This is a genomic window from Niallia sp. M35 (assembly GCF_050971705.1).
Lineage (GTDB): Bacteria > Bacillota > Bacilli > Bacillales > Cytobacillaceae > Niallia > Niallia circulans_A.
This window is the reverse complement of sequence record NZ_JBPCEP010000003.1, coordinates 115344-173014: the sequence shown is the minus strand read 5'-3', so window position 1 is coordinate 173014 and position 57671 is coordinate 115344. Positions and strand designations below refer to the sequence as shown.

54 protein-coding genes, 1 pseudogene and 1 riboswitch (2 of these 56 cut by a window edge) are annotated in these 57671 nt (G+C 35.3%); of the genes and pseudogenes, 11 read left to right on the top strand and 44 right to left on the bottom strand.

Features of this window, described 5'->3' with window-relative positions:
* Nucleotides 1-792 carry the 5' portion of an NAD-dependent epimerase/dehydratase family protein gene (locus NiCM35_RS04715; protein ID WP_433778771.1) on the bottom strand. It extends 102 nt beyond the left edge of the window, so only the first 792 of its 894 coding nucleotides appear in the window; the start codon lies at nucleotides 790-792; the stop codon falls past the left edge of the window.
* Nucleotides 793-1279: 487 nt separating this feature from the next.
* Between NiCM35_RS04715 and NiCM35_RS04710 the strand changes: the two genes are divergently transcribed.
* Entirely contained in the window at nucleotides 1280-2413 is a 1134-nt protein-coding gene (locus NiCM35_RS04710) for a serine hydrolase (RefSeq protein WP_328824447.1), read from the top strand.
* A gap of 364 nt (nucleotides 2414-2777) precedes the next feature.
* Here the strand turns inward: NiCM35_RS04710 and NiCM35_RS04705 are convergent, their stop codons facing one another.
* The 8 genes from NiCM35_RS04705 to NiCM35_RS04670 form a co-directional block, all read right to left on the bottom strand.
* Nucleotides 2778-3800 (bottom strand): STAS domain-containing protein, encoded by a 1023-nt coding sequence (locus tag NiCM35_RS04705; protein ID WP_123259419.1) that lies wholly within the window; start codon nucleotides 3798-3800, stop codon nucleotides 2778-2780.
* A gap of 66 nt (nucleotides 3801-3866) precedes the next feature.
* Complete coding sequence (locus tag NiCM35_RS04700) at nucleotides 3867-4457, bottom strand: branched-chain amino acid aminotransferase (RefSeq protein ID WP_095328806.1); 591 nt, start codon at nucleotides 4455-4457, stop codon at nucleotides 3867-3869.
* A gap of 116 nt (nucleotides 4458-4573) precedes the next feature.
* Nucleotides 4574-5911: a DEAD/DEAH box helicase gene (locus NiCM35_RS04695; RefSeq protein ID WP_095328805.1), complete on the bottom strand. Its 1338-nt coding sequence runs from the start codon at nucleotides 5909-5911 to the stop codon at nucleotides 4574-4576.
* 156 nt (nucleotides 5912-6067) lie between these two features.
* Nucleotides 6068-7126 (bottom strand): undecaprenyldiphospho-muramoylpentapeptide beta-N-acetylglucosaminyltransferase, encoded by a 1059-nt coding sequence (gene murG, locus NiCM35_RS04690; protein WP_123259421.1) that lies wholly within the window; start codon nucleotides 7124-7126, stop codon nucleotides 6068-6070.
* A gap of 97 nt (nucleotides 7127-7223) precedes the next feature.
* On the bottom strand, nucleotides 7224-8024 hold the full coding sequence (locus NiCM35_RS04685) for an HAD family hydrolase (RefSeq protein WP_095328803.1): 801 nt from the start codon (nucleotides 8022-8024) through the stop codon (nucleotides 7224-7226).
* Nucleotides 8025-8123: 99 nt separating this feature from the next.
* Entirely contained in the window at nucleotides 8124-9104 is a 981-nt protein-coding gene (locus tag NiCM35_RS04680; RefSeq protein WP_095328802.1) for a ring-cleaving dioxygenase, read from the bottom strand.
* A 144-nt stretch (nucleotides 9105-9248) separates the two neighbouring features.
* The gene (locus NiCM35_RS04675; protein ID WP_095328801.1) at nucleotides 9249-10004 is read right to left on the bottom strand and encodes an exodeoxyribonuclease III; all 756 of its coding nucleotides are present in this window, start codon (nucleotides 10002-10004) and stop codon (nucleotides 9249-9251) included.
* 219 nt (nucleotides 10005-10223) lie between these two features.
* Nucleotides 10224-10988 (bottom strand): MBL fold metallo-hydrolase, encoded by a 765-nt coding sequence (locus NiCM35_RS04670; RefSeq protein WP_095328800.1) that lies wholly within the window; start codon nucleotides 10986-10988, stop codon nucleotides 10224-10226.
* Nucleotides 10989-11166: 178 nt separating this feature from the next.
* Nucleotides 11167-11323: riboswitch (FMN riboswitch) on the top strand.
* A 411-nt stretch (nucleotides 11324-11734) separates the two neighbouring features.
* Here NiCM35_RS04670 and ribE point away from each other — a divergent pair.
* From ribE to ribH, 3 genes and pseudogenes are all read left to right on the top strand, one after another.
* Complete coding sequence (ribE, locus tag NiCM35_RS04665; RefSeq protein WP_171509633.1) at nucleotides 11735-12388, top strand: riboflavin synthase; 654 nt, start codon at nucleotides 11735-11737, stop codon at nucleotides 12386-12388.
* Nucleotides 12389-12420: 32 nt separating this feature from the next.
* Nucleotides 12421-13011, top strand: a pseudogene (gene ribB / locus NiCM35_RS04660) (3,4-dihydroxy-2-butanone-4-phosphate synthase); the annotation flags it as partial.
* Nucleotides 13012-13041: 30 nt separating this feature from the next.
* Nucleotides 13042-13515 carry a 6,7-dimethyl-8-ribityllumazine synthase gene (gene ribH / locus NiCM35_RS04655; protein WP_095257294.1) on the top strand — a complete coding sequence of 158 codons (474 nt, stop codon included), beginning with the start codon at nucleotides 13042-13044 and terminating at the stop codon, nucleotides 13513-13515.
* A gap of 61 nt (nucleotides 13516-13576) precedes the next feature.
* Here ribH and chrA read toward each other — a convergent pair whose 3' ends face one another.
* The 6 genes from chrA to NiCM35_RS04625 form a co-directional block, all read right to left on the bottom strand.
* Nucleotides 13577-14773, bottom strand: coding sequence for a chromate efflux transporter (chrA, locus tag NiCM35_RS04650; RefSeq protein ID WP_235973253.1), 1197 nt, complete (start codon nucleotides 14771-14773; stop codon nucleotides 13577-13579).
* A 157-nt stretch (nucleotides 14774-14930) separates the two neighbouring features.
* Nucleotides 14931-15374, bottom strand: coding sequence for an SRPBCC family protein (locus NiCM35_RS04645; RefSeq protein ID WP_123259423.1), 444 nt, complete (start codon nucleotides 15372-15374; stop codon nucleotides 14931-14933).
* Nucleotides 15375-15553: 179 nt separating this feature from the next.
* Nucleotides 15554-16507, bottom strand: coding sequence for a tyrosine-type recombinase/integrase (locus NiCM35_RS04640; RefSeq protein WP_123259424.1), 954 nt, complete (start codon nucleotides 16505-16507; stop codon nucleotides 15554-15556).
* 209 nt (nucleotides 16508-16716) lie between these two features.
* Entirely contained in the window at nucleotides 16717-17370 is a 654-nt protein-coding gene (locus NiCM35_RS04635) for an ABC-2 transporter permease (protein ID WP_095328794.1), read from the bottom strand.
* A complete protein-coding gene (locus NiCM35_RS04630; RefSeq protein WP_204259877.1) occupies nucleotides 17354-18238 on the bottom strand; it encodes an ABC transporter ATP-binding protein in 885 nt (294 codons plus the stop codon). Before NiCM35_RS04630 ends, NiCM35_RS04635 begins: the two co-directional genes overlap by 17 nt.
* Entirely contained in the window at nucleotides 18235-18606 is a 372-nt protein-coding gene (locus NiCM35_RS04625) for a GntR family transcriptional regulator (RefSeq protein ID WP_095328792.1), read from the bottom strand. Before NiCM35_RS04625 ends, NiCM35_RS04630 begins: the two co-directional genes overlap by 4 nt.
* Nucleotides 18607-18811: 205 nt before the next feature.
* Here NiCM35_RS04625 and NiCM35_RS04620 point away from each other — a divergent pair, with 205 nt between their 5' ends.
* Entirely contained in the window at nucleotides 18812-18991 is a 180-nt protein-coding gene (locus tag NiCM35_RS04620) for a DUF2533 family protein (protein WP_235850203.1), read from the top strand.
* A gap of 63 nt (nucleotides 18992-19054) precedes the next feature.
* Here NiCM35_RS04620 and lepB read toward each other — a convergent pair whose 3' ends face one another.
* From lepB to NiCM35_RS04605, 3 genes are all read right to left on the bottom strand, one after another.
* Nucleotides 19055-19534 carry a signal peptidase I gene (gene lepB, locus NiCM35_RS04615; RefSeq protein ID WP_328587973.1) on the bottom strand — a complete coding sequence of 160 codons (480 nt, stop codon included), beginning with the start codon at nucleotides 19532-19534 and terminating at the stop codon, nucleotides 19055-19057.
* 86 nt (nucleotides 19535-19620) lie between these two features.
* Nucleotides 19621-20148: a GNAT family N-acetyltransferase gene (locus NiCM35_RS04610; protein WP_095328790.1), complete on the bottom strand. Its 528-nt coding sequence runs from the start codon at nucleotides 20146-20148 to the stop codon at nucleotides 19621-19623.
* 100 nt (nucleotides 20149-20248) lie between these two features.
* Nucleotides 20249-21148 (bottom strand): DUF4349 domain-containing protein, encoded by a 900-nt coding sequence (locus tag NiCM35_RS04605; protein ID WP_123257686.1) that lies wholly within the window; start codon nucleotides 21146-21148, stop codon nucleotides 20249-20251.
* A gap of 257 nt (nucleotides 21149-21405) precedes the next feature.
* On the opposite strand from NiCM35_RS04605, the gene NiCM35_RS04600 reads away from it, so the two are divergent.
* On the top strand, nucleotides 21406-21924 hold the full coding sequence (locus NiCM35_RS04600; protein ID WP_123259121.1) for a ribonuclease H-like YkuK family protein: 519 nt from the start codon (nucleotides 21406-21408) through the stop codon (nucleotides 21922-21924).
* 45 nt (nucleotides 21925-21969) lie between these two features.
* Here NiCM35_RS04600 and NiCM35_RS04595 read toward each other — a convergent pair whose 3' ends face one another.
* The 8 genes from NiCM35_RS04595 to gltB form a co-directional block, all read right to left on the bottom strand.
* Nucleotides 21970-22743 (bottom strand): TerC family protein, encoded by a 774-nt coding sequence (locus NiCM35_RS04595; protein ID WP_095328788.1) that lies wholly within the window; start codon nucleotides 22741-22743, stop codon nucleotides 21970-21972.
* A gap of 103 nt (nucleotides 22744-22846) precedes the next feature.
* Nucleotides 22847-23590 (bottom strand): SDR family NAD(P)-dependent oxidoreductase, encoded by a 744-nt coding sequence (locus NiCM35_RS04590; protein ID WP_095328787.1) that lies wholly within the window; start codon nucleotides 23588-23590, stop codon nucleotides 22847-22849.
* Between the two features lie 60 nt (nucleotides 23591-23650).
* Entirely contained in the window at nucleotides 23651-24088 is a 438-nt protein-coding gene (locus tag NiCM35_RS04585; RefSeq protein ID WP_047943443.1) for a peptidylprolyl isomerase, read from the bottom strand.
* Between the two features lie 83 nt (nucleotides 24089-24171).
* Nucleotides 24172-24831, bottom strand: a complete 660-nt coding sequence (locus NiCM35_RS04580) for a peptidylprolyl isomerase (RefSeq protein WP_123257685.1) — start codon at nucleotides 24829-24831, stop codon at nucleotides 24172-24174.
* 125 nt (nucleotides 24832-24956) lie between these two features.
* Complete coding sequence (locus NiCM35_RS04575; RefSeq protein WP_123257684.1) at nucleotides 24957-27143, bottom strand: AAA domain-containing protein; 2187 nt, start codon at nucleotides 27141-27143, stop codon at nucleotides 24957-24959.
* An 88-nt stretch (nucleotides 27144-27231) separates the two neighbouring features.
* Nucleotides 27232-27777 (bottom strand): HD domain-containing protein, encoded by a 546-nt coding sequence (locus tag NiCM35_RS04570; RefSeq protein ID WP_095257302.1) that lies wholly within the window; start codon nucleotides 27775-27777, stop codon nucleotides 27232-27234.
* A gap of 342 nt (nucleotides 27778-28119) precedes the next feature.
* Nucleotides 28120-29613 carry a glutamate synthase small subunit gene (gene gltD, locus NiCM35_RS04565; RefSeq protein WP_095328785.1) on the bottom strand — a complete coding sequence of 498 codons (1494 nt, stop codon included), beginning with the start codon at nucleotides 29611-29613 and terminating at the stop codon, nucleotides 28120-28122.
* Nucleotides 29614-29628: 15 nt separating this feature from the next.
* The gene (gene gltB / locus NiCM35_RS04560) at nucleotides 29629-34182 is read right to left on the bottom strand and encodes a glutamate synthase large subunit (protein WP_095328784.1); all 4554 of its coding nucleotides are present in this window, start codon (nucleotides 34180-34182) and stop codon (nucleotides 29629-29631) included.
* 139 nt (nucleotides 34183-34321) lie between these two features.
* Here gltB and gltC point away from each other — a divergent pair, with 139 nt between their 5' ends.
* Complete coding sequence (gene gltC / locus NiCM35_RS04555; RefSeq protein ID WP_095328783.1) at nucleotides 34322-35224, top strand: glutamate biosynthesis transcriptional regulator GltC; 903 nt, start codon at nucleotides 34322-34324, stop codon at nucleotides 35222-35224.
* A 67-nt stretch (nucleotides 35225-35291) separates the two neighbouring features.
* Here the strand turns inward: gltC and pepF are convergent, their stop codons facing one another.
* Nucleotides 35292-37082, bottom strand: coding sequence for an oligoendopeptidase F (pepF, locus tag NiCM35_RS04550; RefSeq protein ID WP_095328782.1), 1791 nt, complete (start codon nucleotides 37080-37082; stop codon nucleotides 35292-35294).
* A gap of 621 nt (nucleotides 37083-37703) precedes the next feature.
* Nucleotides 37704-37907 (bottom strand): IDEAL domain-containing protein, encoded by a 204-nt coding sequence (locus NiCM35_RS04545; protein ID WP_095328780.1) that lies wholly within the window; start codon nucleotides 37905-37907, stop codon nucleotides 37704-37706.
* A 263-nt stretch (nucleotides 37908-38170) separates the two neighbouring features.
* Here NiCM35_RS04545 and NiCM35_RS04540 point away from each other — a divergent pair, with 263 nt between their 5' ends.
* Nucleotides 38171-38998 (top strand): Cof-type HAD-IIB family hydrolase, encoded by an 828-nt coding sequence (locus tag NiCM35_RS04540; protein WP_095328779.1) that lies wholly within the window; start codon nucleotides 38171-38173, stop codon nucleotides 38996-38998.
* Between the two features lie 103 nt (nucleotides 38999-39101).
* Here the strand turns inward: NiCM35_RS04540 and NiCM35_RS04535 are convergent, their stop codons facing one another.
* The 3 genes from NiCM35_RS04535 to NiCM35_RS04525 all read right to left on the bottom strand — a co-directional run bounded on the left by NiCM35_RS04535 (nucleotide 39102) and on the right by NiCM35_RS04525 (nucleotide 40745).
* Nucleotides 39102-39341 carry a hypothetical protein gene (locus NiCM35_RS04535; protein WP_047943433.1) on the bottom strand — a complete coding sequence of 80 codons (240 nt, stop codon included), beginning with the start codon at nucleotides 39339-39341 and terminating at the stop codon, nucleotides 39102-39104.
* Nucleotides 39342-39374: 33 nt separating this feature from the next.
* Nucleotides 39375-40448 (bottom strand): branched-chain amino acid aminotransferase, encoded by a 1074-nt coding sequence (locus NiCM35_RS04530; protein ID WP_095328778.1) that lies wholly within the window; start codon nucleotides 40446-40448, stop codon nucleotides 39375-39377.
* 165 nt (nucleotides 40449-40613) lie between these two features.
* Nucleotides 40614-40745: a hypothetical protein gene (locus NiCM35_RS04525; protein WP_268874827.1), complete on the bottom strand. Its 132-nt coding sequence runs from the start codon at nucleotides 40743-40745 to the stop codon at nucleotides 40614-40616.
* A 288-nt stretch (nucleotides 40746-41033) separates the two neighbouring features.
* Here NiCM35_RS04525 and NiCM35_RS04520 point away from each other — a divergent pair, with 288 nt between their 5' ends.
* Nucleotides 41034-42176, top strand: a complete 1143-nt coding sequence (locus tag NiCM35_RS04520; RefSeq protein ID WP_123257681.1) for a CAP domain-containing protein — start codon at nucleotides 41034-41036, stop codon at nucleotides 42174-42176.
* A gap of 57 nt (nucleotides 42177-42233) precedes the next feature.
* On the opposite strand, the gene NiCM35_RS04515 is transcribed toward NiCM35_RS04520, so the two are convergent.
* The 11 genes from NiCM35_RS04515 to NiCM35_RS04465 all read right to left on the bottom strand — a co-directional run bounded on the left by NiCM35_RS04515 (nucleotide 42234) and on the right by NiCM35_RS04465 (nucleotide 53860).
* The gene (locus NiCM35_RS04515; RefSeq protein ID WP_095328776.1) at nucleotides 42234-43145 is read right to left on the bottom strand and encodes an AEC family transporter; all 912 of its coding nucleotides are present in this window, start codon (nucleotides 43143-43145) and stop codon (nucleotides 42234-42236) included.
* A gap of 150 nt (nucleotides 43146-43295) precedes the next feature.
* Nucleotides 43296-44558 (bottom strand): L-lactate MFS transporter, encoded by a 1263-nt coding sequence (locus tag NiCM35_RS04510; RefSeq protein WP_171509630.1) that lies wholly within the window; start codon nucleotides 44556-44558, stop codon nucleotides 43296-43298.
* A gap of 53 nt (nucleotides 44559-44611) precedes the next feature.
* Nucleotides 44612-45793, bottom strand: a complete 1182-nt coding sequence (gene purT, locus NiCM35_RS04505) for a formate-dependent phosphoribosylglycinamide formyltransferase (protein WP_433778891.1) — start codon at nucleotides 45791-45793, stop codon at nucleotides 44612-44614.
* Nucleotides 45794-46412: 619 nt separating this feature from the next.
* On the bottom strand, nucleotides 46413-47726 hold the full coding sequence (locus tag NiCM35_RS04500; RefSeq protein ID WP_338068395.1) for an allantoinase: 1314 nt from the start codon (nucleotides 47724-47726) through the stop codon (nucleotides 46413-46415).
* Nucleotides 47727-47733: 7 nt separating this feature from the next.
* Nucleotides 47734-48075, bottom strand: coding sequence for a hydroxyisourate hydrolase (gene uraH / locus NiCM35_RS04495; protein WP_204259879.1), 342 nt, complete (start codon nucleotides 48073-48075; stop codon nucleotides 47734-47736).
* 3 nt (nucleotides 48076-48078) lie between these two features.
* A complete protein-coding gene (gene uraD, locus NiCM35_RS04490) occupies nucleotides 48079-48597 on the bottom strand; it encodes a 2-oxo-4-hydroxy-4-carboxy-5-ureidoimidazoline decarboxylase (RefSeq protein WP_123257678.1) in 519 nt (172 codons plus the stop codon).
* Between the two features lie 4 nt (nucleotides 48598-48601).
* Nucleotides 48602-49090: a (2Fe-2S)-binding protein gene (locus NiCM35_RS04485; protein ID WP_123257677.1), complete on the bottom strand. Its 489-nt coding sequence runs from the start codon at nucleotides 49088-49090 to the stop codon at nucleotides 48602-48604.
* Between the two features lie 10 nt (nucleotides 49091-49100).
* Nucleotides 49101-51389 (bottom strand): xanthine dehydrogenase subunit D, encoded by a 2289-nt coding sequence (gene pucD, locus NiCM35_RS04480; protein WP_123257676.1) that lies wholly within the window; start codon nucleotides 51387-51389, stop codon nucleotides 49101-49103.
* Between the two features lie 20 nt (nucleotides 51390-51409).
* Nucleotides 51410-52270 (bottom strand): FAD binding domain-containing protein, encoded by an 861-nt coding sequence (locus tag NiCM35_RS04475; RefSeq protein WP_123257675.1) that lies wholly within the window; start codon nucleotides 52268-52270, stop codon nucleotides 51410-51412.
* 1 nt (nucleotide 52271) lies between these two features.
* Nucleotides 52272-52883 carry a nucleotidyltransferase family protein gene (locus NiCM35_RS04470; RefSeq protein ID WP_095328767.1) on the bottom strand — a complete coding sequence of 204 codons (612 nt, stop codon included), beginning with the start codon at nucleotides 52881-52883 and terminating at the stop codon, nucleotides 52272-52274.
* Nucleotides 52880-53860 carry an XdhC family protein gene (locus NiCM35_RS04465; protein ID WP_163186878.1) on the bottom strand — a complete coding sequence of 327 codons (981 nt, stop codon included), beginning with the start codon at nucleotides 53858-53860 and terminating at the stop codon, nucleotides 52880-52882. The genes NiCM35_RS04470 and NiCM35_RS04465 overlap by 4 nt, the downstream gene beginning before the upstream one ends.
* A 377-nt stretch (nucleotides 53861-54237) precedes the next feature.
* On the opposite strand from NiCM35_RS04465, the gene NiCM35_RS04460 reads away from it, so the two are divergent.
* Nucleotides 54238-54432, top strand: a complete 195-nt coding sequence (locus NiCM35_RS04460; RefSeq protein ID WP_235973392.1) for a helix-turn-helix domain-containing protein — start codon at nucleotides 54238-54240, stop codon at nucleotides 54430-54432.
* 147 nt (nucleotides 54433-54579) lie between these two features.
* Complete coding sequence (locus tag NiCM35_RS04455; RefSeq protein WP_123257672.1) at nucleotides 54580-55323, top strand: hypothetical protein; 744 nt, start codon at nucleotides 54580-54582, stop codon at nucleotides 55321-55323.
* A gap of 121 nt (nucleotides 55324-55444) precedes the next feature.
* Here the strand turns inward: NiCM35_RS04455 and NiCM35_RS04450 are convergent, their stop codons facing one another.
* Together NiCM35_RS04450 and NiCM35_RS04445 are read right to left on the bottom strand one after the other, a co-directional pair.
* Entirely contained in the window at nucleotides 55445-56176 is a 732-nt protein-coding gene (locus NiCM35_RS04450; protein WP_095328764.1) for a 3D domain-containing protein, read from the bottom strand.
* Nucleotides 56177-56357: 181 nt separating this feature from the next.
* Nucleotides 56358-57671: the 3' portion of a PAS domain S-box protein gene (locus NiCM35_RS04445; protein WP_235850202.1), read on the bottom strand. The gene runs 819 nt beyond the window's last position; the window shows 1314 of its 2133 coding nt (coding positions 820-2133); its start codon lies off the right edge, out of view — the gene reads right to left on this strand; its stop codon occupies nucleotides 56358-56360.

The window sequence follows — 57671 nt, the reverse complement described above, 5'->3', positions numbered from 1 at the left end:
ATTAGAATAAATTGGACGTTCTAATCTGCGCTCTGGTAGTATATATTTTTTACCTATAGCATTTATTAATTCTAATCTATATTCTTTATCAGGATAGTTTCCATCAATTGCATTATAAATTTCACCACTAATACCCTTTAATATAGCGACAAAAATCATTTCAATCAAATTATCTCTATGTACCCATGGTATAAGGTCATCTGGATTTACCCAGTTAACAATGTCGGTATTTATCATCCGTTCAACTTGTCTATCACCCCAATAGGAGTTTTTCTCTGCACAAATCGCTCCAGGTCTTAAAATGATTAAGCCGAGTCCATTATTTTTATACTTATTAAGAATTCTTTCAGAATGAGCTTTAGTCTTAATATATACTTCCGGATGACTTTCTGTAATTGGTAAATTTTCATCAAAATATCCCTCTGTTGGCTCGCCATAAACGGATAAAGTTGATATATGTACAAATCTCTTTATACCTAATTCTATTGCTACGCTCGCTAAATTTTCCACACCAATTACATTTGAATTCATCGCTTTCTCTAAATCCTCGCCTAAATAAGCCGCACAATGAATAATAATATCAATATCTTTAGCTGCTTCTACTAATGAACCTCGATTAGTAAGTTCTCCTATAATTGGTTCTATGCCGATTTCTTTCATTTCTTTATAACTCTTTTCGTCTCTTACTAACCCTTTGACCATTGCACCTTCCTTTAAATATCTTTTTGCAACCTCACCACCTAAAGTCCCTGTTACTCCTGTAATCAATATCTTTTTATCAATTATTGACATTCAAATCTTCCTTCCTATTTTAATATTTACCTGTAAGAAGAAAAAGCTTCTTCACTAACCAGTAGTACAAAAAATATATCTAAACTCAAAGCAGAACTATCTTCTAAGCTATAGCTCTTTAACTATTTCTAACTAAATATAACAAAATATTCTAATTTGAGTAGTAAGTATAAAGCAAGTTTATTTCCTATGGTAGTATAAATTAACTGTTTTCATTATTTCTTGTGGTGAATCAGCTACATTAATGATTAATGATTGCTTTACAATTGCAAGAAATCTCCAAAGTATTCATAAACATAAAGAAGATTGCTAAAACCTAAAAGTAAATAATTCTCCACAAGCGAAACAGGACCAATTGTTTTATACCACCTAGGAAAATTAGAGACTATGAAGAAGAGAGAGGAATATTACCCTTAAAATTGAAACTTATCTATCCTATTATTCGTAGATAGATTACAAATAGAAAATGAGGGAGATTGTCTTGAAAATGACACTATGGATTACAATAGGTATTATCGTTTTGCTAAGTTTCATGATCGGAATGGGAATTTATATGTTTAAGAAGGAAATTAACAAGGAAGATCCTGATTATATTTTTCAATTTATTAAGGAAAATGCAAAAAGTGAAAGAGTTGCGCTTTCGATCAACTATAATAAACAAAAGTGGGTAAAAGTTAATCAAAATAAACAGTTACCTTTAGCAAGCACCGTTAAAATTATTATCGCCATGGAATATGCACGACAGGCAGCAGAGGGGAAAATTGATCCGTTGCAGGAAGTTAGTTTAGAGGAACTAAACAGCTTTTATATTCCTAAAACAGATGGTGGAGCACATGAAGCTTGGATTGCTAACCTAAACGATGGTAAAGAGACAGATAAAGTTCATTTAAGTGAAGTAGCTAAGGGAATGATTGCTTACAGCTCAAATGCAAATACCGAATACTTAATTCATGTGCTAAGGCTTGAAAATATTAATACTTCTCTAGAAAGCCTAGGTATTTCAAATCATGAACCTTTGTATCCGATAGTAAGTGCGTTGTTTATCCCTACCCAGCTAATGAAGGAGCAAAATATAACTAAACAAGAAATGCTAGAAGTAATGAAAAGTATGGATATTTCTGAATATCGTAAAAGAGCGATGGATATACACAATAAATGGCTGAACCACCCTCCAGCTGCTGAAGAAAAAAAACAAATAGTGAAAACTTTAGACATGGATGTTCAAAGAATATGGTCTAATCGTTTACCGCGATCAACTTCAGAGGATTATGTCTATATTATGGAAAAACTAAATAACAAAACATATTTTGATGAAAACATCTATAAATATCTTGATCCAGTAATGGAACAGTTAATGGAAAATCCAAACAATCGAAAATGGCTTGTTCATGCAGGGCAAAAGGGTGGATCTACTGCATTTATTATTACAACGGCAATGTATGCTACAGATAAAGACGGTAACCAGACTGAGTTGGCCTTTTTTGCAAATGATTTGACTTCATTTGAACAAACAAAACTATCTCGAAATTTGAATGGCTTTAAACTGAAATTTTTAAAAGACGCTGAATTCCGAGCACTAATACAAAAAGAATTATCTGCTCTAGAAAGTCGAATTCCTTAATGTTGATAGGAATTCGACTTTCTAGATTGTAACTTACTTCGTATGATATCCTCATTTAGTCGGCAGATCCCATTATGTTCTTAAAATATTAATTACTCCTGCCAAATCTAGATAAGAGAGTTTAGTGTTTTTCTTTAACATATTCTACAAGAAGTTTAGAATCTTCTTAAGTTAAATTCTCTCAGATTCAATCTGTTTAAGAGAATCCATAGCCTGTGGGGATAAGACATTTGGAGAATAATTCTAAATGATGCATGAATGTAATTGCAGGCACTCTCTTAATCGGATAAACCAAAACCCATAGTTTAGCAGGAAGGTTAATTCTCTTAAGCTATGGGGATGGATACTATTTTATTTCGTTAACTCAGGGTTGTTTCTCAATCCGATAACCAAGAGCTTCAATTGCATATTCAATGCCTTGTTCTAATGTCGCAAAGGTATGGATATATTTTAAATCAACGCCTGATTGAATAATTTGCACACTTAAATGTGGATTAATCCCTACGAGGATGCATTCCCCGCCAATTAATTCAATTGCTTTTACCAATTCCTGCAGTCGAAAAATAATAAACTGATCGAATTCGCTTATTCCAGTTAAATCAAGAAGTAAATAACTTGCTCGACGCTCGGAAAATTCCTGCAAACCTTTTTGCAGTAAATCTTCAAAACGCTCTTCATTAAATTTCCCAATTAGCGGTATAGCGAGGATGCCTTTCATGACAGGCATGACTGGTGTAGATAAATGCCTGATCAAAGTGGATAGCTCTTTCGTGCGGTCCTCAACTATTGTTTCTAATTCTGTAATGTATTTTGTTTCTTTCCCTCTTACTAGTTCATGGACACTTTGATGGGGAGTGTGGTTAGAAACGAATATGTTTAATTCATCATATTCATCTCCCCTCGTTTGACTTTTAGTTAACTCATACCACATCTTTTCTTTAAATAGTCCGCTAAAAACACCTGCCCAATGACTCGGTAATAATACAGCAGATTGGCTTGGATTTAAAGATTGGAAGATTCGGTGCTCCCATGAATTTTTCAAACGTACCGTTACCGTTTGCTTGTCTTTGTTAAACGCTGTTATCGTTACATTTCCCCAGCCCGCACTTGAATATATTTCACTATATTTCTTGATAATTTCTTCAATGGAAAAGCGATTTTGATAATAATCATTTACTAGCAGTCCCATCCGGAAACCAGTTGTCTCAAAAACGGCATTAGATGCATCAGGACCGGAAATTTCCATAATGGTGCTTAAAAAAATCTCAAATGCATTATCCCAAAATAATAGTGCTGGAGCGCCGTCAAAGTGGAATACACCGTTTTCGCTATTCCATGAAAATTCGCTAGATTTGATCTGTATTTTTTGATTTGATTCTTTTGTCAAGTCTCTCCCTCGCTTCCAAACATTCGAAATGTATCTAATTTTATCCGGTTTTAAAACAAAAAAGTGCTATGCTGATAATTTTTCATTTAAAGAGAATAAAAATAAATAAGCTAATTTTAACGCATCCCCGATTTGCATTTCTTTATCGAAGCCGTTGATTTTTTCTAACGGGAAATTGACATCCCAAACGCCATCGTTACCATTGAACATTAATTGGTAAGGCGTGTCATCACCTATTAGTTGATTCTCCATAAATGCTCGAATTTCTTTTTCTGTTTTTTTAGGACTCTTTAATCCACATAAAACTTCATAGGTACCAAAAACAGAATCAACTTCTATGGACATAGAATCGATAGAGACAATGTCAAATGCTTTTGTCTCTACATAGAGATAAATGTCTATATTTCTCTCTAAATAGTCTACAGTATCCTCAAGAATCCTCTCTTGAGCATTTTCCTGCACCACTTCGTCTGTTTCTTTATTGGCAAGCTCCATATATAAATCAGAAAAACGCTCAGCTGTCTGTTCCATCACCATATGATCGTCTGCAAGGCCTTCTTTTCTAACATAATTCATTTCCTCTTCGAAAAGAACTACTTTTCCTGAATTTAGTGATTTGCACTCTTCTATATACTTATTTATTTCTTTTTTTAACAATGGAATGAACTCCCTTCATTATACAATCGTTTTTTCTGGTAGAAAATTAGGATAGCTAAGCCTAAAATTCTCCCTTTAAATCCTCAAAAGGAACCTAAAGCAAAGGGGAACCTTCTTTATCTTTTTCCATCTCGTTTTTTAGGTTTCGCCCATTTTTTTGTTGGGGATTGACTTGAATTACCCCTATGTTTATTGTTTGTTGAAAATGACTTACGCTTATTGTCACTTCCCTTTTTATCTGATTGAGACGAACGAATAACTTCGTCCTTCTTTTTTGTATGGCTTTGTTTTTTGTATGGCTTTTTCGCTGGTTTAGATTCTTCGCTTTGTTTAGTTGAATCTGTCTTTTTGGGTTGCTGTATTTTTTCTATTTTTATATCTAATTGATTCTCTATTGAATCTAACAATGGTCTATCATCAGATGAATAAAAGGTAACTGCATATCCTTCTGTACCAGCTCTTCCTGTTCTGCCGATTCGGTGGACATAAGACTCCGCATCTTGCGGAATATCATAATTATATACATGTGTAATTCCATCAATATCTAAGCCTCTTGCTGCTACATCTGTCGCAATTAACAATTGGAATTTTCCATCACGAAATGCTTTCATTACTTGCTCTCTTTTTGTCTGCGATAAATCCCCATGTAATTGACCACAGCTAAATTTATTTGCGAGCAATACTTCATATAATTTAGTTACTCGACGTTTCGTCCTGCAGAAAATGACTGCCATATACGGATTTGCTTCCTTCACTAAGGTCATTAATGTACCTTGCTTGGCACGATCAGTTGTATGTATACTTACTTGCTTAACGGTTTTTGCTGGTCCTTGTTTTGCTTCAACAGTAAAATAGTCGGCGTTTTTCGTATATTTCTTCGCAAGTTTTTCGACTTCCCTTGAAATAGTCGCGGAAAATAGCATTGTTTGTCTTGACTTAGGGATACGTCGCATAATATAGCTAATTTCTTCTAAAAAGCCAATATGAAGCATTTGATCTGCTTCATCTAAAACAAAATAGGAGATTTTGCTTAAATCAATTGTTCCTCGTTTTATATGGTCAATTAATCTTCCTGGTGTCGCTACGACAATGGAAACGTCTTTTTGTAAGACTTTCAACTGTTTGTCGACATCTTGTCCCCCGTATACAGCAAGAACATTTACTGCTTCCTGTTTCATTTTCATGATTTCATTCGTTATCTGAATAGCAAGTTCTCTAGTTGGGGTTAAAATTAGTGTTTGTATATGATTTGCATCGATAATCATTTTTTCTAAAATCGGCAATATAAAAGCAAAAGTCTTTCCTGTACCTGTTTGTGCTTGCGCAATTACATCGCTTCCTTTAAGGAGTGGTGCAATAACCTTTGCTTGAATAGGGGTTGGCTGTTTTATTCCTTGTTTATGAAGTTTTTCAATAATTGTTGAAGACAATCCAATGTCTGTAAATGATTGCATGGATTTTACCTACTTTCCGTTCAAATATACGAATTCCATTTTCTTATTTTGGCTTTTTCTATCAAAATTATCAAGTGAAATCATCTTCTGCATAATGAAAAAGACTACAAGTAGAGAGGAAGATGCAAACTCTACCTATAGCCTGATACATGTATATTAATAGCGATTTAATTCTTTTATAATTTCTTCTAAAGCATTTTTGCTTTTGTTCTTTTCCATCTTTTCTGCCATACCTTGCTTATTTTCTTGCATTTGTTTTAAGGTATGAAGAAAATGCTCTTTTGTTAATGCTTCCTCTTCTATCATATAGGAGTAACCATTTTCCGTAAAGACTTTCCCATTTAATATTTGATCTCCTCTGCTTTGCTGTTTGGTTAATGGAATAATAAGCATAGGAATTTTTAAGGCAAGAAATTCAAAAATAGAATTAGATCCGCCTCTCGTAATAACGAATTCTGTCGCTGCTAGGATATCAGCTAATTCATTATAGACATACTCAAATTGTTTGTATCCATTTATCCCTGCATGATCTTCTGAAAGATTTCCTTTCCCACATAGATGCACAATTTGATAGGATTGTAATAATGTATCTAAATTATCACGAACGATTTCATTTATTTTCTTGGCCCCTAAACTCCCCCCCATAATTGTAAGAATCGGCTTATGACTAGTAAAACCAAGGAAGAACTTCCCTTTAGAGGCAGATCCAGTTAGTATTTCCTTTCGAATCGGAGAACCGATTGCTTTACTTTTTTCTTTTGGCAGATAATGTAAGGTTTCTTCAAAAGATGTAAAAATTTTTGAAGCAAAACGGACAGACAATTTATTGGCTAAACCTGGTGTTAGATCACTCTCATGCAGAATGACAGGAATTTTCAACTGGCGGGCTGCGATGACAACAGGTACAGATACAAATCCACCTTTTGAGAAAACAACATTTGGTTTGATTTTCTTTAAAATTTTTCTTGCGTCATAACAGCCTTTCATTACTTTGAATATATCTTTTATATTTTCTTTTGATAAATATCTTCTTAATTTACCACTCGAAATAGAATAATATGGAATGTCAATCTTTGCGATTAAGTCCTTTTCAATCCCCGCTTTACTGCCAATATACGAAATATCCCAGTACTGTTTATTTAATTCATTTATGATAGCGATATTAGGGGTAACATGGCCGGCAGATCCCCCGCCTGTAAACACAATTTTCTTCAAAGTAGATTCGACTCCTATTCTTCGTATCGATTTTCACAGCGAAAAAGCCAGAAGTTAGTATAGAGATCCCGGCTTTAACTAGTCTAATATATGATGGTTACACTAATTTCAGAATCTTTTCAATGGCGTATGCAAACCCATCCTCATTATTACTTTTCGTAACGTCGCTTGCTCTTTTTTTGATTTCTTCAGGAGCATTTTCCATGGCAAAAGATCTTGTTGATACTTCAAATTGTGTAATATCATTACCTCCGTCACCAAATGAGTAAATCTCATTAAAAGTAAGGTTCCGAAGATTTTCATACCGTCTAATCGCTTTCCCTTTTTGTGCATCAGTTGATGTGATTTCACAGTTGTTAGGAAAAGAAGAGGAAAACGAAATAGCCTCATATTTTCTAAGCATTTCTTTAACGTGGTCGATTTTATCTAGCTGTGTTTCATCGACAACGGCGATTAACTTATAAATTTTTACATCCTTTAAATGCAGGATCGCCTCATAATCTTGTTGATCAAAGAGTGTTTGAATCTCATCCCATGATTTGCCGCGAAGCATTGGCAATGTTCCTGGAAATCCACCTTGATTCGTATAAACTAGAACTCCTACTTCCAAGTTTTGTAATACTTTAAGTAAAGTTTGATATAAATCAATGGAAATTTGTGTTTCATATAGTAGCTTTCCTTTTTCGTCGTACATCATGCTGCCATTTAAACAAAAAATGGGAAGTTCTAATTCTTTTACGCCGTCTACTTTAATAACATCTGCGTATTGACGTCCTGTATTTAAAATTACTTCTATATGTTGATCCTTTAATTTCTGAATAATCATTCGGTTTGCTTCAGATATTTGATGATGGTCATCTAGCAAGGTACCATCTAAATCTATTGATACGCATTTCATTATTCATTTTCCCCCTAGTAATTCCAACAATTGTTTCTTTCAATATTGTAGCATATTTGCATACTACTTTGTTTTTTCGTTTATCGTTTCGGTTAGCTATTACTTTTCTTTTCTATTTGTGTCTAATGGTTCTAGGATTGCCTCAATATCTGACCGCTTAGACTCTAAAAATGGTGGAAGTGCAAGAGATTCCCCTAAATGTTTTAGATCTTCGTCTGTTGCAAAACCAGGGCCATCTGTAGCAATTTCAAACAAGATTCCATTCGGATCTCTAAAATACAGTGATTTAAAATAAAAACGATCTACATATCCTGAGTTTTGGAAGCGAGCTTCATTCACCTTTTCAATCCAATAATAAAGTTCTTCCTCATTATCCGCTCGTAAAGCTACATGATGAACACCGCCTCTACCAAGGCGCTGCACTTTCAAATCGTTTCGCTCCTCTAGATGTACCTCCGCCCCAGAGCCACCCTCCCCTGTTTCGAATACCAGAATAGGGGGTTGATTCTCCATAGTGGATGGATACGAAGTTTTTAAGCGGAACCCAAGTAAATCAGTTAAAACGCTAATAGTCGCTTCTGGGCGTCTTACCGTTAATTGTACTGGTCCAAGACCTGTAATCGCAAACTCTGCTGGTATAGGACTCTTTTCCCAAGGAATACCAGCCTTCACTCCATTATCGTTTTCATCAGATACTAAAAAGAACCGTTGTGTTTCAAAATCTCTAAATTCTAATGTTAATCTGCCTGCTCTCTCTAAGATTTCTCCGTGTTTAACATTATATTCTTCGAAACGTTTTAGCCAAAATTCTAATGCTTTATCACTTGGAACACGTAAAGAAGTAGCAGAAATGCTGCTTACTCCTTCTCTGTTAAGAGCCATATGGGGAATTTCAAAAAATGTTAGTTCTGTTCCTGGGCTGCCTTGCTCATCCCCATAAAACAAATGATAGACAGAGGGGTTATCTTGATTGACTGTTTTCTTTATCAGCCGTAGACCTAAAATATTTGTATAAAATGAGTAATTTTCTTTTGCTTTTGCCGTCATCGCAGAAACGTGATGAATTCCTTTTAAATTCATTTGCGGTTCGCTCCTTCTAAATATGTATAATGAAACGATATAAATTTATTTTAAATGGATTGATATCTGCACAACAAAACAGGGCATCTGTACCATATTTGTTTTCTAACATGATAGCATGATAAAAATGCCCTGTTTATTAAATTATATTTCTATATCAAGTTGTACAGGGCAATGATCGCTTCCCATTATATCACAATGAATAGTTGCATCTTGGATGCGCTCTTTTAATTGATTAGAAACGATAAAATAGTCAATACGCCAGCCAATATTTCTCTCTCTTACTTTCGCCATATAGCTCCACCATGTGTAGACATCGGTTCGCTCTGGGTATAGATATCGAAAGCTATCAACAAATCCTAATTCAAGTAAGCTTGTCATTTCGTTTCTTTCTTCAGTTGTGAATCCCGAATTTCCAATATTCGGCTTCGGATTTTTCAAATCTATCTCTTGGTGAGCCACATTTAAATCCCCACAATAAATAACAGGTTTAATAGCTTCTAATGATAATATATAGTTTTTTAGTTGTTTTTCCCATTCAACTCGATAAGATAATCTGCTTAAATCTCGCTTTGAATTAGGGGTATATACATTCAGTAGGAAAAAGTCTTTAAATTCTAAGGTAATGGCTCTCCCTTCCAATTCCTCAAAGTCTTCTCCAATGCCATATTGAACAGAAAGTGGCTTCTCCTTTGTAAAAACGGCTGTTCCTGAATAGCCCTTTCTTTCTGCATAATTCCAGAACTGATGATAGCCTTCTAATTCTAGTTTAATTTGTCCTTCTTGTAGTTTTGTCTCTTGAAGACAAAAGATATCTGCATCTATTTGCTGGAAAAAATCTAGAAAGCCCTTTTTCACACAAGCTCTAATTCCATTAACATTCCAAGTTACTAATTTCATAAAAATACTCCTAACTATATCAATCTTCTAATTATTAAGGGTATCATGAAATAGCTATTCGTTAAAGGATTATATCTTGGCAAAAAATGACGCTATAGCCATCTCAAAATGATAGAGAAAAATAAAAAGACAAATCGTTTTTTTCCAAACACCTATAAATATGGGATGGCAAAATAATGATTTGTCTACTTTTAGTTTACATAACTATATTATGATTAATTAAATTTCTTTTACTAAATTCTCTGTATTATACTGATAAAGAAGTTCCCTAATTCCCTCCCTTATTTCAGCTCCGTACATTGGCATACCATGTCCTGTATATAAAATTTGCGGATCTAGTGCTAATAGCTTTTCTATCGATTGGAAGCTGGTGTTTATATCTGGTGTAAAATATGCGGGTGGACCATGAATCTTTTTTTTCTGGGTTAAAACGGCAAATAATGACTCTTGTTTGACTGTAATTAGCGCATCCCCTGCTAGAAGCAACCGATCCTTTTCTCTAAATAAGGAAATATGTCCTTCCGTGTGTCCTGGCGTATGAATCCATTTCCAGTCATCTAAATATGGTAAAGAACCATCCCATGGAATAGGCTTGATACTGGAATGAAAATCAATGCCATCTCGCGGGTAAAATGGTGAAAGAAAGGACATCATCCCTTTTTCCCTTAATGGCGTAGGTGGCGGATATTTCTTCTTACTTTCCAAATAGGGAATTTCTTGTTCATGTATATACACAGGTACATTCCATTTCTTAACAAGTGTTTGTAATGCACCGATATGATCAAAATGAGCGTGTGTTAGAATGATTGCTAATGGTTTCTTTCCCTTGAAAAGTTGGTCTGTGTTTTTCAAAATAAATGGAGCAGAATAAGGAACGCCTGTATCGATAAGTACCCATTCCTCTTTCCTATTTCCTAGTCCTGCTATATATGCTATATTTGCAATTGCTGTACGATAGCCAAAAACATTTTCTGTAATTTTCATTCTTGTGCCACCCCTTTTTCTTTTAGTGTGACCAATTCGATAAAAGAAACACCTTATTGAGATTATTTTTCCCTTTACTCGAAGTGCAAAGATGGTGCTTGAAAGAAAATATTTGATAATTAAAAGGAAAAGGTGTACGATACAGTTAATTAAATAGTTATGATTACACACTATGTGTGATCGCCTTCGGGGTCGGGTGAAATTCCCAACCGGCGGTGATGAGTGGACGTAAAACTCTAAGCCCGTGACCCGTTTTGTAAGATTTAAATTTATAAAACGGTGGATTTGGTGAGAAACCAAAGCCGACAGTAAAGTCTGGATGGGAGAAGGCAAATAACAATAAACAAAATGGTATGATTGATAGAATGAAAAGAATGAGTCTCCTTTCTTTTTCTGTTTCTGTTTTTCTATAGAGATGTTTTGTTGTATTTGAGATGCAGTAATAAGGGCGCTCACAGTTGAAGTGATCACTGCTAAATATACTGAAGCTTAGAGTGGTCTTTTTTGAAAAGAATGGTGAAATGCCCATTGACAGCGTTAAGTACAAACAACAATCCATAAAAAACAGCTATTCTATCGTCCACATGTTTATTTAAGTATGTATTTGACCCCGTATAAATTTATTATACGGGGTTTTATTTTGTATTTTTATGGACTTTAAGGAGTGTTTTTTTCTATCCATATAATGTTTGACCCCCTGCTATTTAAGAGCTATAAATACACTCTGCAGAAAGGAGGAATTTCCATTGTTTACTGGATTAGTCGAAGAATTAGGTGTTGTAAAGCATAGTAAAAAGACGGGGCACACTATTTCTATAACGATTCAAGCAGAACAGATTCTCGAGGATATGAAAATTGGTGACAGCATTGCCGTAAATGGGGTTTGTCTAACAGTTACTGCCTTCCGTGATTGTTTGTTTACAGTCGATGTTATGCCAAACACGTTTAACGATACGACTTTAAGGCTTCTAAATAGCGGCACAATTGTTAATTTAGAACGAGCAATGGCTGCCAATGGAAGGTTTGGCGGGCACTTTGTGTCTGGGCATGTTGATTGTACGGGCATGATTATATCAACAAAAAAAATAGAAAATAGTACATTAGTTGAAATTCAGATGCCAGAGGAGCAAATACACTTAGTAATGGATAAAGGTTCTATTACCATTGATGGAACGAGTTTAACGGTTTTCCAAACGACTCCAACCTCTATTTTTGTATCACTCATCCCGCATACTTCTAAGGTAAGCATGATTGGGAATAAGCGAAAAGGTGAACTAGTGAATATTGAATTTGATCTTTTAGCTAAGTACTTTTATTCCTTTATGAATAGAGACAAAAATCCAGCTATAAAAAAAGATTCAACATTAACTGCTTCATTTTTAAGAGAAAATGGTTTTTAATCATAAATTTATTAAACGAAAGGAAGAAAACGATGTTTGATTCCATAGAAGATGCATTAAACGATTTAAAAAATGGCAACGTGGTAATTGTTTGCGATGACGAAGATCGTGAAAATGAAGGAGATTTTATCGGCTTGGCAGATCACGTTACACCAGAAATGATCAATTTCATGGCAAAAGAGGGTCGCGGTCTAATCTGTGTCCCTATTCAACAAAATTTAGCAGAAAAACTACACCTTCCTGCAATGGTTACTAATAGTACAGATCCGAGAAGCACTGCATTTACAATTAGTATCGACCATAAAGAGACAACAACAGGGATTAGTGCATATGAACGAGCTTTTACTATAAGCAAAATGGTTGATTCAGACGCTAAAGCCGATGACTTTACAAGACCTGGACACATCTTTCCTCTCATTGCAAAGGATGGCGGTGTGCTAAATCGCAATGGACATACTGAAGCTGCTGTTGACTTAGCGATACTAGCTGGTGCTAATCCAGTTGGAGTGATCGTGGAAGTATTAAAGGAAGATGGAACAATGGCAAGAGTGGATGATTTAAAGCAAATCGCTGAAGAATTTGCTTTGAAAATGATTACGATTCAAGATTTAATTCAATACCGACAAAATTTATTACAAAAGGTGGAATAAAGAATGAAACAAGTATTTGAAGGAAATTTAATTGGGACTGATTTAAAAATCGGGATTGTTGTATCCCGTTTTAATGAATTTATTACAACAAGGCTTTTATCTGGAGCAGAAGATGCATTAAACCGACATGGAGTAAACGAGGATAATATTTCTGTTATGTGGGTGCCTGGTGTATATGAAATTCCCTTAGCAGCCAAAAAAATGGCCGCGTCTGGTAATTATGATGCTATTATTACATTAGGTACTGTTATTCGGGGTGCAACACCTCATTTTGACTACGTAAGCAATGAAGTAGCAAAAGGCGTAGCAAACGTTTCGTTAAGTACAGAAATACCTGTTATCTTTGGAGTTCTTACAACAGAAAACATCGAGCAAGCAATTGAACGAGCAGGTACAAAAGCTGGAAATAAAGGCTGGGAAGCTGCCGTTAATGCCATTGAAATGGGAAATTTATATAACCAATTAACACAAGCTTAAAACACCAAAAAACCTATAAACGAGGCTCTCTCGTTTATAGGTTTTTTTAGAAAAGTTATAACTACAAATAAGGAAGCAGCATCCCGCCCAATGCACCCGTTATAACAACAATCCATGGCGACAGTTTCCAATAGACTAACATCGAAAATAAAATGGCTGCAAAAGCAAAATCACTCGCATCTGAGATACTGCTTGTCCAAATAGGCTGGTAAAAAGATGAGACTAGAATACCAACAACCGCAGCATTTACACCCATTATAGCTCCTTGAATTTTTGGATTTTTTCTGACAAAATTCCAGAATGGGAGTGTTCCCACAATTAATAAAAAAGCTGGCAGAAAGATGGCGAATGTCGCGAGTAGTCCCCCTCCCCATCCATTTAAGACGGTTCCAATATAGGCAGCAAAGGTAAACAAAGGACCAGGAACTGCCTGGGTTGCACCATATCCAGCTAGGAATGATGCTTCACTCAACCATCCACCTGGGACAAATTCGCGCTCTAAAAGTGGCAATACTACATGTCCTCCTCCAAACACTAAAGACCCAGAACGATAAAAACTATCAAACATAGCAATCCATTGGTATGAAAATACCTCGCGAATAATCGGTAAAAGAAACAGAAGGGAAAAAAATAAGACTAAAGAAACACTTGCTACTTGTTTTGAAATTGGAAAAGAAATATCCACCTGATTTTGTTGTCTCACTTGCTGCTTATAAAGAAAATAACCAATGATAGCTGATAAAATAATTACTCCTACCTGGGAAAAGACACTTTGCCATAAAAGTGTGAGTATTAATGCAAAAAGTGCAATGGTCTTCCTTTTTAGGTCTGGTGTTAAGTTCTTTGCCATACCAAATATCGCATGGGCAACAATGGCTGTCGCAACTATTTTTAGACCGTGTATCCAACCCGCATTCCCTATGTCTAAGACATCTATCATCCTAGCAAAGATTATTAGAGCAATAACAGAAGGAAATGTAAATCCTAAAAAAGAAATAATCCCACCGAGGAGTCCTCCCCGTAAAATTCCTATCCCTATCCCAACCTGACTGCTTGCTGGACCAGGCAAGAATTGACAAAGGGCAACTAAATCAGCATAGCTTTTCTCATCCAGCCATTTCCTTCGACTTACGTACTCATCGTAAAAATAGCCTAAATGTGCAACGGGGCCACCAAATGATGTCAATCCTAGCTTTGTGGAAATAAGGAAAATTTCTAAAAAATTTGTCCTATTCTTCAATTGTTGTCCTTTTTTCAATGACAAACCTCCAAAATAATTAGTAATCTTTATCATAATGGACAATGCCTATTTAACCAAGTATAGGAAAGGGAAATTTACATAAAATTTAGAAAAGCATTAAATGATTAAAAGAATATTCCTTTATCATTTAATGCTTTAAGTTAACATAATCATATTATTGCAAATCCTCAATAGCCTTACTAACTGCAATTGTCAATTCTTCTGCGATTTCTTCTAGCTTGGGCTCCATAAGATTATTTGTTATAGTAGGAAAAGTACCAGTTGAATTAATTTCTAAATAGCCTGTCATTTTCGTATAATTAGCATCCTTTACCTCTACCATAAAATAGCCATTTCCTTTAAAATGATCATTAATTCCTTCTAAGTCAAAGGTAACCTTTGTAGGTTCTTTCCACTCTAATATTGTTACCTTCATTTCTATTTTTTTCTTAAAAAGCCCCATATCAATTTTAAATTCCCAAGTTGATACTGTGTCGTTGATGATTTCATGGTTCACATATCCTGGCACTAATGGTGCCCAGTTGTTCATAGAGCGAACAAAATCCCAAACCTTTTTTGCATTTGCATGGACGATAATTGAATGCTTTTTACTTGGCATCAAAACACTTCCCTTATCTTTCATTGACAAACTAATCTTACTTTTATCGTCATTCTTTTTCTGTTCTAGCAAATAAAAGAGATTGCTTTTTAACATACATCATGGATATATATATGCTGTCAAATGTCCGATTATGAATAAGAAAGTCATTTAGTTTACATAATAAAGTTATGATAAACTTATATGTATTCTGAAATTTCCAAGTCCATTGCTTGCTCTTTTTGTAAATCAGATACATGCGTATATTTCTGTGTTGTATTTAAATTAGTATGACCGAGTAGCTCTTGTACTGTTCGGATATCTCGTCCATCTCTAACTAAATGTGTCGCAAAACTATGTCGTAATTTATGACTAGAAATCCCTTTTTCCTTCCATTTTAGCTCCGGATATTCTTTTCGCATTTGATCAATGATCCGCTCCGTTATTTCTTGAATACGTCTTCTGGATATTCGCTTCCCTCTCCTTGAAATAAAGAGTGCATCTTCCTGTCCTTTCATGGGGAAAATCCTGTTTTCTTCTATATATAATTGTAATTCTTCCATCAACTTTTTCGGTAACGGAATATAACGAGTTTTATTTCCCTTTCCCAGTACGTGAATCCCCCTGTTTTGATTAATGGACGACAGATTAAGAGAGTGTATTTCCATTACCCGTAATCCTGCAAATGCCATGAGTCCAAGGATGACTTTGTTCCGTCTTTGATGCTGCTTTTGGGATACCTTGCCAATCATCTCAAAAAAAGATTTTAATTCGTCTTTTTCCAAATAACTTGGTAGTTTTCCTTTTTGTTCTTTCGCGCTCTCCAAATCAATAGCGGGATTTTTTAGGACAAGCTCATAATCCACTAAACATTTATAAAAGGATCGAATGGCTGTCAATCTTCTATTTCTCGAACTAGCAGAATTTGCGCGCTTAGTTTTTAGTTCGTTCATAAAAAGGGTAACCTGTAATTTTTTTACTGAATTTAAGTCCATATATACTTCTTTTTTTCGTGTAATAAATTCGAGGAATAAATAGATGTCCCGTAAATAATTATCGATCGTAAATATACTGTAGTCCTTATTATCCATTTCTGTTCGAAAGAGCGTTAACTCTTCTTCATACCAAGAAAATAATGTTTCTTTTGTGATCATATGTATTGCCACCTAATCTATATAGTAATAATTCTAGTATACAATAATTCTTAAAAAACCGCACATAAGAGATATTATGCGCGGTAATGATGAGAAATTAATTAGAAGAGATTTAAAACTTTAATGACAGGTATACATTTAGATAGCGGAGTGGCAAATAAAAAAAGAACAGTACCTTTAAATGTACATGTTCTTTCTTTTCACTATATTTAAAATTCTCGCTTACTATAAAAGCTCAGTGAGATAAAATAGGATACTAGAAGAAGAAGAAGAAGTGGAATTATCAGGATTAATCCCAGTTCTGCTTTTGATAATGTCGATAAACGAATCATCGTTTCTTGGATAAATTGATTATCTAGTTTTGCAAAATACTTCATTATACCAGTTGTTCCAAACACTATTACGAAAAGAAGAATAAAGTTAGCCATTTTGGCTTTTAAATAGCCAAATTTAAAAATCATAGGTAAAGAAATAGAAAAACATATTGTTACCATTATTGCTCCCCCTATGAGAATGATATAACTAAAAGGAACATCCAACGGAATGTGAAATAGTTTCACAAGAACATGGATCAGATAAAAGCCAATTGCTGCAAAAGCTGCATAAACATAGATGGACACATATTTTGATAATACTATGGTAGATAGTTTTATCGGAAGACTAATAAGAACTTTATCACTGTTATTTTTATCTTCTAATGCACTTGCTCCCAGAAGGAGTTGATAAGTAATTGCTAGTATTCCAACCATTAGTCCAACTTCTCCAAGACTGGAAAGAGAAACAGAGAAGAAACAAATTAACAATAGTGATAAGGCTATTGATCTTTTTTGGATAAGAATGTCTTTTTTAATTAGATGATACATGACCACCACTCCTTCTTGTGTAAAACACCATAATATCTTCTAAAGTTGGCTTTTCATAGAAATAAGAATTTCCAAATTGCTTTCTTACCTCTTCTTTGTTTTTACATAATGCTTCAAAACCAAAATCATTACTCTTTAAACCGATTAAATTTTTATCATTGATAATCTGTGTGCTATCTTTGCCTTTAACCATAGTATATTCTTCTAACAGCTCATCCTTCGTTTTATTTAAAATGATTTGTCCATTATTAATTAAAGTAATATAATCGGCTATCTTATCTAAATCTGAGGTTATATGAGTCGAAAAAAAGATTGCCTTATTTTCGTCTTGTATTAATGTTTGCAGTACATCTAGCAATTCAGTCCGAACCAGTGGATCTAAACCAGAAGTTGGTTCATCCATAATCAAGAGTTCAGCTTGATGAGAAAGAGCGATAGCTAATGAGAATTTCATTTTCATCCCTTTTGACAGCTCGTTGATTTTTTTATCCATTGGTAGAGAAAAATCCTTAACATATTTAAGGAATGTGCTTTCTTCCCATTGTGAATAAAATGGGCGGATGATGTTCTTCATTTCTTTTATTGTTAACTCTTCATAAAAGTGATTATCATCATAAACAAAGCCAATTCTCTCTTTAATTTTCATACTATGCTTTTCATTATCTAATCCAAAGACTTTAATCATGCCGCTATCTTTTTTGATTAAATTCATAATTAGTTTGATTGTTGTGCTTTTTCCAGCTCCATTTGGACCAATAAAGCCCATTATAAATCCTTTTTTTAAGGTAATATTAATCTTGTCTAAAGAAAAACCTTGTCGGCTCTTCGATACATTGATAAGTTCTAATGTGTTTTCCACTGTGCTCATCCTTTATAAATAATTTTTAATATTTCTTGTAATTCTTCTAATGTTAACCCGATTAGCTTAGCTGTACTGCTGGCTTCTGTTAAATGTTCCTCGATTGTTGTCAATTTGTTTTCACGAAGTATTTCTTTGTTTATTGCTGCAACATATGAGCCCTTTCCAGCGACTGTAACAATAAAACCGTCTTTTTCAAGTTCATCATAGGCTCTTTTAGTTGTAATAACGCTAATTTTAAGTTCTTTTGCAAGACTTCTAATAGAAGGAAGAGATTGTGTTTCTTTTAGTTCACCTGCTACTATTTGCTCTTTTATTTGCTTTACTATTTGCAAATAAATAGGCTCCTCTGAGGAATTGGAGATAAAAATATTCATTAGAAACACCTTTCAACTGTTATATCTGTATATAGTCAGTATATACAGATATAACAGTTGTGTCAACCCTCATAATTAGACAAGTTTTTAATTCATCATAATAATATTATGTAAACAAACAGTTTCTTCTATTTTTATCATTAGTATCTAAAATAATATACAAAACATGCAGGAAGAACTAAATGGGGAAAAAATAAATTCACGCATGAATCAATTTAAACAATTAGACCAAAGTCGCGAGTCTCTTATTGAAGAGGCAATTATACTTTGCAAAACTGGAGAGACACAAATAAATGAAGTTACAGAGCGAATAAACGAATTGGCAAGACATGGTGTCATTCAATTAGAGAAAATGTTACATAAGCAATGGTATGTGAATTTGTAAATCGTTCTAAATAAAAAAACAGTTCTGGACGTGAGCTCCTATCCAAGACTGTTTTTTTATTAATTAATAATTTTCCATAACAGGATAAAATCGAAAAACAGCTTTCCCGACAACAGCATCCTCTGATATACAACCAAGCTGTCTACTATCCATACTATTTTGCCTATTATCCCCTAATACAAATAGATGCCCCTTAGGTACTGTAACTTTAAGATTTTCCGTCAATCTCTGATTAGGAAGTAAATGCTTCTTTTTCTCTTGAAGATATGGTTCGTCATATTTTTCGCCATTAATATAAAGTGTATCATCATAAATTTCAATCGTATCATCAGGTAAGCCGATTACTCTTTTTATATAATCTTCTTTTTCTATTGGTGAATGAAAGACGATGGTATCAAAATGCTTGATTTGGCCAACTTTAGAGACAATCACTCTATCTTGATTTTCATATGTTGGCTGCATGGATTGTCCTATTACCTTAACAGGGGCAAAAATAAAGTTACGGCAAATAAACACAAATAGTAATGCGCAAATAAGTGCAATAATCCACGACTTTAGCTCTCTTTGAAAAGCTGATTTCTTATTAATATTGCTTCCCTCTTTTCTCTTTAAAAATTAGTTGGTTCTATTTAGATCACCATTTTATACATTAAAATATCATCTATATATTCATTTTCTGACAGTTTGATTTCTTTTATTTTACGACCTTCTTCTATAAATCCCATACAAGTATATAAAGAAATAGCCCTAGTATTTGTTGAGAAAACACCTAAGCTAACTTTTTCAATCAGCGGGTTTTCTTTGGCCCATGCTAGTAGTGCTTTTATAAGTAATTTTCCTATTCCTTTACTTCTATGCTTTTTACTTATCATCATCCCAAGTGATCCTGTGTGATTAAGTCTTTGTCTATTTTTTGTTTGAAAGACAATAAAGCCAATTACTTTATTGGTTTCTTCCGCAATTAGGATAGTTTCTCTCTCATTATGATGCAAAATTTTAGCGACCCATGCCTGTTGATCTTCCAGTGTTTGATTAAACTCTTCGATAGTAGTTATCAGATAATCTTCTTCGGCAATCACAGATTGCTGAATAGCAAAAATTGCTTCTGCATCTTCTAGTTTCGCATGGCGGATAAGATATTGATCAGCTGATTTCAATTTCTTTAGCCACTCCTTAATAAATATGAATGTGATGATATTAATAGATTAAACTCCCACTGGAGGAATTTAATTCCATTATAGCATAGCCACGATAAAATTACTCTGACCTGTTTTTCTTTTTTCTATATATAATCCAAGCTATTACAATAACTACAACAGGAATTAAAATTGGTGATAATCCAACAATCATCACGATGACACTTGAAAGGAAGGAAATTAACCCGTTAATCGTGCTCACGAATTGACTTTTTGCTTTTTCCCATGTATTTAAAGACTCTTTATCTTGAATAGAACCCACTTTTACTAACTCTTCTTCCAGTTGGATCGTGACAGTCGAATAGTCTACGTTATTTTTTAAGTATTTCATTCTACCTAATATTTGTTCTTTTTCTGCCTGCACAGTTGCAAGATCATTTGAAATTTTAAGAAGGTCTTCTGTTTTTTCTGCTTGTTCCATTAAAGCTAGTAGCCTTTTTTCCACTGCTTCCTTAGCTTTTAGCCGTGATTGCAAATCCACATATTCTTCAGTCACATCGTTGCCGGTGATACTCTTCTCTGTAACCTTTATACTTTTCTTTTCGATATCGTTTAGGTAAGTTTGGAAATGCTTTTGAGGTATTTTTACGATAATAGTTCCGTTTATATAATCAGTACCACTATCATGAATGGATGATTCCACTATATACCCGCCTAGCTCTGCTGCTTTTGATTGGATATGCTTCTCTACGTTGTGATAGTCTTTCACCTTTAAGGATAGATTCCCATTATAAATAACTAATCGGTCATTATTACTAATTGCTTGACCGTTATTTTCTTTTACCGTTTTACTATCTGTTGCGGGTAGTTCTCCTATTTCATTCTGGGCATCGATGACATTGGAATCAGCCTTTTCATAATCTCTGCTATCAGCTGCTTTATCTTCGGAATTTTGTGAGCATCCAGTTAATAATAATAGAAATAATAACGACCAATTAAATATAATTAGAAATTTTTTCATTTTTTTCCTCCTGCGTTTTGTTAATGATTAGACGGATAAGAAGAAATTAAGTTTCAGTTTAATTCCATTTTTTATTATAAAACTCATTATTATGTTCATCTAAATAAAGACCATTTTTTACACCAATTCAGTATTCTTTGTATACGATAATACAAATTTAGTTACAGGGATAAATCCATTTGATTATCATACAATGTTATAAAAGTGGTGGAAATAACGTTTATACGGAGGGATTCTTTGTGGAGTTAGACAGGCATATGGAAATGACTTTTCAAAACTTACAAGAGAAAAATATGACCTTTGATATCGTTTTTCAGCGTATCCTTGCTTTTATGTCTAGAAGTCCTTCGGGAAATTATCAATTAATGATTGGTACAGATTCACAAGTGCATTCCAAACATACGAAGTTTATTACAGGAATAGTCATTATGAATAAAGGAAAAGGTGCTTGGGCATGTATTAGAAAAGTGATCATACCAAGGAAGATTCTAAGACTTCATGAGAAAATCTCCTATGAGACAACACTTACAGAAGAGGTAGTTAGTCTGTTCACAGAGGATAGGAAAAACCAACTAATTGATGTTGTCCTCCCCTTTGTTTATCAAGGAGCAACTTTCTCGATAGAGGGACATATAGATATTGGAGCAGGCAGAAGAAATAAAACAAGAGAATTTGTCAATGAAATGGTAGCAAGAATGGAGTCAATAGGTATCGAACCAAAAATTAAGCCTGATTCATTTGTTGCTTCATCCTATGCTAATAAGTATACGAAATAATTAAATAAAAAAAACCTGTCCACAAACGGAACAGGCAAAATACATTTATTTTTCTTTTGAAGAAGCAACTTCTTCAGAAACCTTTTTATTTTTGTTAATAAAATGAATGATAAATGTGATAATAAACGCAGCAATTAGAATCCCAAAAAATACATAGTGATCTAATTCATATCCAAAAATGCTAGCAAACATCTTTACCGCGATTATCCCAATTAATACAAAGGCGGTATTCTCTAATTCTGGAACTTTTTCAATGAGAACTAAGAATAATTTGGCAACAGTTCTCATCATTAAAATACCGAGCATTCCACCAATCAGTAGAATCCAGATTTCATTTGAAACAGCCAAAGATGCTAATATGCTGTCAACCGAAAAGGCTAAATCCATTAATTCTACGGAGATAACAGTTGCCCAGAATACGCCGAACAATCTTATTGTCCAACTGTCTTTCTTCATCGCTGAGGCATCTTCATCTTCCTCACCAAGCCAGAAATGCTTAATTACAATCCATGCTAAGTATGCTGCTCCAATTACTTTTATCCAGGTAAAATGGATTAAGTAAACACCAATTCCAATAAAGAAGAAACGGAAAAAATAGGCTCCGAATAAACCATATGTCAATGCTTTTTTTTGTTTATCTGGCGGTAAATGTTTTACCATTACTGCTAATACGAGCGCATTATCTGCTGATAATAAGCCTTCTAAAATGACTAACGATCCGATTAATCCCCATGATACTGGATCTGTTAATACTTCTGCCCACATCTTCCAATCAAAAAATGAAGCATAGGTTGATAATATCTGATGTAAAACGTCCACTTAATGAGCCTCCATTATTATATGTAATCATATGGAAGCTATTATACTCCTATCATTTTCAGATAGCAACTGTAATAAAGGAAAGAAGAAAAAATACCTTCTATTATTCTTCATAAATCATTTTTACTGTCATACCACCGTCTACCATAAGATTCGTTCCTGTAATAAAATCATTTTGCGGATTTGTGAGGAAAAGACATGCTCTCGCAATATCCTCAGGTTTACCTACTCTTTGTGATAGATGCTGTTCATGATCGCTTTCTCGCAGATTTTCATAATCTTTCGTTTCGATCCAGCCTGGTGATATGCTGTTAACTGTTATATGTGCATCAGCTAAACTATTTGCCAAAGCATGAGTAATAGCCATAATTCCACCTTTGCTAGCACTATAGCTTTCTGTATTAGGTTCCGACATATAGGCTCTGCTAGATGACATGTTAATAATCGACCCTTTTGCGCCTTGAGTTCGCATGATTTTTGCGACTTCTCTTGAACAAAGAAACACGCTGCGGAGATTCGTATTTATCACATCATCCCATTCTTCTATCGTTAAATCGTAAAATGATTTAAAAATGCCTTTACCGGCGTTATTAATTAAGATATCAATCTTTCCAAATTTCGCTTGTGTTGTCTCAACCATTTGAATGATATCTGCTTCGTTTCGAACATCGGTTTTTATAAAAATTGCTCTCTCTTTTTGCTCTATAGAATCAAGTACATGTTTTCCTTGCTCTTCATCTATATCAGCTAGGATAACATAGGCATCTTCTTGCAAATAAGCTTTTGCAATTGCTTTGCCAATACCATTACTAGCCCCAGTTACAATGACAACTTTATCTTTGTACATTCTAATCACCAACCATTCATATAAAAAAGCAAGCCAATTTCTCAGCCTGCCTTGTTGTATTTATTCTTCAGTGATTTCCACTTTTTCCATAACATCGCCATTTTTCATTGCTTTTACAGCAGCAATACCGGACGTAACTTGTCCAAATACTGTATGAACACCATCTAAATGCGGTTGTGGCTCATGTACGATAAAGAATTGGCTTCCGCCTGTATCACGGCCAGCGTGTGCCATAGAAAGAGCTCCTTCCACATGTTTGTGAGGGTTTCCTTCTGTTTCACATTTGATTGTGTATCCAGGTCCTCCTGTTCCATTTCCATTTGGGTCGCCGCCTTGGCTGACGAAACCAGGAATTACACGGTGGAATGTTAAACCATTATAGAAACCTTTTTTAATAAGTTCCACAAAGTTAGCTACTGTTCCAGGAGCTTCGTTTGGATATAATTCGAATTCAATTTTTTCACCATTTTGCATTAATATGTATCCTTTAGTTGCCATGATCAACATCTCCTTATTTCAAAATCAGCTTTTATCATATCATCTTTTCGGAAAGAAAGAAAATATTACGTTCCTTTTATCCATTATTCTTTTATTTTCTTTGGTTCTTCATAATCGATACCTTTTGTATCTACAGTAACTTGTTTCATTTTTATCTCTTCTACTGGTTTGTCATTCTTATCTCTTTTTGAAGAGACTATTTTATCGACGACATCCATGCCTTCTATCACTTTCCCGAACGGAGCGTATTCTCCATCCAAATGAGGGGCGTCTGCAACCATAATGAAGAATTGTGACCCAGCAGAATCAGGCAGTTGAGACCTTGCCATGCTAATTACGCCTCTTTCATGCTTTAAGTCATTTTCAAACCCATTCTCTGAAAATTCTCCTTTAATCGAATAGCCTGGCCCGCCTGTTCCATTCCCATTGGGATCGCCGCCTTGGATCATAAAATCAGGAATAATCCGATGAAAAATTAATCCATCATAAAAACCTTTATTCACTAATGATACGAAATTATTGACTGTATTAGGGGCTTTATCAGGATAAAGTTCTAATGTAATGGTCGAATTATCTTCCATCGTAATCGTTACAATAGGATAGTCGTCTGGTGAAATCACTTTTGCTTGTGTTGTATTTTCTTCATTTGATGGCTCACTTTTCGTTGTGCCACAGCCTGACAGTAGTAAAAGAAGGACTAAACTCAAGAAAAATACTATACCACCTCTTTGTTTTCTACTCAAATAACATCATCTCCTCTGTATGGATTCTTTCCTATTTTAACGAAAACGTTTTTATTTGTACAATGAATAACTGATAATAGCTAAAGAAAGAGCATTATCCCAAATCTTCGGATAATGCTTTTTGTTCATGATATATATTTTAATAGATAACTAGCTAAATAAGGAGAATGTATACGCACTGCTAGTGACGGTGGAGTACTGCCATTCACTAATTCGGACGGCAAACCAAACCAAATAACTTTTTCATCAATAATAATGAAAGGAAACGGTATACCAGGAGCTGAACCTATACTCCCTCTATTAAGAAGCTGTTTCCATTGTTGTTTTAATATCTCGTTCTGTTTTGGAAAAGAGGCTATTATTGTATGGTTGGATCGTTTGATATCTTTTTCTAGTAATTCTACTCTTTGTGCGTGCGTCCAAAATAGCTTAGGATTCTTCTTTTGAATCCACTCGCCAATTTGTTGGTTGGTTACCACTTTATTAAAACTTTCTTGATGATTGACAAGCTGTCGGATCGTTTTCTTCCTATCTATTTTTGTTTTTATATAGTTCCTGTTTGCTATATGAATAAATTTTCCTTTTGCCCTGCTGATCGCCACATTTATTAACCGACCGCTTTCTTTACCAGTTAAAAGCATTCCAGGCTTTAAAAATGCCTGTCCTTCTACACTATCAAAGATGATTATATCTCTTTCGCTTCCTTGAAAACGATGAACTGTAGCCACAATTAGTCGTTTTTCCATGATGGCTTCCGGGAAAAATTCTGCTGCCATTGCTTCCATTATTTCTGCCTGCGCTCGATATGGAGTAACATAGCCGATACTCGTTGTTCCTTTTTCACTTAAAGCCTCATTTATAACTTGCAGAGCTAATAATAGATGGATATAATTCATACGGGACTTCGAAGCTCTCTCAAAGGTGGCATATGCGCCAAATTGACTTGAATCTAATAAAATATTGGCATCTCCTTGGAAAGGTAGTTTTTCTGCGATTGCTTTTCTGTTTCTTTCCACCCTCTTATGATCTCCTACAAGGGAATGATAGATATATTTATTGGTAAATTGAGAGATGCTTGGATGCATCCTTCTTTGTTCGTTTAATAACAAAAGCTGAGGATGAAGCGATGAACTATGAACCGTTTTGGCAACGCCTGTCGCGTGGAATACGTCTTCTCTTAACCATTTATCTACTAAAGCATGACGGCTAGTTGCGATAGGAGGTAACTGTTTAAAATCTCCACAAATAATGATTCTTTTTGCTAGTGATGCAGAAAAAGCGACTTGTGGAATATATGCCATGCTCGCCTCATCTACTATTACTAAATCGTATTCATCTTCATAGATGGCTGGATCTGTGGCAGCTTTTACTATTGTCGTGCCAACAATTTTTGCTTTTTGTACAAATTGCAGTTCCCTTTTTCTGATTTTTTCCATCACATTTGCTAATTTCTCTTCCATCTCTAATAACTGAGCAGAATCTCTTGTTGTAAACGAATAAGAAAGGTCTTGTTTAAGTTTTAGTTTTTCTTCAAAAAAATACTGTTTTTGCTTGGCAAGATCCATATCCTTTTTATCTAATAAGGAACTTGTTGTAATTTTTTCTTGTTCAAGTGATGCATTATTGCTATTTCCCCCATAGCGAAGGATATCCCCTATTTTAAATCGGTCCTTTTCTTTAATCGTTGTCGTTATTTCCGTGAGTAGAACATCTACAGCCTGGTTACTTTGTGCTAAGAGTAAAATCCTCTTACCTTTCCAATAACGTTGTAGAGCAACTCTAGCTAATGTATATGTTTTGCCTGTTCCAGGCGGCCCCCACACAAAGGAGACGGGGTTATATTTGCATCTTAAAGAGAGCTCATGAACATGATTTTTCAGTTGCTCACTTGGGTGCTTTGTTTCTTCACTAGGTTGCATTAATTTAACGATTCTACTAAGCTTACGTTTATTTTTTTTAATAGTATCAAAACGGATTTGCAGCTGTTCTAATAGCTCCCAAGGATCATGGGATAAATATGCTTCTGAGACATCCTCCCCAATCTCCTTTTCCAAAATAATAAGAAGGCTCTTGCCATCTGCCGACAATACTCTCCCCCTTACAGCCTGACTTCCCCAGTGGATCATTACATTTGATCCAATTGGAACCTTTAGATTGCTGATGCTTTCAAAATAATACGTAAAGTCATTTTCTGTGTTTAGGAGAATTCCATTATATAAAGCAACTTTCGATTGCCCGTATTTTTTTAAATGATTGATCTCGATTTGTAGTGCTTGCTGCCATTGTTTAATGGTAGTGATAATGTTTGTCATTTTCCCCTTTAATTCCTTTTCTAAAAAAGTCGATTTTTCTATTATAGCATTTAAAAGAAAAGAAGAATAGAAACAGGGAAATCCAGTTCTATCCTTCTAGTTCTTTGCTATTCTTCGTTTGTTGTTCTATATATTCATCAATTTTTGCATCTAATCGTTCTAAACTCTTTATTGCCCGTTCCTTTGTTATCGTACGATAGTGATGATGTCCCCCAGGCTCCTCGTCCTTTTCATCAGCTAGTTTAACAATTTTTTGTAAGGGGGTTAAAATCACGGAACCACCAGGAATGAAACTATCTGTATGGAAAAGAACGGCTAAAGCTATTTCTTTTGCTTTAATTGGATTTTCTCCTAAACGGATTAATAATTTATGTGCTCTTTCTGCCCCTTTTATTGGATGAATGTCATTTTGTCTATATAATTTATAATCCCATTTTCCATCTTTATACCATGTATAGTGTCCCATATCATGTAAAAATCCGGCTTTAGCTGCATTATCGACATCGACATTTGATTCTTTTGCCATTTCAAAAGCATGATAAGCAACTGCCAGAGCATGAGCTAAACCTGAACGTGTAATATATTTTTGTGCAATATGATGATTATATATATCGAGAAGTTTAACGTCTCTCATCTCCGACACTTCCTTTCTTTATATACAATAACACTCGATATTGAGAGAGTGTCTGATAAACTTTATTTGCTTTATCCTACCCGTATTAATCCGTTTAAAAAAGTATTTTTCCTATTATATTATATTTTTTGTAAAATGATAATAAAAAACACTTGAAATAGCTAAATGGCTTAGATTATAAGTTGATTATTAATTGTTTTAAGGAAAGCGTTTATTTGGAATTTTATTAATATTTTGAATGCGTAAAATTTTCTTCCTTTGTAAAAGAGATTTTATAGGTTAGATATTAACGGATATAGAAAAAAGATGTGATATCTCATTAATCACATCTTTTTTCTCGTTTTATGCATTTACAGTGGGTAAAATCGAGGTTCCCATTAAGTATTCATCAACTTTTCTGGCAACTTCTCTGCCTTCGTTAATTGCCCATACGATTAAGCTTTGCCCTCTGCGTGCATCACCAGCAGCAAATACACCTTCCAAATTCGTTGTGAAATCGCCATATACCGCAGCAACTTTACGACTTGTTGTTTCTAGTCCAAAATGTTTCAGTACTGGTTGTTCTGGACCTTCAAAGCCGATTGCAATAAATACTAACTGTGCTGGCCATACTTTTTCCGTACCAGGAATTTCTCTGAAAATAAACGTTCCGTCTGCTTGCTTTATTTTTTCCATCGAAACAGTATGAAGCTCTTTTAGCTTTCCGTCGCTATCTTTTACCATTCTTTTTGTTTGAATACCATATTGTCTTGGATCTTCACCAAACTTTTGTTCAGCTTCTTCGTAAGCATATTCTAATGTGAATACATTAGGCGCTGCTGGCCACATATTTTCACTTGAACGCATTATCCCAAGCTTTGGATGCTTCCCAAATTGAACTACACTTTTACAGTTCTGACGTAATGCAGTTGCTACACAATCTGCACCTGTATCGCCGCCACCGATGACGATCACATCTTTTCCAGCAGCATCAATGAAGTTTTTATCTTGAAAATTGGAATCTAGTAAACTTTTGGTTACACCAGATAGATAGTCCATGGCAAAATGCACACCTTCAGCATCTCTGCCTTCCATTACTAAATCTCTTTGTTTCTGCGCGCCAGTACATAGAATAACAGCATCATACTGTTCTCTTAATTCTGAAGCTGTTATATCTTTCCCTACTTCTGTATTAGTAATAAAATCAATACCTTCTTGTGTAAGTAGTTTCACTCTTCTTTCCACATCTTTTTTTTCAATTTTCATGTTAGGTATCCCATACATTAATAATCCGCCTGGTCTATCTGCACGTTCATACACAGTTACGGAATGCCCTGCTTGATTTAACTGATCTGCACTAGCTAGCCCTGCTGGTCCTGAACCAATAACGGCTACTTTTTTCCCTGTTCTCTTTGCCGGTATCCGCGGCTGGATCCAGCCCTGTTCAAATCCTTTATCAATAATAGTCCGTTCGATATTTTTAATCGCCACAGCAGGATCTGAAATCGCTACAGTACAGGAACCTTCACAAGGAGCTGGACAAGCACTACCAGTGAATTCAGGGAAATTATTTGTTTTCAATAAACGATCTAATGCCTCTTTCCATCTTCCTCTATAAACTAAATCGTTCCATTCAGGGATTAAGTTATGGATTGGACAGCCGGATGTACTTCCCGCAATTTCCATCCCGATATGACAGAATGGTGTTGCACAGTCCATACATCTTGCCCCTTGTCTTTGAAGTACATCATCAGAGAAAGGAGCAGAATATTTCTTGAAATCTTTTAGACGGGAAAGCGGATTTCTTTCTTCCGCTTCCTCCCGATTATATTCGATAAATCCAGTTGCTTTTCCCATTCTGTTCTCTCCTTTCTACTGCACTAATACGCTAATTTTATTTGCTTGTTTTTTTTTGTCTTGTTTGGAATTATTCGCAAAAGCTTCCATTGCGGCATCTTCTTCCGATAAACCATTTTCAAGTCCCTTTTGAATGTTGGCGATCATTCGTTTGTAATCTTTTGGAATAACTTTGACAAACTGTTGAACGTATTTATCCCAATTAGCAAGTACTTGTTGACCTGCTAAACTACCTGTTAATTCAATGTGCTTTTTAATAAGCCCTTTTATTCTCTCTATTTCTGCTTGTTCTTCTAATTGTTCAAAGATTATCATTTCTTTATTACACATTGCTTTAAATTTGTCCGCGTCTTTCGATAAAACATAGGCAACTCCACCTGACATACCTGCAGCAAAGTTTTTTCCGACATCACCTAAAATAATGACTTCTCCGCCAGTCATATATTCTAAGCCATGATCACCGATACCCTCTACTACAACACTCGCTCCACTGTTACGAACCGCAAATCTTTCTCCTGCTTTTCCGTTAATAAACGCTTCCCCACTTGTAGCACCGTAAAATGCAACATTTCCGATAATAACATTATCTTGCGCAATAAATGAATTGTCTGCTGGTGCCTTTGCCACAATTCTTCCTCCAGAAAGCCCTTTGCCAATATAGTCGTTTGCATCACCTGTTAAGTACATGCTCATGCCTTTGGGAATAAAAGCACCAAAGCTTTGACCCGCTGAACCTGTGAAATGTAAATTGATTGTATTGTCAGGAAGTCCTTCCTCTCCATATAATTTTGATACTTCACTGCCAACAATTGTACCTGTTACACGATTAGTATTTTGGATAGTATAATGCAAGTGGAGCGCTTCTTTATTGACAATAGCTTTTTGAACTGCTGGAAGTATTTTTTGAATATCTAAACTTTCATCAATTTTATGGTTTTGTGGTGTTTCGAATGTTCTTGGTCCATCGACTTGATACAATAGTTTCGATAAGTTTAAATCTTTTGCTTTCCAATGCGATTGCGCCTGTTCACTTACCTTTAATACATCTGTTCTTCCAACCATTTCTTCTATTGTGCGGAATCCTAATTGTGCCATTAGTTCACGTACTTCTTCTGCAACAAAACGCATGAAATGGACAATATGATCTGGATCTCCAGCAAATTTATAGCGTAATTCTGGATTTTGGGTAGCGATCCCCACTGGGCATGTATCCAAATGACAAGCTCGCATCATCACACATCCCATTACAATAAGTGGTGCTGTAGCAAAGCCGAATTCTTCGGCTCCCATAAGGGCTGCAAGTACTACGTCTTTTCCTGTCATCAGTTTACCATCTGTTTCTAAAACAACACGATTTCGTAAACCATTTAGCATCAACGTTTGATGCGCTTCTGCTAAACCTAATTCCCACGGAAGCCCAGTGTGTTTAATACTTGTTTTCGGTGAAGCCCCTGTACCTCCATCGTATCCACTTACAACAATTACATCGGCAGCACCCTTTGCAACACCAGCAGCGATGGTACCAATTCCGCCTTTTGAAACTAATTTTACTGAAATACGTGCGTCTCTATTGGCGTTTTTCAGGTCATGAATGAGCTGAGCTAAATCCTCGATAGAATAAATATCGTGATGCGGGGGTGGGGAAATTAATCCAACGCCTGGTGTAGAACCGCGAACTTCAGCAACCCACGGATATACTTTATTCCCTGGCAATTGACCTCCTTCACCGGGCTTTGCTCCTTGAGCCATTTTAATTTGCAATTCTTTTGCGTTTATTAAATAATGGCTCTTAACCCCAAAACGTCCAGAAGCTATCTGCTTAATATTACTTCTTCTGTTATCGCCATTTTCATCTATCATATATCGAGAAGGATCTTCTCCGCCTTCCCCGCTGTTACTGCTGGCACCTAATCTATTCATGGCAATTGCTAATGTTTCATGTGCTTCTTTACTTAAAGAACCGAAGGACATTGCACCAGTCTTAAATCGTTTTACGATAGATTCTACTGATTCCACTTCCTTCATATCGATAGGCTGTCGTGCTGAATCAAACGCAAATAAATTTCGTAAAAAACTCATGCTTTCTTCATTTGCAGCCTCAGAAAACTGTTTAAATAAGGAATAATCTCCTTTGCGGCATGCCCATTGTAAGGTGTGGATTGTTTTCGGATTAAAAGCGTGATGTTCCCCGCCTTTTCTCCATTGAAAATCGCTCCCCGAATCTAATGTTTCGTCCATCCCATCTTGATAACCCCATTCATGTCTTTTCGTTGCTTCTTCGGCAATTATATCTAATCCAATACCGCCAAGCTGTGAAACAGTACCAGTAAAATAACGGTCGATAACTTCTTCGCCGATACCGACAGCTTCAAAAATTTGAGCTCCTCGGTAGCTTTGGACAGTAGATATACCCATTTTAGACATTACTTTTACAACACCTTCTGTAATGACTGTATTATATCTTGTTACCGCCTCTTCATAGGAAAGGGACAGCATCCCATCTTTGATTGCTTGATTGTAGGTTGCGTATACTAAATAGGGATTAATTGCATCGGCTCCAAAGCCTATTAAACTTGCAAAATGATGAACCTCTCTTACTTCACCAGATTCTACGATAATACTTGCTTTCGTCCGCAGACCTTTTTTAATTAAATCCTGATGTAAAGCACTGACAGCTAATAAAACGGGAATCGCTTTTTCTTCTCGTTTCATTGCACGGTCTGAAAGAATAAGCAAGGACACACCTTGTGCAATTGCTTCTTCTGCCTTTTGCATGAGCTGATTTAAACTGCTTTCTAAATCATCTGTAAACAAACTATCTAGTGTTCGGGCTGTAAATTCAGTAAATGTATGAGATCGTAATTGTTCTACATCACTATTTGATAATATTGGTGTTTTCAATTGGATTCTATGACAATTACTTGCATCAGGATGTAACAAATCACCTTCAGCACCTAACCAAGTTAAAGTAGATGTAACCAAATGTTCCCGAATAGCATCAATTGGCGGATTAGTTACTTGTGCAAATAGCTGTTTAAAATAATTAAATAAAGATTGCGGCTTATTAGACAAGACAGCAAGCGGCGTATCATTTCCCATCGATCCAATCGGGTCTTTGCCCTCCAAAACAACTGGAAGTAGATTTTTTTGGACATCTTCATACGTATAGCCAAATGCTTTCTGCCTTGCAAGTAAATCCGTAAAGTCTTCTGCTTTTTCTTCTACATTCTCCTCTAGTCGAATAACTTCATCTAACCACTCATCATAAGGATGTGCCGAAGCAATGGTATTTTTTAATTCCTCGTCTGAAACAATACGACCTTCTTCAAGATCAATTAATAGCATTTTCCCAGGACTTAAACGCTCTTTATAAAGAATATTCTCTTCTTCGACTGGAACAACTCCCACTTCTGAAGAAAAAACAATATAATTATCTTTCGTTACATAATATCTTGCTGGACGCAAACCATTACGATCCAATATAGCACCGATTTGTTTACCGTCCGTAAAAGTGATTGCCATAGGGCCATCCCATGGTTCCATTAAGCTACTATGATATTCATAAAAATCTCTTTTCGCCTTTGAAATATGGGGATTCTCAGTCCAAGGCTCTGGGATCATCATCATAGCTGCATGAGCAGGTGTGCGTCCAGAGAGGATAAAGAATTCAAGTGCATTATCGAATACAGAAGAATCACTACCATTTGCATCTAATATCGGCAGTACCTTTTGCAAATCCTCTCCAAAAACTTCTGATACAAATTGCTGCTCTCTTGCTTTCATCCAGTTGAAATTTCCTCGTAAAGTATTAATTTCTCCGTTATGAATTAAGTAACGGTTTGGATGTGCTCTTTCCCAGCTAGGAAAAGTATTTGTGCTAAAGCGGGAATGAACAATAGCAAACGCGGATACAAAAGCCGGATCCTGCACATCTAAATAAAAGCTTTCGACTTGGTCTGATGTGAGAAGTCCTTTATAAACAATGGTGCTAGATGACAAACTTGCGAAATAAAATTCTTTTTCTTCTGCTCTTCCCCAATTTTCAGCAAGTTTACGGATAATATATAATTTTCGCTCAAAAGCTAATTTATCTTTGTTTTCTATGCTTGATTGAATGAATACTTGGCGGACAATCGGACAACTTTCTTGTGCGACTTTTCCGATTTTTCTGAAATCTGTTGGTGCAGTTCTCCAGCCAATAAGTTCTTGACCCATTTCTTTAATATATTCGTTAATTTTTGCTTCGATTATTTCTCTGTGAGGATCATCTTTAGAAAAAAAGATCATTCCTACTGCGTATTTTCCGCTTTCGGGAAGATTGAATTCCTTAAGTTCTTTTCGAAAAAAGGTATCAGGTATTTGAACCATTAATCCAGCTCCGTCTCCTGTTAAAGGATCGCTCCCTTGACCGCCGCGATGATCCAATTTACAAAGCATACTTAAACCTTTTTTCACAATGTCATGCGTCGCTTCCCCTTTTATATGAGCGTACAGTCCGATTCCACATGCATCATGTTCAAATTCCGGTCTATATAAGCCCTGTGCCTTTTCCATTTGGTTGTACGTCATTTCAACCACCCCTGTCAGATTTTCTAACAAATTTTTTTATTCAGATAATTTAATTATACTATACAAATTCATATGTACAATATATCATTTAGATAGAACTAATCTAAAAAAGAGATTATTATAAAGAAGGTCGGTAAAAATGGAACTTAGACAACTAAAATACTTTATTGAAGTAGCTGAAAGAGAGCACGTCTCAGAAGCTGCTGAGCATCTTCATGTTGCTCAATCTGCTGTTAGTCGTCAAATTGCAAATTTGGAGGATGAATTAGGTGTTCAATTATTTGAACGAGAAGGAAGAAATGTTAAATTAACTCCAATTGGAAAAATTTTTTTAACCCACTCCCAATCAATCCTGAAATCAGTTGATCGAGCTGTAGAACAAGTTAATGCCTATCTGGACCCAGAAAGAGGTTCGATTAAAATTGGCTTTCCAACTAGTCTTGCAAGCCACTTACTGCCTACTGTCATATCAGCATTTAAAGAAAAGCATCCACATGTAAAGTTTCAATTAAGGCAAGGCTCTTATCACTTTTTAACCGAAGGTGTAAAAAATAGAGATATAGATTTAGCATTTTTAGGACCTGTACCAACAGATGACTTCTTATTAACAGGAAATATTCTATTTACAGAGAAAATCTTCGCACTATTACCAAGCAATCATATTTTGAGTGAAAGAAAATCACTACGCTTACGGGATCTGCGAAATGATGAATTTGTTTTATTTCCCGAAGGATATATATTGCAAAAAATCGCGATTGATGCATGTAAACAAGAAGGATTTTTACCTAATATTAATGCTGAGGGGGAGGATTTAGATGCAATCAAAGGGTTAGTTTCCGCAGGAATGGGTGTAACTCTTCTTCCAGAGAGTACATTTTATGATACTGTTCCCAAATTTACAGTGAAGGTTCCTATTGAGGATCCAATTATTAGTCGTACAGTTGGTATCATCGTACCAAGTAATCGAGAATTGCCACCATCTGTACAAACATTTCGTCGATTTATCATCGACTTTTTCACGATTCTAGAAAAATATCAGTAACAAAGAAGCAATAAGGGCCACACCTTTGCAAAAGGCAATGGACCCTTATTTTTTTGTGAAAACTTTTTTATTTTTTTAATACTTCCTTCACTAAAGAATGAAAAATTGTTAATGCATGATTAATTGGTTCAGGACTGGTCAAATCGACACCGGTTTTCTTTAGAAGTTCAAGAGGATAATCCGAACTTCCGCTTTTTAAAAACTCTAAATAGTTCTCTACATCTTCTTTCTTTCCTTCGAGAAGTTTATCAGCAATATTAATCGCAGAAGCAAAGCCAGTCGCATATTTATATACATAAAATGGACGATAGAAATGCGGAATTCTTGCCCATCCATATTTCACTTGTTCGTCTATTACTAAAGCACTGCCATTGTATGCTTTAAATAATTCTTCATAGGTTTGATTGAAAAAATCCAAAGACAGTGGCAACCCTTTTTCTGCTTGTTCATGAACCGCTTTTTCAAACTCACCAAACATAACTTGTGTAAAGAAGGTTCCTTTAAAGCTATCAATAAAATGATGCAATAAATGCTCGCGTTTTGTTTCGTCATCTTCTGTTTTTAACAAATGACGAATTAATAAGACTTCATTAACAGTAGATGCTACTTCCGCAACAAAAATACTATATCCTGCACTTATTTGCGGCTGATGCTTACTACTAAAATAAGAGTGCATACCATGTCCGCATTCGTGAGCTAAGGTGAATAAGCTATCTAAATCATCTCGATGGTTCAGTAAAATATACGGATGGACGCCATATAAGCCTAAATTGTAAGCACCTGAACGTTTCCCAGGAGTTTCACGTACATCTATATATCGTTTTTCTTTAAATGTTTTTAACACACTTAAATATTCTTCACCAAGAGGCTTCAGCGCCTCCAGCATAATCTGAAAAGCATCATCATAGCTGATCTCTTCTTTAGCGGCCTCGCCAACTAGTGGAACGCTTAAGTCATAAGCATGAAGTTCATCAAGTTGCAGCCGTTTCTTACGAAAATTCATATAGTCATCCATATAAGGTAAATTTTTTCTCGTCGTACTAATTAAATTATCGTAAACCTCAACAGGTACTTGATCACCAAATAAACTTTTTTCTAAAGCAGAAGGATAATTTCGAAGTTTTGCTGTTTTTACATTGTTTTTAACGGCGGCGCTAAAGGTCGCAGCAATTGTGTTCTTAAGACCAATATATGGCTTATAATACGCCAAATAAGCTTCTTTTCTAACATCTCGGTCCTCATCTTCTATTCTTTTTGCATACATTCCTCTTGTTAATTCAATCTTTTCACCATTATCAGTTGTTACTTCCCCAAAGGTTATATCTGCATTATTTATCATACCGAACACATTACTAGGAACAGATAACGATTCTCCAAGTTCAGATAGTACCTCTTCTTTCTCTTTGCTTAATACATGTTTTTTATAGCGGAAAGATTCCAAGAGATCTTTTTCAAAATACGCTAAGCCCTCTTCTTCTTGTATGTAAGTATTCAATTCCTGCTCATCTAAGGATAATAAATATGGCATAAAAAAGGCAGTGGCACTACTATATTTTTGGCCTACTAACCGAGCTTTTTCAATAAGACTTTGAGCATGTGTATTCCGTGTATCTAGGTCTAAAAGAAGCATGCCATATGCGTAGACTTTCCTATATAAATAACTAACTTTCTCTGATAATGTTAGATATGCTAATAAGGTTGTTCCGTTTGTAATTTTTCCGTTGAATCCTGAAAGAGTCGTTATTTTTTCTTTTACCGCTTCTAAATCGTTATCCCACGCAGCCTCTGATTCGTATATATCACGTAAATTCCATTTTTCACAATCAGCAACTTCTTCCCTTGTTTTATATGTTTGCATAAACTTCCTCCCATTCTTTCTGTTTCTATTTTACCCTTATTTATAAAAGTCTTATCATTTTGTTTAAAATAGAAGAGATTTTATGTATATGCAATAATGATACATAGCAGAATGCTTTTATGTAAAGCAGAAAAGACTAATACTACTCTTTCTTCTATTTTGGAATGACGATCAATATCTAATTTAGTTTTGTGACAATTAATAAGCTCCATTGGCAGTTTTTTAACATGTTCAAAAGCAATGCTAATTTTTCGGAAAACAATGCAGTCCGTATGCTCAATTGGACAATAAAACTACTATTCTTTTAAAAAGCTTGTCAGCATCATTTATATGTGATATATTTATCAAGCGATGAGCTATATTGAATAAGTCAATGAACGTTATTGCGCTATGTGGAGCGTAGTTTATTGCCTCAATACGTAGGACACACTTAAGTGTCCCTTAAACTGCTGATAAACATATTGTTTATCAGCAGTTTTTATTTGTTCTGAAATTAGGTAATGGAATAAAAAAACTATCCTTTTTCAGGCGAAAACCTCGCTTGAATTTCTTCTCAGAAATATAGCGAGGTTTTTCTCCTCAAGGATAGCGAATATGAGTATATTATATATTTTACGGTAGTTATTTTGCAGTTAATTGATTTAATTCTTTTGTTAAACGATAAAATAATTCTTTGTCACCAGCAATTAATGTTTCATCGATTTGTTTTTTTAGTGCAGCTTTTTGAAAGTCATAAAGGGCCTTTTCCAATACCATTTCTGCAAATAAAGAATCCACAACATTTCCTACAGACTGTTTTGGTGCATTTAATAAATATTTTTCCATTTGAATCAACCCCTTGTTCTTTTTTATAGTATAGCAGTAATATTCTGATAATTCAAATACTTTTTTGAGGTAATTTATTCCATTTTATTTTTTTATTTAACTCCTAATTAGTAACTGTATTTAATTACTTCCCACTAGAGAAATTTATAAACATAAAAAGGTGAAATTCGAAGTTTTGTTTCGCTCTTTTATCACCAATTTGATATTGGCTATTTCTCTATTTTCATGTATTCTGTAAAGAGGTTATGAAAGGGGAAATACAGATGAGCTATAAAATGATCGTATTAGATATGGATGATACTTTATTAACAGATGACCATATTATTTCAGAAGCAACCAAAACTGCTTTAATGCTTGCACAAGAAAAAGGTGTAAAAGTAGTTCTCGCTTCTGGAAGACCAACATATGCAATGCTGGACGCGGCAAAAGAATTAAGACTTGCGGAATATGGCAGTTTTATTCTTTCATTCAATGGAGCAAAAATAACTAACTGTCAAACAAACGAAGAATTATTCAGCAGTACACTTTCTCCCGAAACTGTTCACCAGCTATTTGATTTGAGCCAGAGAGAAAACATTTGGATTCATACTTATATGAATGACGAAATTATTACGCAAGAAAATAATCCTTTTACTGAAATCGAAGGAAAACTTACAGGCTTGCCGATAAAAACAGTTGCGGATTTTAAGCAGACCGTTTCTTCTCCTGTTGTAAAAGTATTAATGGTGAAAGAAGAAAATTATCTTAAAGAGGTAGAAGCAAGACTACAAAAAGAATTGGCTAATGATTTAAGTGTCATGCGCTCTAAGCCATACTTCCTTGAATTTACTGAATTAGGTGTTACTAAAGGGACAAGCTTAGCGATACTTATTGAAAAACTTGGTATCTCTAGAGAAGAAGTGATTGCAATAGGTGATAGTTATAACGATGTTGCCATGATTGAATTTGCTGGCCTTGGAGTTGCTATGGGCAATGCGCCAGATGATGTAAAGCAGCTTGCAGATTACGTAACTGATACAAATAACAACGATGGTATAGCAAAGGTAATCGATATGTTTATTTTAGAACCCTTGGTTACGAAATCTGTTTAATGATTTATTTTATTCGCATATAAAAGAGATAAAGCTTCGATTATAAATCGAAGCTTTATCTCTTTTAAGATTTCCGTTATTCTTCTTTTAAAAATTTACTGGTTCATTCTTCTTCATCAGGCTCATTAAACACCTTGATTGTTTTAAAAGCTAAATTTACTTTAAAATGAAGATTCCAATTACTACGAAGGATTTCAATCTCATGGTCTTGAACAGAAACACATAAGACAACGTCCCCATCCCAATCCATTAAAACATATTCATTTTGATTAGAGAAAAGTTTATAATCTTTATGTGCTATTAAATTCCATCCAAAATTTAGCGTGTGGCTTTTATTCACCATTAAGATACTCCTTTATTTTCCTCGCAAAAGGAATTATTTCACTTCAACAGCCCATCCAAATGGATCTTCTTGTCTTCCATTTTGAATATCTGTAATTGTATTATATAATTTGGATGCTAACTCCCCTGTTTCTCCATTATTTAAAACGATTTTTTCCTCGTTCCAGAAGAACTCACCAATCGGGGAGATAACAGCAGCTGTTCCTGTACCAAATGCTTCTTCTAATTGACCATTTTTATGTGCTTCAAAGATTTCAGCAATAGTTATTTTTCTTTCTGTTACAGGAATATTCCAATATTTCAGCAACTCCATAACACTGCTTCTGGTTACCCCTTCTAGTATGCTTCCATTTAATTCAGGGGTATATACTTCCCCATTAATTTTAAAGAAAACATTCATCGCTCCAACTTCTTCAATATATTTCTTTTCTACGCCATCTAGCCAAAGAACTTGGGAATATCCTCTTTCATTTGCAATTTGCTGCGCTTTTAAGCTTGCTGCATAGTTTCCAGCAGTTTTAGCAGATCCTGTACCACCAGCAACTGCACGAACATATTCATTTTCCACAAAAATTTTAACCGGTTTAACTCCTTCTTTATAATACGAACCAACAGGAGATAAAATGATCATAAATTTATAGCTAATTGATGCAGCAACTCCTAAGAACGGCTGTGTGGAAATGATAAATGGTCTTATGTATAAAGAAGTACCTTCCCCTTTCGGAATCCACTCTCTATCAATATTAATTAATTGTGTTAAGGCATTTAGGGCAAACTCTTCATCTATTTCTGGAATACAAAGTCTGTCATTTGATTTATTTAAACGCTCCATATTTTTCTTTGGTCTGAATAATAGCACTTTACCTTCTTCCGTTAAGTATGCCTTCATGCCTTCAAAAACTGCTTGGCCATAGTGGAAAATAACAGAAGCAGGATCTAAAGTTATTGGTTGATATGGCAAAATTTGAGCATCATGCCAACCTTTGTCTACTGTATAATCCATCATAAACATATGGTCTGTAAATACTTTACCAAATACTAATGTAGAAGGATCTGGTTTCGGTTTTTTATCTTTTGCTAAAGTCACAGTAATTGTTTGATCTGTCACGTTTCCATTCTCCTCATCTTAAATATTATTTCTATTTATTATAACGCAAACTTACTGTAGTGAAAGTAATTTCGAAAAAAAGATGTAAAAATTTTTACTAATAGTTATTTACAGCACAAAAAAAGCAACCAATATCTACAAAATTTGTACATTTGGTTGCAACAATTAATTCCAATGCTTTGTGTCTTCTAAAAGTTCATCAATTTCTATGTCGATTAAATTCCATGTGGATATTTCCTGCTCTAAATCGGCTGTGTTTGTTAAAATCTCATCGATGTCGGTTCTAATTAAATGCATAGTAGCCTCCTTTAAAACCGTCTTAAATCTGTCTAGAGTGCTTATAACTAAAATTTCCCAAATGGGAACGGTTATATTCATTATAGCAGTTTATACTGTTTACATATAATAAAGATGCTTTACAAATTGATTACACAGTCTAGACAAACCAATTAGGACGTAATGACATGGTATAATAATTAAATAGGATAAAAAGTGAAAAACAATCTATCTCAATATACCCAGATAAAATAGTTTTAAACCTAATTTTTTTGGTTATAATTAGAAGACTATTGGAGGTTACTATCAATGATTAGACTATTAAAATGGGTTATTACCATTCTCCTTATATATGGGGCATATAATTTTTATCTTAAAGACAATGGACATAATGCTGAAGAAAGCAAACCTTCTGGTTCCATGGAAAATCGCATAAATCAAGATTCGATCACTTCCTTTTTCCAATCTTTTACTGATGAGTTTGAAAAAATAAAATCCTTTTTTAAAGATGCAGAGGATATGTTACCAGACTGGAATTTTGAAGAAAATACTGAAGATACAGAAGAAATTGATAAACCAGAATTAGTTACACCGCAAGACCATCCTTTTTCGATTCATAATATATCTCTCGGCGATGATAAAAAGTCGGTTGAAAAGTCACTGGGATCACCAAAGCGTGAAACAATTAATGAATACGGCATCTCTTGGTATGCCTATCATCAAAATTATCACAATTTTGTTATGGTAGGCTATGATGAACATAATCAAGTAGAAGCTTTATATACCAATCAAGATTTAATTGCTTCAACAAACGGGATAAAAAAAGGAACAAAGAAAGAAGTTGTCTTAAAAACATTAGGAAAACCATTAACAGAGATAAGAAAAGGACTTGTTTTTTATAAAATGGCAGAGGACAGGGATTACGAAGTGTTCGCACTTGATGATTCATATGTAACGGTATTCTTTGATAAGCATGAAAATAACACCGTAACTGCTCTGCAAATTATCAGCTCTTCCTTAGAAGAAAATCGCAAGGATTTTTATGTGGAAGGAAATGAAAAATTAAAAGAAGGCTTTGAATACCAATTATTTGATTTAACTAATGCCAGTCGTGTCAATAACCATTTAAAGCCGCTGACTTGGAATGAGGCAGTTCGTGATACGGCTCAAAAACATAGTTTAGATATGGCAGAAAATAATTATTTCAGCCATACTAATCTGGAGGGTGAATCTCCATTTGATCGCATGCTTAACGATGGTATCCGTTACACGATAGCAGGGGAAAATTTGGCTTATGGCCAAAACAGCAGTATATTTGCTCACGAAGGCTTAATGAATTCGAGCGGCCATCGAGAAAATATTCTTCAAAAAGATTTCGCCTCTCTCGGCGTAGGAGTTGCCTTTAACAATAAGTCTCAACCATATTATACCGAAAACTTCCTGACAGAATAAAAAACGAGGCTGGAAAATTGATTCCAGCCTCGTTTTTACGATTAACAAACTTTCTATTTATACAATTAAATTACCAATCATCCAAATTAAGAAAAAACTAATGACTATCGATAAATTAGCAGCAGTTCCTACAAATCGTTGGTTATATTTAAACTCCACACTATACGGTAAAACACTTGATGCCATCGGCAAGATTAAGCAGATTAAAATGGTATAACGAAACATATCTTCTGCTGGCCATAAAAAATATGCTAGTACGCCTAAAAAAAGCCCTGTCCCGTACCGAATCCCTAGTACCCTTCCAATTCCTTTCCAGTGACTCTTTTCAAAAGAAAAGTTCAAATAAATACCGAGAAGCAGCAAAGAGAGTGGCATATTAGCCTTCGAAATGGTAGATGTCACATCAATTATCTGATGGGGTATCTCGATACCTACAATACTGATGAAGAAAATAAGTACATAGGTCATCAGCGGGATCGATCGTCCCAGCTTCCCTACCACTTGCTTCGCTGAAAGTTCGGATCCTTCTTGTGAATAATAGCTGCCAATTAAATAACTAATTCCGAAAGTGACAAGGGCATTCCCAATATCGAACATACCAAAATATTTTATCCCTTCAGCCCCCCATATACCCTGCACCAAAGGATATGCAAAAATACCAATGTTAAATCCGGGTATCAACATACCTAACATCCCTTTTTGCTTATTCGCTTCATTTCGGAACAGAAATAGTCCAATTATGGAAATAAGAACACCATAGAATAAACCAAGAAATACCAATATTAACAAAGATTTTTCAATTATGACATTATGTAAGGTGGTGATGATTAAACAAGGTAAAGTAATATTGAAAATGATCCTTGCAAGCCCTTCTCCATCTTTTTCTTTAATAATATTTCTTTGTTTAAAGAAATACCCCATGCCAATAATAATCACGGAATACAAAAATTGCGTATTAAAATTTTCCATTTTCTAATTTCCCCTAACTAAGCTGCAAATTTCCAATGAACCTACTATACTACTAATCCGTATACTTGCAAAGACTTAGATAGAAAAAGACTTATTACGTTTGAGAAAATTTTAGATGCATCAAACGTGATAAGTCTTTTTTAAATACTATTAGAAGCTATTACTTTCTGTCACTGATTTATTCAATTCTTTTAATCTGCGAATATCTAAACGAATAAGTAAAGAAACAGCCAGAGATACAATAAACATACAAGAGAAAACAAGTAATGTTCCTTGATAGCTTCCTGTTGTGTCACGAATCCATGATACAATGCTAGGTCCAGCAACACCTGCAGCTGACCAAGCTGTAAGAATATAACCATGAATAGCTCCTAGCTGTTTTGTGCCAAAAATATCACCAATATAAGCTGGAATGGACGCGAAACCTCCACCATAGCAAGACATAATTATAAAAATAATGATGGAAAAGGCAATATAATGATGTAAATGTGGCAGTGCAAAGAATGCAACTACTTGAACAGCAAAAAACAAAGTATATACATTGGGTCTGCCGATATAGTCAGAAATTGTAGCCCATGCAATTCTTCCAACTCCATTAAATACACCCATAATCCCAACTAGGGTCGCAGCACCCGCAACTGACATGCCTGCCAATTCCTGTCCCATGGGCGAAGCAACGGCAAGAATAGCAATACCACATGTGATGTTGATAAATAGCATAATCCATAACGCCCAAAATCTTTTTGTTTTAACTGCTTCATTTGCTGTTAATTGTGATAAATCTTCCTTTACTATTACATTACCAGCTTCAACTGATTGCTGAAAACCTTTCGGCAAATAGCCTTTTGGAGGTGCTTCTAAATATTGTGCTGAAACAAATATAATAACAAAATAAACAGCTGCAAGAATATAAAAAGTATTAGATATACCAACTGTATTAATTAAATGATTCATAACTGGGCTACTGATCATTGCAGCAAAACCAAATCCCATAATAGCTAATCCAGTTGCCAATCCTCTGCGGTCCGGAAACCACTTAACTAATGTGGATACAGGAGTAATATACCCAACCCCTAAGCCAATCCCCCCAAACATTCCATAAGTAATGTAGAGAAGTGGTAAAGATTCGATACTTGTAGCAAATCCAGCACCAGCCATCCCTAAACCGAACATACAAGCAGACAACATGCCGGAAGTTCGTGGTCCGTATTTTTCAACAAAATGTCCTAAAAACGCCGCTGATAATCCTAAAAATAAGATCGCAATACTAAAAGTCCAGGAAATACTCGTTAATGTCCAATTATACTGTGATTCAAGCGGCTTTGTAAATACACTCCATGCGTATACAGATCCGATTGAAATATGAATACCAACTGCAGATAAAGCAATAAGCCAACGATTTTTTGTTTTCATTGTAATACCCCTATTGTGTTTATTTGTAAATTATCTTAAATTACATTTTCTAGTCAGCTAGAATAGGTGATGGAAAGTGGCGCGGAAGCTTTCCTTACCCCTTCTAACGCTAAATCCACCGTTTCATTTGTATGCAATACTACTGCCATTCTCCGCCCTTTTGTTGTCTTTGGTTTTCCAAAAATGCGTATTTGGGTATTTTCAAATGATAGCGTTTCTTCTATCCCCTGAATGAAATAGCTGTTACTTTCTTCAGTTGCTTTTAATGTTTTACTAGCACCTGGGCTATGTAGTTTCACTCCTGAAACTGGATACCCTAAAATCGCTATAACATGTAACGCAAACTCAGAAAGGTCTTGAGTAATCATTGTTACCATTCCAGTATCATGTGGACGTGGTGAGACTTCACTAAAATAAACATCATTTTCCGTTAAAAATAACTCCACACCAAAAATTCCATATCCACCCAGACTATCCGTGATTTTCTTAGCAATCATTTCTGCCTCATCTAATTGTTCAGCCGACATGAAATGAGGCTGCCATGATTCTATATAATCTCCGTCTTTTTGGGTATGCCCAATTGGAGGACAAAAGGTAGTGCCATTAACTGAACGTACGGTTAAAAGCGTAATCTCTGATTCAAATTCAATAAACTCTTCCACTATGACTCTTGTTTTCTTTCCTCTTCCGCCATCAACAGCTTCTTTCCAGGAAAATTCAATTTCATCTATGCTCCGGCAAATACTTTGCCCTTTTCCAGAAGAGCTCATGACTGGCTTTATTACACAAGGAAAACCTATATTATGTACGGCATCTTTCAATTCTGTTATGTTATTGGCAAAGGCATATTTTGCAGTCGGTATGTTCAACGTTTCACTTGCTAATCTTCTTATACCTTCACGATCCATCGTTAAATAGGTAGCTTTAGCAGTTGGAACTACCGAATACCCCTCTTCTTCTAGCTCCATAAGCGCACTCGTTGCAATCGCCTCAATTTCAGGAACAATATAATCTGGTTTTTCTTTTTCAATTATTGCTTTTAATTGGTTAACATCAAGCATATCTACTGTATATGCGCGGTGGGCAACATGACTTGCTGGTGCTTGTTCATAACGATCGACTGCGATTGTTTCTAGTCCCAGTCGCTGCGCTTCGATAATAACCTCTTTACCCAATTCTCCAGAACCTAATAACATAATCTTTCTTGCTTGTGAAGTATTTGGTGCTCCTAACACGATTGCCAATCCCCCTAAACAATTAATTATTCCTTTATTCTGCATAATATCGTAAAAATCTCTTCTATTCAAGTATTTTTTTCTCCATTTCCGAACGTTTTTATAATTTAGTTATTAATAATTCGTATTTTGTTATAATGATGGAAAAATTAATTGTTGATAAGTGTTAGTGCATTTAGGGAAGAGGAACGCTGCTTTTCGTGGAAAGGATGGCGTAAGTGGATTTCATTCAACAAATGAACGCTTTTTTTTGCGAAAAAGATAGCATAATTGGTTTTCATTCAACAAATGAACGCTTTTTTTTGCGAAAAAGATAATATAAGTGGTTTTCATTCTCCAGATGAACGCCACTTTTTGCGATAAAGATGGCGTAAGTGGATTTCATTCAACAAATGAACGCCACTTTTTGCGGAAAAGATAATATAAGTGGTTTTCATTCTCCAGATGAACGCCACTTTTTGCGGAAAAGATGGTGTAAGTGGTTTTCATTGGCAAATAAATACTTTCTATACAAAAGGAAACAAAACAATCCATGATTAGAGGTTTTTCCTCCTCAATCATGGTTAATTACAGACACTAAACACTCCTGTATCCTTATTAATAAATTGTGAAAGTCTTGCTATCCATTAAGAGTTGAATAAACTATTTCTCCTTTGCAAATAGTTGCTTTCACTTTACCCCTAAACGTTTTGCCTATATAAGGGCTTATTTTATGCTTATAATACAGATCTTCCTTTTGGAGTGTATAGGTTTCATTTAAATCAACAATAGCTATATCTGCATCACTTCCATTTGCGAAACTTCCTTTTTGTGGATAGAGACCGAAGCGTTTAGCTGGGTTCGTACTTGTTATTTTTGCGATAAGCGGAAGAGAAATTCCTCGTTTCCAATAGCCTTCTTCTAATAAAACAGACAGGGTTGTTTGACAGCCGGCAATTCCACCCCACGCTTCTAATAAATTGCCATTTTTCATCGATGGCAGAGATGGTGAATGATCAGATCCAATCATATCAATTTCCTCTCGTTTGATTGCTTTCCACAAGTCATCTACTTCCTTATCAGAACGCAGGGGTGGAGCACATTTTGCGACTGCTCCTAATTCTTCTAAGTCATCGATTGTTAATGACAAATAATGAGGACATGTTTCGACGCTTATGTCCAGCCCTCGCTTCTTTGCGGAAACTATTGGTTCCAATACTTTCGAACTGCTAATGTGAACAATATGCAGTTTACACTTTGTGGATTCGGCATAAGCAATGATGCGTTGAACAGCCTCCACTTCCGAAAATATCGGTCTTGCATTGGAAAAAGCAAGGCCAAGATTCGTCTGTTGATGGATGATTTCTTTGCTTAAAAACTCTGTAATCGTATCACTTTCTGCATGTACAGCCAAGATACTATGTAAGGCTGCGATTTTTTGCATCGCTTGATATAAAGTGCGGTCATCAGCGCTTTGGAAATCTTCTATCCCGCTATTCGACATAAATGCTTTAAAACCAATGACACCACATTTTACTAATTTTTCAATCTCATCATAATTTCCTGGAACAATTCCGCCCCATAAACGGTAATCAATAATTGATTTTTCCTTTGCTAGCCTTTCTTTTTGCTGGAAACCATATTCTGTTGTTGTAGGTGGATGACTATTTAGAGGCATATCAAAAAATAAAGTTGCACCACCAGCAGCTAAGCTTTTGCTGCCTGATTCAAGCCCTTCCCAGTCGCTTCTTCCTGGCTCGTTAAAATGGACATGTGAATCAATAACACCGGGAAATAGATATAGTCCATCCGCATTGAAGATTTTTGTAGCGTTATTTCCGTTAATTTCCGAACCAACCAGGACTATTTTCCCACCCTTTACTCCGACATCAGCTTTATATAATGTTTCCTCATTTACAAGGATTCCATTTTGAATGATTAAATCTAAATCCACCAAGTCATCAGCTCCCCCGATAGGTTTGATATCCCCAGCCAGATAATAATAAAGGAATATGATAATGCGGCTGGGTTTCATCTGTATAAAAACGGATAGGAATCGTGGTGAAAAATGGGTGTTGTTCTTCTAAATGACGATAATACTCTTGTATATGAAATACTAATTCGAATTCTCCAGTCTCTACTTTTTCTAATAGGATAGTGTCGACTCTGCCGTCTTGGTTGGTTATTCCGCTTGCTAAAAAAATTCTTTCAGAATCTAGTAATCTCCACAGCTCAACTTTTATCCCTTTTCCTGGTTTCCCCTTGGATAAATCTAATACATGAGTTGTTATGCCCATTTTCATAATCTATGCACCTTGTCCTTCTGTTTCTAGTTTGACTATTTCCTCTAATCGGAATTTCGATATAGAAAATATCTCAGTTAATGCAGTTTGAAATTCCTCTTCCTTTGTGTGGTTTACACGTTCTTTCATGGACTGATAAACGGAATCCTTGGTATGACCTTTGACAGCTAAGATAAACGGAAAGCCGAATTTCTCGGAATAGGTCTTATTTAAGGCTGCAAATTGCATGTATTCTTGCTCCGATAATTGATTCAAGCCAGCACCTTTTTGTTCCTTACTAGAAGAGGAGGTCATTTTTAACTTCCCGCCTAAATCAGGATGTGCCCGGATTAAATCAAGCTGATCTCCAATTGGCGCTTCCATTACTGCCTGTACCATTAGTTGATAGAGTGTATTTAAGCTTGGAAAGGGGCGATAATTCCAAGTTTTATTGGCAATCCACGGACTATGCTCGAACACCCAGCCAATCTTTTCGATGAATTCCTGTCGATTCATTTGATTAATTTCTGCTATCGTATACATATATTCATCCCTTTTCATCCCGTTTATTAGTTAACAACGTAACAGCTCTTAAAATTCCTTCATATCCTGTACAGCGACAAAGGTTTCCAGATAAAGCAGTCAGTACTTCCGCTCTAGAGGGATGCTCGTTTTCATCTAGTAAACTTTTTAATGCCATTACCATCCCAGGAGTACAGTAACCACACTGTAGTGCGCCCGCCTGTAAAAATGCTTCTTGGATGGGATGAAGATTTTTTTCTGCTAAGCTTTCAATCGTTAAAATTTCTGCATTTTCTAATTGATATGCCATTACTAAACAGGAATTCACCAGCTTTCCGTTCATGATGACTGAGCAAGCACCACACCTACCAGCTTCGCAAGCTATTTTCGTCCCAGTAAAAGTTAAAACCTCCCTAAGAATATCAACAAGGCGAAATGTTGGAGGAAGACTTAGCGTTAAAGATTCTCCATTCACCTTAAAAGTGGTTGTTTCCGTGATTTCATTTGTATCCATTTGCCCCCTCCTAATCTAGTAAACCTTGTTGTTTTTCCAATGCTTGTAATAGTATATCCGCACGCACTGGTAGTTGATTAAGCCATATGCCTGTTGCGTCATGAATGGCGGAAATGATAGCAGGAGCAACAGCAACTGTGCCGATTTCCCCCACACCTCTTGGCCCATAGTCATCTCCGGGGACTAATTCTTCTATGGCTGTTACCGTTGTCTCTATCGGAATATCGAGTATCGTTGGAATAAGATAGGTATCAAAATTTTCATTCATGTATCGGCCATTTTCCATTACTGCATCCTCCATAATCGTAAATCCTAACCCCATATTAGCTCCCCCTTCAATTTGCCCTAAATATCCCATTGGGTTCACTACAGGTCCAGCTGAAATAACATGGTCCATCCTAGTTACTGCAACGATCCCGGTTAAAATATCTATTTCGACCTCTGCTGCTACTCCAGCAAAAGTATATAGGAAGTGACCGCCGTCAATCGAGTTTGGCGTAGTAGGAAAGTGATAGCTTGCTGAAACAGTTGGTAGCTCTTCACATGAATCTGCTAACTGTTTATAGGAAAGAATAAGCGCTGGTCCCTTGTTTTCTTCTTCCTTTTTCCAAATGCCGTTTTTACCAAGGTATAAGCTTTCTTTTGAGCATTTAGTTTGTTTTTCTGCTAATGTAAGGAGTTTTTCGCTAAATGGAGCTTTTAATTTACTGATCCCTAGCCACACCATATTTGTTGCTCGTGAGGCAGTAGAAGATCCAGAATGAGGAACTTTAGCTGTATCACCAATAATAATTTCAATATCACTAGACACGCAAAAAAAGGTATCTGTCATAATCATTTCAATGGTTGAGATTAATCCTTGCCCACATTCTTCGAAACCAAAAGACACCTCTATTTTTCCTGCACTGTTTAAAGCCAATCGGGCACCAGAAGCATCTGCTCTTCCATATCCCAACCCCCCTCCATGCATGGTAATACTATATCCCCTTCCTTTTATTTTCCCATCTCCATCCATCGCATTGGTGTCCAAGTTTTTTTGAAGTATTGCTGACTTGGTAATTTCAGCAAGGACAGCATAAGCACCAGTTGTTGCAACAATAGGCTGATCTACCGGGCCAAAATCTTCTGTCTTGCGTAAATTAGTGAAGCGTAATTTAGTTGAATCTATTTTTGCTTTTTCCGCTAAGCGTTCAATTTGCGTTTCTAATGCAAAGGTGATTTGATTGCCGCCAAATCCTCTGAATTCACCGGCAACGCCGTTATTCGTATAAACGGAATAGCCATTAACATCTACATTTTCGATTATATATGGACCAGTACTATGCTCTACAGCAAAGTCAAGTACTGCCGGTCCTAAAGTCGCATAAGCACCAGTATCTGCCGTAATCTTCACTTGGTGGGCAATTATTTTTCCAGATGCATCGGCACCTGTCTTCATATAGATTTTCATTGGATGTCTTTTTAAACCAGCCTTAATCGATATTCTTCTTGATTGATGGATTTTCACCGGTCGCTGTGTTTTTAATGCCAGCAAGCTGATATAGGGCTGAACATTTAATTCGTCCTTCCCTCCAAATGAGCCCCCAATCGGGCTAGAGATAATCCGGATTTTTTCCAGCGGGAGTGTTAAAATTCGAGAAAGCTGCAGCTGATCTTTAAAACCATGCTGGGTTGGTGCATAAATGGTAATGCCTCCTGCTTCATCTGGTACAGCCACACCACCTTCCGTTTCCATATAAGCATGCATTTGTCTTGGTGTCTGATACGTTTCTTCTATGATCCATTCACACTTATTAAAAGCTTCCTCTATATTGCTTTTTCCCTTCTTAAAAGCAGCATGGTGAAGGAGATTTCCTTCTTTATGCAGCCTGATTGCAGTGTCTTTTAAGGCTTCATCTGGATCTGTTATTGTCTGCAACGGCTGATACTTTACTTTAATTAAGGAAATGGCTTTTTGTGCTATTTCCTTTGTTCTAGCCGCAACAGCGGCAATTGCGTCGCCTACATATCTGACTTTCTCTTCACAAAAGACAGGTTGATCCTGTATAACAATCCCAAAGCCATTTAAGCCTGGTACATCCTTATAGGTGATAACAGCAAAAACCCCAGCAAGCTCTTCTGCTTCTTTAGTATCAATCGATTCAATTTCCGCATGAGGATATTCACTTCTTAGAACGGTTCCATAGAGCATATTAGGAAACGTTAAGTCTGTTAAATACTTAAGTTTTCCGGTCACTTTAGGCTCGCCGTCTCTTCTTATTTTCCAACGACTACCAGCGCTTTCGATATCAAGAACCATTTTAACAACTCCCTTCTTCTCTATTGGAGTAATTCTTTCATATTAGCAACAATTACGTTTGCTGCGACTTTTTTGCGATAAGCTTCTGATATAAAGGGATCTGTATAAGAAGAGAAATCTTCCTGAATTACTTTAAAGATGCGGGACCAATCAATAGCACTATGTGAGCGGGTAAACTCCCTTTCTGTGCTTATAAGACGAGTCGGAATGTGACTGCCGCCGCCAATTGCAATTCTTATTATTCTTATATTTTTTTCTTCAAACTCTAGATACCCTGCAATCGAGATAATAGCGGCAGTAAAACTGGCCCGTCTACCAATCTTTTTAAAAAAAGAATATGTTTCTGTCTTCGGTGCTGCTATTGGTATGAGCACTTTTGTTAACAATTCAGATGAGTGGCTTTTTTGTGATGCCAGCCAATCCTTTAATGTGACCAAGTAGGTCTCCTTGCCATTAAAAAATGTTAATTGTGCCTCCAAAACTAATAAAGCAGGAATGCAATCACCAATTTTGCTGCATATATTTCCGCCAATTGTTCCTCTGTTACGGATAGCAGGAGCTGCTATCTTTTCACATGCTGCTACTATAAGCGGAGCCTTTTTTTGTACCAATGGGTTGATTAAACAATCAGAAATAGACATGCCTGCACCAATCTGCAAGAAATATTGACCATTTCGCTCTACTTCTGAGATTCCTTTTAACTCTATTAATTTTTCTGTACTAATAAGATGGTTTGGCTTGTCATGACCTGCTTCCCAATTTACTTGAAGGATCGTTCCGCCAGAAATGAAGGCATAATCTGATTCATTCCATTTATTAATAGCAGCTAAGGTGGTAGGTATTTCCACAGTAGTCGGATAATTGAGTGTTGAAACATGCATGTTATTCCCTCCTTTTCAGCACTTTTTCATAATCATTTTTTGTATCAATATCAATAAAATATTCTTCTTCAGAAAATTCAATCTTTTCTCCTTGCAATATACCATCTTTTAATAATTTTCTAGCTCCTTTATCTCCTTCTAGCTGGTTTACATCTGATAATGCGCTCTGATGGAACAAAATCGGTGGTTTGTATACTCCATTATGCATGCTTGCTACATATTTATATGGAGGGTGTAATGGAGTAGTCACGATTTTATCAATCATATCATGGGTAATGAAAGGTTGATCTGCTAAACATACAAGAATCTTTTCAGCTTGTTGCTCGATAGCTGCTCTAAACCCTTTTTTTAAGGAATAAGATTGTCCTAGAGACGATTCGTCACAATTAATCACTTTCCCTTTTTTTCCATTTAATAAGAGTTTATTGACAGGAGTTATCCAGTTTAAGTCATCGTCTGGTTGGGTGATAACAATTACAAAATCAACAAATGGCGAGGTCAGCAACACGGATAATGCATGATTACCTACTGGTTCATTCCGAAGAGGAAGGGACAGTTTATGTTCACCCATCCTCTTGCTATTCCCTGCTGCTAAATATAGAGCTGCAATCATCCAATTTTCCCCATAACAGAATTCTTGCTATTTTTTATCTTAATTAATTGTGCTGTTATACTAATGGCGATTTCTTCTGGGCTTTCTGAATGAATAGATATCCCCACTGGATAGTGGACCCAATCTGGCTTTATTTTTTCTGCCAATAATTTTTCCGATCTCTTTTTGGAGCCTAATAAGCCTAAGAATTTCACCCTTCGTTCCAAAAGTAAATGTACGAATTCCTGATCTTTACTAAAGTTGTGTGTCATCAATAATAGATAATCATTTTCTGAGGGATTTATTGCGTCTAGTACCTGAGTCGGAGAACCTATTTGGTATTCTTTTGCATCAGGGAAATTATCTACTGAACAATTAGCTTCTCGCCAATCAGATAAAATGACATAAAACCCAGCTTTGCTTGCAAAATAAACAACTGGCCTAACATCAGGTCCTGCCCCATAGATAATTAATCTTGGTTGAGGAGAGAGAACTTGTGTAAATATATAATTATTTCCGGTATCCAAAAAAGAAGTTAATGCTGGATTTGTTTCTTCTTTTCCTAGTGGAATAACCGTATTAACAAGGAATTTATTTATTTTATGGAAACTCTTAATAAGTTTGACACTTTCTCCTTTTTGCATATATGATTTTAATTGCTGAAAAACAGCGCTTGTTGCTGGTGTGATCGGTTCAACCATAATATAAATTTTCCCATCACATCCAACGCCTTGCCCCCATGTTAAGTCATCTTCAGATCGCAGATCGTATTCCATCAGAAAGGCTTTTGCTTCTTTCTGCATTTCGATTCGTGCGAGTAAATCCTGTTCTACACATCCGCCTGTTAGTAATCCCTCTTCTTTACCGGTCTCTGTGATGTACATCAAAGTTCCTTCTTTTCGGTAGGCTGTTCCTTCCACATTCACAATTGTCGCTAAATAATTGTTTTTTTCCATTGCAATAACCGCATCAATAACAGCATAATGATCGGAAGACATGCTAACTCCTCCATTCCAATCAAATTTTTAGTCGGATCGAAAATAATTGTTACCTTTTATTACATTGGATGTTATTACATCATATTAATTCCTTCCCTTTTATATGTCATTGGACTAATTAAATAATAATCAAAGAGGTAATTAGATAAATTGAACAAATTATCTAAAAATTACAAAAGAATTGTTGAGGTTTCAAAATATTTGTATTCATTTTTTACTAGCTTTATATATTTACATTTCCTTGATTATCAACTATAATTCTCATATCTTGGATTAAAAAATTCTTCTTTTCGTCTTTCTTATTTATTCTTTTATTTAATTAAATGAGGTGGACTATGAATAAAGAAATTATTAAATTTATTAGGAAAAATTACGAAATGACACAGAGAGATTTTGCCCGTGTTTTAAATTGCAGCTTTGCATTAATTGCTTTAGTGGAAGTCGGAAAGCGAAGAGTTAGTAAAGATTTAGAAAATAAGATTAGACAAACGTTTAACATTGACGATCAAGATATCGCCTCCATTACATCCATAATATCAGAAATTAGTAAAGGAATTCCTCCGTTTATGTAATTTCTAGAAGAAAATAGCAAGTACATACAGATCCCTCATGTTGTGTTTTATGTAGATACTTTCTATTTTCTTCTATTTAAAAATTATCCTCCCTGCACCCTTTTTTCTCTCTCCCAATAGGATAAAGAAGGAGAAAGGAGGGGAAAAATGCCTATTAATGAACATCACAGCAATTCTTCAAAAATTTATCTTCCCAAACTTTCTGCAGAAAGTTTAAATAATCAATCCCGTTACCACCATAATTATTTACAGGAATATCTTTTTAAACAGCACAAACAAAATGAGCAACTAATGACATTATGGAATAAATTTCAGGAAGATTCGATTGAGAAACAGAAGAAGCATCTTCAACAATTTAACGAAATCGATTCAAAATTAGAACTTAATGATTCAGCTACAAAGGAGCTTTTAACTAAATTTACTGCTTTGGATAATGAAACATCCAAAATAGAAGAACAACTTGACACTATTATCTTACTAGCGCAGGAGCAAAAAGATTTAACAGAGGAAGAATCTCTGCGGCAAACAGCTTTATTTGACCAGTTATCTTTTCAGGAGAAAGATATTGCGATGATTTCTAATAAAATGGAAGACTTTAATCAGCTTGCTACAGATGTGAAAACAAAAATCACGGAAACAGAAACGAACTATCAACATATTGCAGAAAAGCTGGATTTACAAGAAATATTTCAGCAAACCTTATTAGAAAGCATGAAGGAAACAACTGGGAGCGTCAATAAAATCAGTCGACAGCTCGACTATCTAAAAGAAGTTATCTTCGAAAGAATACACTATTTAGCGGAAAAAATAGAAAACAATATCAAAAGCATCTCACAGCCAATTCAGCGATTCTTCGTTTCTTCTGAAAAGGATGAAACGATAAAAAAATAAAATGGTAACTGGTTTATAACCAAATAAAAAAACCTAAACAATTATACGAAGATGCTAATAAAAACATTCGTATAATCGTCTAGGTTTATTTTTTGTTGGAATACTTTCCAGCACTATTTACTTAATCAAGAATTTTTACTGATACTTGTTTTCTTCCCCACTCTAATGCTTTCGCTTGAGATGGAACAAAAACATCGATTTTCTTCCCTTTAATTGCTCCACCTGTATCACCAGCAATTGCAGTACCATATCCTTCAACATAGACCTTAGAGCCAAGAGGAATTACGTTAGGATCAACTGAGATAACCTTTTTATCTGGATTATCCTTTAAATTAATTCCAGTTGCTGTAACACCAGAACAGCCTTCACAATTTGCTGTATATGCTGTTGCAGTGACTGTGATTTCTTTTGCTGCTGAATTTGTACTTTCAGCCTTTACTGTATTATCTGCTTTAACCGGCTTGTTAACTGGCTTTGATTCTGACGTTTTTTGTTCAGAACCTTCTTTGGAAACAATCAATACATCATCCTTATGTATTGTATCACTATTCAGCTTATTCCAATCCTTCAGCTGATCTACAGTTGTATTATATTTTTTAGAGATTTTCCATAGATTATCTCCCGCTTTTACTTTGTATTTCTTTACCTCTTTAATAGTAAGTGTATCATCCACTTTAATGATATCACTATCTAAATCATTCCATCTTTTTATATCATCAACACTTACCTTTTTTTCTTGTGAAATAGACCAAAGGGTATCTCCTTTTTCAACTTTCATTTCTTCTGCACCTACAAACGGAGCAGCTGTAGTTAGTATTGACGCACAAGTTAGAATAGAAAAGATTTTTTTCATTTTATACCTCCTAAAATAGCTCCAGTTGAGCTAACAGGTATAATCTTAACATGAAAAACGTCAAAAAAAAGAACAGGCAGTTGTTAATTCGATTACGTATATGACAATCCAATAACAAACACAATACGAATCGTCAGAATAATCAACTAACTTACACCTGTTTTCTTTTTAAACATATTTTTTAATGAACGGAAGGTAAGGTTATATGGAAGCTTGTTCCTTTATTTAATTCACTGTCAACATATACTTTTCCATTTAAATTCTCAATTATTTTGAAACTGACCATTAGTCCAAGTCCATTGCCTTCTTTTTTAGTTGTAAAGAAGGGCTCACCTATTTTTTTTAGTTGCTCTTTTGACATGCCAATTCCGCTGTCTTTGATTAAAATGGAAATATTCCCCTTTTCTTTTTTTACATTTATATCAATAGATCCCCCATCAGGCATTGCTTCGACCGCGTTCTTTATAAAGTTCAAGAAAACCTGTTTTAATTTATTCTCGTCACATTCTACGAAAGGATTGGAATCTTCGTAGTAGCGATTCAATTGGATTTTATTTTTTCGCAGCTGGTAATCTAAAATCGAAAGAACATTATCTATAATAGGAAGTAGCGGTTTTTTCTCTAATACAGAAACAGTCGGCTTAGAAAGAAGCATGAATTCCTCGACAATAGAGTTTACTCTTTCAATTTCATCTAGAATAATCTCAAAGTATTCCTGTCGATCTTTCTCGGTTTCATCCATACTCAAAAATTCCGCATATCCTTTTATGGAAGTTAGAGGGTTGCGGATCTCATGAGCAACACCAGCTGCTAATTGACCAATCGCGGCTAATTTATCTTGTCGATGAAGAACTTCTTCTGTTCGTTTCTTTTCTGTAATATCATTTCTAATAGCTAAGTATTGATAAGGCTTATTGTTTTTATCTAAAAAAGGGACTATAGTTGTGTCCACCCAATAATAGGAGCCATCTTTCCTTTTATTTCGGATTTCCCCCTTCCAAATTTCTCCTTTTCCAATTGTTTGCCAAACATTTCGGAAAAAATCTTTTGAATGATAGCCAGAATTTACAATACGATGGGTCTTCCCGATTAATTCCTGTCTACTATATCCGGATATCTCACAAAATTTAGAATTAACATTTGTAATAATTCCTCTTTTATCTGTAAATGCAATAATACTTGATTGTTCTAATGCATAGGTAATGTCACTTACTTCACGTACAGACTCTTCCAGTTGATGCTGAACCATTTTTTGCTCTGTAATGTCACGTCTTATTGCTACATACTGATAAGGTGCCCCCTCCTTATTTAAAAAAGGGACTATTACGGTATCAACCCAATATAGCGTACCATCCTTTGCTTTATTGAGTATCTCCCCTTTCCATATCTCCCCTTTTTTAATCGTATTCCATAATTGTCGAAAAAACTCAGGCGAATGATGGCCAGAATTCAAAATACGATGATTTTGTCCTAACAATTCCTCACGACTATACTT

Bases quoted from the DNA above. Each gene is read 5' to 3' on its own strand.
- NiCM35_RS04710 (WP_328824447.1), top strand. From the start codon at position 1,280: ATGACACTATGGATTACAATAGGTATTATCGTTTTGCTAAGTTTCATG.
- NiCM35_RS04695 (WP_095328805.1), bottom strand. From the start codon at position 5,911: ATGCAATCATTTACAGACATTGGATTGTCTTCAACAATTATTGAAAAA.
- NiCM35_RS04685 (WP_095328803.1), bottom strand. From the start codon at position 8,024: ATGAAATGCGTATCAATAGATTTAGATGGTACCTTGCTAGATGACCAT.
- NiCM35_RS04680 (WP_095328802.1), bottom strand. From the start codon at position 9,104: ATGAATTTAAAAGGAATTCATCACGTTTCTGCGATGACGGCAAAAGCA.
- NiCM35_RS04675 (WP_095328801.1), bottom strand. From the start codon at position 10,004: ATGAAATTAGTAACTTGGAATGTTAATGGAATTAGAGCTTGTGTGAAA.
- NiCM35_RS04670 (WP_095328800.1), bottom strand. From the start codon at position 10,988: ATGAAAATTACAGAAAATGTTTTTGGCTATCGTACAGCAATTGCAAAT.
- ribH (WP_095257294.1), top strand. From the start codon at position 13,042: ATGAAACAAGTATTTGAAGGAAATTTAATTGGGACTGATTTAAAAATC.
- NiCM35_RS04645 (WP_123259423.1), bottom strand. From the start codon at position 15,374: ATGCCAAGTAAAAAGCATTCAATTATCGTCCATGCAAATGCAAAAAAG.
- NiCM35_RS04640 (WP_123259424.1), bottom strand. From the start codon at position 16,507: ATGATCACAAAAGAAACATTATTTTCTTGGTATGAAGAAGAGTTAACG.
- NiCM35_RS04635 (WP_095328794.1), bottom strand. From the start codon at position 17,370: ATGTATCATCTAATTAAAAAAGACATTCTTATCCAAAAAAGATCAATA.
- NiCM35_RS04630 (WP_204259877.1), bottom strand. From the start codon at position 18,238: ATGAGCACAGTGGAAAACACATTAGAACTTATCAATGTATCGAAGAGC.
- NiCM35_RS04625 (WP_095328792.1), bottom strand. From the start codon at position 18,606: ATGAATATTTTTATCTCCAATTCCTCAGAGGAGCCTATTTATTTGCAA.
- NiCM35_RS04620 (WP_235850203.1), top strand. From the start codon at position 18,812: ATGAATCAATTTAAACAATTAGACCAAAGTCGCGAGTCTCTTATTGAA.
- NiCM35_RS04605 (WP_123257686.1), bottom strand. From the start codon at position 21,148: ATGAAAAAATTTCTAATTATATTTAATTGGTCGTTATTATTTCTATTA.
- NiCM35_RS04600 (WP_123259121.1), top strand. From the start codon at position 21,406: ATGGAAATGACTTTTCAAAACTTACAAGAGAAAAATATGACCTTTGAT.
- NiCM35_RS04590 (WP_095328787.1), bottom strand. From the start codon at position 23,590: ATGTACAAAGATAAAGTTGTCATTGTAACTGGGGCTAGTAATGGTATT.
- NiCM35_RS04585 (WP_047943443.1), bottom strand. From the start codon at position 24,088: ATGGCAACTAAAGGATACATATTAATGCAAAATGGTGAAAAAATTGAA.
- NiCM35_RS04575 (WP_123257684.1), bottom strand. From the start codon at position 27,143: ATGACAAACATTATCACTACCATTAAACAATGGCAGCAAGCACTACAA.
- NiCM35_RS04570 (WP_095257302.1), bottom strand. From the start codon at position 27,777: ATGAGAGACGTTAAACTTCTCGATATATATAATCATCATATTGCACAA.
- gltD (WP_095328785.1), bottom strand. From the start codon at position 29,613: ATGGGAAAAGCAACTGGATTTATCGAATATAATCGGGAGGAAGCGGAA.
- gltB (WP_095328784.1), bottom strand. From the start codon at position 34,182: ATGACGTACAACCAAATGGAAAAGGCACAGGGCTTATATAGACCGGAA.
- gltC (WP_095328783.1), top strand. From the start codon at position 34,322: ATGGAACTTAGACAACTAAAATACTTTATTGAAGTAGCTGAAAGAGAG.
- pepF (WP_095328782.1), bottom strand. From the start codon at position 37,082: ATGCAAACATATAAAACAAGGGAAGAAGTTGCTGATTGTGAAAAATGG.
- NiCM35_RS04545 (WP_095328780.1), bottom strand. From the start codon at position 37,907: ATGGAAAAATATTTATTAAATGCACCAAAACAGTCTGTAGGAAATGTT.
- NiCM35_RS04540 (WP_095328779.1), top strand. From the start codon at position 38,171: ATGAGCTATAAAATGATCGTATTAGATATGGATGATACTTTATTAACA.
- NiCM35_RS04535 (WP_047943433.1), bottom strand. From the start codon at position 39,341: ATGGTGAATAAAAGCCACACGCTAAATTTTGGATGGAATTTAATAGCA.
- NiCM35_RS04525 (WP_268874827.1), bottom strand. From the start codon at position 40,745: ATGCATTTAATTAGAACCGACATCGATGAGATTTTAACAAACACAGCC.
- NiCM35_RS04520 (WP_123257681.1), top strand. From the start codon at position 41,034: ATGATTAGACTATTAAAATGGGTTATTACCATTCTCCTTATATATGGG.
- NiCM35_RS04515 (WP_095328776.1), bottom strand. From the start codon at position 43,145: ATGGAAAATTTTAATACGCAATTTTTGTATTCCGTGATTATTATTGGC.
- NiCM35_RS04510 (WP_171509630.1), bottom strand. From the start codon at position 44,558: ATGAAAACAAAAAATCGTTGGCTTATTGCTTTATCTGCAGTTGGTATT.
- uraH (WP_204259879.1), bottom strand. From the start codon at position 48,075: ATGAAAATGGGCATAACAACTCATGTATTAGATTTATCCAAGGGGAAA.
- uraD (WP_123257678.1), bottom strand. From the start codon at position 48,597: ATGTATACGATAGCAGAAATTAATCAAATGAATCGACAGGAATTCATC.
- NiCM35_RS04485 (WP_123257677.1), bottom strand. From the start codon at position 49,090: ATGGATACAAATGAAATCACGGAAACAACCACTTTTAAGGTGAATGGA.
- pucD (WP_123257676.1), bottom strand. From the start codon at position 51,389: ATGGTTCTTGATATCGAAAGCGCTGGTAGTCGTTGGAAAATAAGAAGA.
- NiCM35_RS04475 (WP_123257675.1), bottom strand. From the start codon at position 52,270: ATGCATGTTTCAACACTCAATTATCCGACTACTGTGGAAATACCTACC.
- NiCM35_RS04470 (WP_095328767.1), bottom strand. From the start codon at position 52,883: ATGATTGCAGCTCTATATTTAGCAGCAGGGAATAGCAAGAGGATGGGT.
- NiCM35_RS04465 (WP_163186878.1), bottom strand. From the start codon at position 53,860: ATGTCTTCCGATCATTATGCTGTTATTGATGCGGTTATTGCAATGGAA.
- NiCM35_RS04460 (WP_235973392.1), top strand. From the start codon at position 54,238: ATGACACAGAGAGATTTTGCCCGTGTTTTAAATTGCAGCTTTGCATTA.
- NiCM35_RS04455 (WP_123257672.1), top strand. From the start codon at position 54,580: ATGCCTATTAATGAACATCACAGCAATTCTTCAAAAATTTATCTTCCC.
- NiCM35_RS04450 (WP_095328764.1), bottom strand. From the start codon at position 56,176: ATGAAAAAAATCTTTTCTATTCTAACTTGTGCGTCAATACTAACTACA.